This is a genomic window from Paracoccus alkanivorans (assembly GCF_003697785.1).
Classification (GTDB): domain Bacteria; phylum Pseudomonadota; class Alphaproteobacteria; order Rhodobacterales; family Rhodobacteraceae; genus Paracoccus; species Paracoccus alkanivorans.
The window spans coordinates 562493-618135 of record NZ_QOKZ01000001.1 but is presented as its reverse complement, the minus strand read 5'-3'; the positions used below and the strand labels follow the sequence as shown (position 1 = coordinate 618135).

Annotated in this window: 59 protein-coding genes and 1 pseudogene (2 of these 60 running past the window's edge); 34 read left to right on the top strand and 26 right to left on the bottom strand. The window is 64.1% G+C overall.

The window, feature by feature from the left end:
• The 7 genes from cls to C9E81_RS03090 form a co-directional block, all read left to right on the top strand.
• Positions 1-77, top strand: the final stretch of a protein-coding gene (cls, locus tag C9E81_RS03120) for a cardiolipin synthase (RefSeq protein WP_122110829.1). The gene continues 1351 nt to the left of window position 1, outside the view; 77 of the gene's 1428 nt are visible here — the last part of the coding sequence; the start codon falls outside the window, past its left edge; its stop codon occupies positions 75-77.
• A 73-nt stretch (positions 78-150) separates the two neighbouring features.
• The gene (locus tag C9E81_RS03115) at positions 151-1095 is read left to right on the top strand and encodes a hypothetical protein (RefSeq protein WP_122110828.1); all 945 of its coding nucleotides are present in this window, start codon (positions 151-153) and stop codon (positions 1093-1095) included.
• 79 nt (positions 1096-1174) lie between these two features.
• Positions 1175-1513, top strand: coding sequence for a 4a-hydroxytetrahydrobiopterin dehydratase (locus tag C9E81_RS03110; RefSeq protein ID WP_122110827.1), 339 nt, complete (start codon positions 1175-1177; stop codon positions 1511-1513).
• Positions 1514-1577: 64 nt separating this feature from the next.
• Positions 1578-2363 carry a DUF6478 family protein gene (locus tag C9E81_RS03105; RefSeq protein ID WP_122110826.1) on the top strand — a complete coding sequence of 262 codons (786 nt, stop codon included), beginning with the start codon at positions 1578-1580 and terminating at the stop codon, positions 2361-2363.
• 8 nt (positions 2364-2371) lie between these two features.
• Positions 2372-2755, top strand: a complete 384-nt coding sequence (locus C9E81_RS03100) for a hypothetical protein (RefSeq protein WP_122110825.1) — start codon at positions 2372-2374, stop codon at positions 2753-2755.
• A gap of 99 nt (positions 2756-2854) precedes the next feature.
• The gene (locus tag C9E81_RS03095) at positions 2855-3955 is read left to right on the top strand and encodes a carboxynorspermidine decarboxylase (protein ID WP_122111145.1); all 1101 of its coding nucleotides are present in this window, start codon (positions 2855-2857) and stop codon (positions 3953-3955) included.
• 39 nt (positions 3956-3994) lie between these two features.
• Positions 3995-5221, top strand: coding sequence for a saccharopine dehydrogenase family protein (locus tag C9E81_RS03090; protein WP_122111144.1), 1227 nt, complete (start codon positions 3995-3997; stop codon positions 5219-5221).
• 107 nt (positions 5222-5328) lie between these two features.
• Here the strand turns inward: C9E81_RS03090 and oiaX are convergent, their stop codons facing one another.
• Positions 5329-6576, bottom strand: a complete 1248-nt coding sequence (oiaX, locus tag C9E81_RS03085) for a 3-oxo-isoapionate-4-phosphate decarboxylase OiaX (protein ID WP_122111143.1) — start codon at positions 6574-6576, stop codon at positions 5329-5331.
• A gap of 135 nt (positions 6577-6711) precedes the next feature.
• Between oiaX and C9E81_RS03080 the strand changes: the two genes are divergently transcribed.
• From C9E81_RS03080 to nanR, 7 genes are read left to right on the top strand one after another with little or no spacing between them, the layout of a single operon-like run.
• Complete coding sequence (locus C9E81_RS03080) at positions 6712-7659, top strand: D-ribose ABC transporter substrate-binding protein (protein ID WP_122110824.1); 948 nt, start codon at positions 6712-6714, stop codon at positions 7657-7659.
• A 44-nt stretch (positions 7660-7703) separates the two neighbouring features.
• Positions 7704-8348: a DUF2291 family protein gene (locus C9E81_RS03075; RefSeq protein WP_122110823.1), complete on the top strand. Its 645-nt coding sequence runs from the start codon at positions 7704-7706 to the stop codon at positions 8346-8348.
• Position 8349: 1 nt separating this feature from the next.
• Complete coding sequence (locus C9E81_RS03070; RefSeq protein ID WP_122110822.1) at positions 8350-9918, top strand: sugar ABC transporter ATP-binding protein; 1569 nt, start codon at positions 8350-8352, stop codon at positions 9916-9918.
• Complete coding sequence (locus tag C9E81_RS03065) at positions 9915-10982, top strand: ABC transporter permease (RefSeq protein ID WP_243698471.1); 1068 nt, start codon at positions 9915-9917, stop codon at positions 10980-10982. Before C9E81_RS03070 ends, C9E81_RS03065 begins: the two co-directional genes overlap by 4 nt.
• 15 nt (positions 10983-10997) lie before the next feature.
• Positions 10998-12020, top strand: a complete 1023-nt coding sequence (locus C9E81_RS03060; protein ID WP_243698470.1) for a Gfo/Idh/MocA family protein — start codon at positions 10998-11000, stop codon at positions 12018-12020.
• Positions 12017-13774: a D-apionate lactonase family protein gene (locus tag C9E81_RS03055; protein ID WP_122110820.1), complete on the top strand. Its 1758-nt coding sequence runs from the start codon at positions 12017-12019 to the stop codon at positions 13772-13774. The genes C9E81_RS03060 and C9E81_RS03055 overlap by 4 nt, the downstream gene beginning before the upstream one ends.
• 49 nt (positions 13775-13823) lie before the next feature.
• Positions 13824-14546 (top strand): transcriptional regulator NanR, encoded by a 723-nt coding sequence (gene nanR, locus C9E81_RS03050; protein WP_122110819.1) that lies wholly within the window; start codon positions 13824-13826, stop codon positions 14544-14546.
• A gap of 137 nt (positions 14547-14683) precedes the next feature.
• On the opposite strand, the gene C9E81_RS03045 is transcribed toward nanR, so the two are convergent.
• Complete coding sequence (locus tag C9E81_RS03045; RefSeq protein ID WP_122110818.1) at positions 14684-16060, bottom strand: four-carbon acid sugar kinase family protein; 1377 nt, start codon at positions 16058-16060, stop codon at positions 14684-14686.
• Between the two features lie 82 nt (positions 16061-16142).
• On the opposite strand from C9E81_RS03045, the gene C9E81_RS03040 reads away from it, so the two are divergent.
• The 5 genes from C9E81_RS03040 to C9E81_RS03020 all read left to right on the top strand — a co-directional run bounded on the left by C9E81_RS03040 (position 16143) and on the right by C9E81_RS03020 (position 22134).
• On the top strand, positions 16143-16973 hold the full coding sequence (locus C9E81_RS03040; protein ID WP_122110817.1) for a phosphogluconate dehydrogenase C-terminal domain-containing protein: 831 nt from the start codon (positions 16143-16145) through the stop codon (positions 16971-16973).
• 78 nt (positions 16974-17051) lie between these two features.
• Positions 17052-18107, top strand: a complete 1056-nt coding sequence (locus tag C9E81_RS03035; RefSeq protein WP_122110816.1) for a saccharopine dehydrogenase — start codon at positions 17052-17054, stop codon at positions 18105-18107.
• A 1-nt stretch (position 18108) separates the two neighbouring features.
• Positions 18109-19248, top strand: coding sequence for a saccharopine dehydrogenase family protein (locus C9E81_RS03030; protein ID WP_122110815.1), 1140 nt, complete (start codon positions 18109-18111; stop codon positions 19246-19248).
• An 81-nt stretch (positions 19249-19329) separates the two neighbouring features.
• Positions 19330-20535: a PQQ-dependent sugar dehydrogenase gene (locus C9E81_RS03025; RefSeq protein WP_122110814.1), complete on the top strand. Its 1206-nt coding sequence runs from the start codon at positions 19330-19332 to the stop codon at positions 20533-20535.
• A 60-nt stretch (positions 20536-20595) separates the two neighbouring features.
• Positions 20596-22134: an ATP-dependent DNA helicase gene (locus C9E81_RS03020; RefSeq protein WP_122110813.1), complete on the top strand. Its 1539-nt coding sequence runs from the start codon at positions 20596-20598 to the stop codon at positions 22132-22134.
• Between the two features lie 35 nt (positions 22135-22169).
• Here C9E81_RS03020 and C9E81_RS03015 read toward each other — a convergent pair whose 3' ends face one another.
• Positions 22170-22961: an EcsC family protein gene (locus C9E81_RS03015; RefSeq protein WP_122110812.1), complete on the bottom strand. Its 792-nt coding sequence runs from the start codon at positions 22959-22961 to the stop codon at positions 22170-22172.
• A gap of 103 nt (positions 22962-23064) precedes the next feature.
• A pseudogene (locus tag C9E81_RS03010) lies at positions 23065-23541 on the bottom strand (GNAT family N-acetyltransferase); the annotation flags it as partial.
• Positions 23542-23987: 446 nt separating this feature from the next.
• Between C9E81_RS03010 and C9E81_RS03005 the strand changes: the two are divergent.
• Together C9E81_RS03005 and C9E81_RS03000 are read left to right on the top strand one after the other, a co-directional pair.
• The gene (locus tag C9E81_RS03005) at positions 23988-24590 is read left to right on the top strand and encodes a flavin reductase family protein (protein WP_122110810.1); all 603 of its coding nucleotides are present in this window, start codon (positions 23988-23990) and stop codon (positions 24588-24590) included.
• On the top strand, positions 24587-25120 hold the full coding sequence (locus C9E81_RS03000) for an adenine phosphoribosyltransferase (RefSeq protein ID WP_122110809.1): 534 nt from the start codon (positions 24587-24589) through the stop codon (positions 25118-25120). The genes C9E81_RS03005 and C9E81_RS03000 overlap by 4 nt, the downstream gene beginning before the upstream one ends.
• Positions 25121-25138: 18 nt before the next feature.
• Here the strand turns inward: C9E81_RS03000 and C9E81_RS02995 are convergent, their stop codons facing one another.
• From C9E81_RS02995 to C9E81_RS02925, 16 genes are all read right to left on the bottom strand, one after another.
• Complete coding sequence (locus tag C9E81_RS02995) at positions 25139-25672, bottom strand: hypothetical protein (protein ID WP_122110808.1); 534 nt, start codon at positions 25670-25672, stop codon at positions 25139-25141.
• Positions 25669-26097 (bottom strand): DUF2267 domain-containing protein, encoded by a 429-nt coding sequence (locus C9E81_RS02990; RefSeq protein ID WP_122110807.1) that lies wholly within the window; start codon positions 26095-26097, stop codon positions 25669-25671. Before C9E81_RS02990 ends, C9E81_RS02995 begins: the two co-directional genes overlap by 4 nt.
• 181 nt (positions 26098-26278) lie before the next feature.
• A complete protein-coding gene (gene rpmE / locus C9E81_RS02985; protein WP_122110806.1) occupies positions 26279-26500 on the bottom strand; it encodes a 50S ribosomal protein L31 in 222 nt (73 codons plus the stop codon).
• A 13-nt stretch (positions 26501-26513) separates the two neighbouring features.
• Positions 26514-26903: a 50S ribosomal protein L19 gene (gene rplS, locus C9E81_RS02980; RefSeq protein ID WP_106692314.1), complete on the bottom strand. Its 390-nt coding sequence runs from the start codon at positions 26901-26903 to the stop codon at positions 26514-26516.
• A 4-nt stretch (positions 26904-26907) separates the two neighbouring features.
• Positions 26908-27792 (bottom strand): tRNA (guanosine(37)-N1)-methyltransferase TrmD, encoded by an 885-nt coding sequence (trmD, locus tag C9E81_RS02975; RefSeq protein ID WP_122110805.1) that lies wholly within the window; start codon positions 27790-27792, stop codon positions 26908-26910.
• Positions 27789-28583, bottom strand: coding sequence for a hypothetical protein (locus C9E81_RS02970; RefSeq protein ID WP_122110804.1), 795 nt, complete (start codon positions 28581-28583; stop codon positions 27789-27791). Before C9E81_RS02970 ends, trmD begins: the two co-directional genes overlap by 4 nt.
• On the bottom strand, positions 28580-29074 hold the full coding sequence (rimM, locus tag C9E81_RS02965) for a ribosome maturation factor RimM (protein WP_122110803.1): 495 nt from the start codon (positions 29072-29074) through the stop codon (positions 28580-28582). Before rimM ends, C9E81_RS02970 begins: the two co-directional genes overlap by 4 nt.
• Before the next feature lie 3 nt (positions 29075-29077).
• Entirely contained in the window at positions 29078-29218 is a 141-nt protein-coding gene (locus C9E81_RS22825) for a hypothetical protein (protein WP_166461796.1), read from the bottom strand.
• Between the two features lie 51 nt (positions 29219-29269).
• Positions 29270-29641, bottom strand: coding sequence for a 30S ribosomal protein S16 (gene rpsP, locus C9E81_RS02960; RefSeq protein WP_122110802.1), 372 nt, complete (start codon positions 29639-29641; stop codon positions 29270-29272).
• 37 nt (positions 29642-29678) lie between these two features.
• A complete protein-coding gene (locus C9E81_RS02955) occupies positions 29679-29984 on the bottom strand; it encodes a chorismate mutase (RefSeq protein WP_106692318.1) in 306 nt (101 codons plus the stop codon).
• Between the two features lie 85 nt (positions 29985-30069).
• Positions 30070-30621, bottom strand: a complete 552-nt coding sequence (locus C9E81_RS02950; protein WP_122110801.1) for a GNAT family N-acetyltransferase — start codon at positions 30619-30621, stop codon at positions 30070-30072.
• Positions 30618-31127: a GNAT family N-acetyltransferase gene (locus tag C9E81_RS02945; protein ID WP_122110800.1), complete on the bottom strand. Its 510-nt coding sequence runs from the start codon at positions 31125-31127 to the stop codon at positions 30618-30620. The genes C9E81_RS02950 and C9E81_RS02945 overlap by 4 nt, the downstream gene beginning before the upstream one ends.
• The gene (locus tag C9E81_RS02940) at positions 31124-31645 is read right to left on the bottom strand and encodes a GNAT family N-acetyltransferase (RefSeq protein WP_122110799.1); all 522 of its coding nucleotides are present in this window, start codon (positions 31643-31645) and stop codon (positions 31124-31126) included. Before C9E81_RS02940 ends, C9E81_RS02945 begins: the two co-directional genes overlap by 4 nt.
• Positions 31642-33138 carry a signal recognition particle protein gene (gene ffh / locus C9E81_RS02935; protein ID WP_122110798.1) on the bottom strand — a complete coding sequence of 499 codons (1497 nt, stop codon included), beginning with the start codon at positions 33136-33138 and terminating at the stop codon, positions 31642-31644. Before ffh ends, C9E81_RS02940 begins: the two co-directional genes overlap by 4 nt.
• 205 nt (positions 33139-33343) lie before the next feature.
• Positions 33344-33760: a TonB family protein gene (locus C9E81_RS02930; RefSeq protein ID WP_122110797.1), complete on the bottom strand. Its 417-nt coding sequence runs from the start codon at positions 33758-33760 to the stop codon at positions 33344-33346.
• A gap of 138 nt (positions 33761-33898) precedes the next feature.
• Positions 33899-34486: an FMN-dependent NADH-azoreductase gene (locus C9E81_RS02925; protein WP_122110796.1), complete on the bottom strand. Its 588-nt coding sequence runs from the start codon at positions 34484-34486 to the stop codon at positions 33899-33901.
• A 98-nt stretch (positions 34487-34584) separates the two neighbouring features.
• On the opposite strand from C9E81_RS02925, the gene C9E81_RS02920 reads away from it, so the two are divergent.
• The 7 genes from C9E81_RS02920 to C9E81_RS02890 all read left to right on the top strand — a co-directional run bounded on the left by C9E81_RS02920 (position 34585) and on the right by C9E81_RS02890 (position 43231).
• Positions 34585-35475 carry a LysR family transcriptional regulator gene (locus C9E81_RS02920; RefSeq protein WP_122111141.1) on the top strand — a complete coding sequence of 297 codons (891 nt, stop codon included), beginning with the start codon at positions 34585-34587 and terminating at the stop codon, positions 35473-35475.
• A gap of 165 nt (positions 35476-35640) precedes the next feature.
• Positions 35641-36219 carry a peroxidase-related enzyme gene (locus C9E81_RS02915; RefSeq protein WP_122110795.1) on the top strand — a complete coding sequence of 193 codons (579 nt, stop codon included), beginning with the start codon at positions 35641-35643 and terminating at the stop codon, positions 36217-36219.
• Positions 36216-37160 (top strand): DMT family transporter, encoded by a 945-nt coding sequence (locus C9E81_RS02910; RefSeq protein ID WP_243698469.1) that lies wholly within the window; start codon positions 36216-36218, stop codon positions 37158-37160. Before C9E81_RS02915 ends, C9E81_RS02910 begins: the two co-directional genes overlap by 4 nt.
• Entirely contained in the window at positions 37157-38059 is a 903-nt protein-coding gene (locus C9E81_RS02905; RefSeq protein ID WP_243698468.1) for a DMT family transporter, read from the top strand. The genes C9E81_RS02910 and C9E81_RS02905 overlap by 4 nt, the downstream gene beginning before the upstream one ends.
• A 75-nt stretch (positions 38060-38134) precedes the next feature.
• Entirely contained in the window at positions 38135-38905 is a 771-nt protein-coding gene (locus C9E81_RS02900) for a division plane positioning ATPase MipZ (RefSeq protein WP_122110794.1), read from the top strand.
• A 124-nt stretch (positions 38906-39029) separates the two neighbouring features.
• Positions 39030-40178, top strand: a complete 1149-nt coding sequence (locus C9E81_RS02895; RefSeq protein ID WP_122110793.1) for an efflux RND transporter periplasmic adaptor subunit — start codon at positions 39030-39032, stop codon at positions 40176-40178.
• The gene (locus C9E81_RS02890; protein WP_122110792.1) at positions 40175-43231 is read left to right on the top strand and encodes an efflux RND transporter permease subunit; all 3057 of its coding nucleotides are present in this window, start codon (positions 40175-40177) and stop codon (positions 43229-43231) included. Before C9E81_RS02895 ends, C9E81_RS02890 begins: the two co-directional genes overlap by 4 nt.
• 107 nt (positions 43232-43338) lie before the next feature.
• Here C9E81_RS02890 and C9E81_RS02885 read toward each other — a convergent pair whose 3' ends face one another.
• From C9E81_RS02885 to C9E81_RS02860, 6 genes are all read right to left on the bottom strand, one after another.
• Positions 43339-44634, bottom strand: coding sequence for a pyruvate dehydrogenase complex dihydrolipoamide acetyltransferase (locus tag C9E81_RS02885; RefSeq protein ID WP_122110791.1), 1296 nt, complete (start codon positions 44632-44634; stop codon positions 43339-43341).
• A 12-nt stretch (positions 44635-44646) separates the two neighbouring features.
• Positions 44647-46032 carry a pyruvate dehydrogenase complex E1 component subunit beta gene (locus C9E81_RS02880; protein ID WP_122110790.1) on the bottom strand — a complete coding sequence of 462 codons (1386 nt, stop codon included), beginning with the start codon at positions 46030-46032 and terminating at the stop codon, positions 44647-44649.
• Between the two features lie 16 nt (positions 46033-46048).
• Positions 46049-47083 (bottom strand): pyruvate dehydrogenase (acetyl-transferring) E1 component subunit alpha, encoded by a 1035-nt coding sequence (pdhA, locus tag C9E81_RS02875; RefSeq protein WP_122110789.1) that lies wholly within the window; start codon positions 47081-47083, stop codon positions 46049-46051.
• Between the two features lie 108 nt (positions 47084-47191).
• Positions 47192-47485: an FtsB family cell division protein gene (locus C9E81_RS02870; protein ID WP_122110788.1), complete on the bottom strand. Its 294-nt coding sequence runs from the start codon at positions 47483-47485 to the stop codon at positions 47192-47194.
• Between the two features lie 69 nt (positions 47486-47554).
• Positions 47555-48334: a 23S rRNA (adenine(2030)-N(6))-methyltransferase RlmJ gene (gene rlmJ / locus C9E81_RS02865; RefSeq protein WP_122111138.1), complete on the bottom strand. Its 780-nt coding sequence runs from the start codon at positions 48332-48334 to the stop codon at positions 47555-47557.
• A 526-nt stretch (positions 48335-48860) separates the two neighbouring features.
• On the bottom strand, positions 48861-49088 hold the full coding sequence (locus C9E81_RS02860; protein ID WP_243698467.1) for a DUF1127 domain-containing protein: 228 nt from the start codon (positions 49086-49088) through the stop codon (positions 48861-48863).
• Positions 49089-49411: 323 nt separating this feature from the next.
• On the opposite strand from C9E81_RS02860, the gene C9E81_RS02855 reads away from it, so the two are divergent.
• From C9E81_RS02855 to C9E81_RS02830, 6 genes are all read left to right on the top strand, one after another.
• Positions 49412-50494 carry an Mrp/NBP35 family ATP-binding protein gene (locus C9E81_RS02855; protein WP_122110787.1) on the top strand — a complete coding sequence of 361 codons (1083 nt, stop codon included), beginning with the start codon at positions 49412-49414 and terminating at the stop codon, positions 50492-50494.
• A gap of 660 nt (positions 50495-51154) precedes the next feature.
• On the top strand, positions 51155-51673 hold the full coding sequence (locus tag C9E81_RS02850) for a division/cell wall cluster transcriptional repressor MraZ (protein WP_122110786.1): 519 nt from the start codon (positions 51155-51157) through the stop codon (positions 51671-51673).
• 3 nt (positions 51674-51676) lie between these two features.
• Complete coding sequence (gene rsmH, locus C9E81_RS02845; RefSeq protein ID WP_122110785.1) at positions 51677-52648, top strand: 16S rRNA (cytosine(1402)-N(4))-methyltransferase RsmH; 972 nt, start codon at positions 51677-51679, stop codon at positions 52646-52648.
• Positions 52645-53010: a cell division protein FtsL gene (ftsL, locus tag C9E81_RS02840; RefSeq protein WP_122110784.1), complete on the top strand. Its 366-nt coding sequence runs from the start codon at positions 52645-52647 to the stop codon at positions 53008-53010. Before rsmH ends, ftsL begins: the two co-directional genes overlap by 4 nt.
• Entirely contained in the window at positions 53007-54836 is a 1830-nt protein-coding gene (locus C9E81_RS02835; protein WP_122110783.1) for a peptidoglycan D,D-transpeptidase FtsI family protein, read from the top strand. The genes ftsL and C9E81_RS02835 overlap by 4 nt, the downstream gene beginning before the upstream one ends.
• A protein-coding gene (locus tag C9E81_RS02830; protein ID WP_122110782.1) for a UDP-N-acetylmuramoyl-L-alanyl-D-glutamate--2,6-diaminopimelate ligase crosses the window boundary here: on the top strand, positions 54833-55643 show its 5' portion. Its footprint extends 689 nt past the window's final position; 811 of the gene's 1500 nt are visible here — the first part of the coding sequence; its start codon is at positions 54833-54835; the stop codon falls past the right edge of the window. The genes C9E81_RS02835 and C9E81_RS02830 overlap by 4 nt, the downstream gene beginning before the upstream one ends.

The window sequence follows — 55643 nt, the reverse complement described above, 5'->3', positions numbered from 1 at the left end:
TGCAGGAGGTCCGGGGCTGGAGTTGGCTGAGACGGTTGCGCAACAATCTGCTGGCACTGGCCGCGCCGCTGCTCTGAACACCGGTGCTCCGGGCGTGATGGACCAGTGGCGGTGCGTAAACGGGGCCGTCACGCAACAAGGAGGAGCGCCGTGCCGCGCATCTGGCTACATATCGGGATGCTGAAGACCGGAACGACCGCGATGCAGCAATGGTGCGCCGCGCATGAGGACGAACTGCGCAGACAAGGGTTGCTTTACGTCCGGGTGCGCAAGCACCTGCCGGCCTGCGGACCCTTGGCGGATGCGCTGGCCCGCGGGGCTCCCGAGGGCAGAAAGCTCCTTGCCAAGGTGCTGCGCCAGATTGAAAGGGCTGGCGATGAGATCGATGACGTGCTGATCTCCGCCGAGGCCTTTTCCCATCACGGCCCGCATTCGCTGGAGCCGCTGGTGCAATCCCTGCGGGGGCATCGGCTTTCCGTCCTGATCTGGCTGCGCCGTCAGGACCGTTTTGCAGAGGCGCTCTACAAACAGGTGGTGAAGTGGAACGGGCATATCGGAAGCATCGGGTGCTTCCTTAGGTCGGGGCAGTTGCGGTTGCTCGATTACACCGCCCTTCTGAAGTCGTGGAGGGAGTCATTTCCCGATGTAGATCTGATGCCGCAGATCTATGCCGAGGCCAGCTGTGGCGAAAAGCCCGACAGTATTGCCGCATTGCTGACGGCCATCGGGCGGTCCGATCTGATCCCGCAGGGCAGCGTGGAATGGCGAAGAAACCTGTCGCCCAGAAGCGAGTTGATCGCGCATTACAACAGGATTCCCCGCGGCAACGGGCAATCGCTGCGCAGGGCCGGCCGGCAGGTAATGGATGAATTTGGCGAGGCCGCCGCGGGGCGGGGCGACATGTTGCCGCCCGAAGCGGCGCGGGCCCTGCTGGAACGCTTTGCCGAATCAAATCGCTATCTGCATAGGGAATGGTTTCCCGATCGGCCGGTGCTGTTTCCGTCCGATACCGCTTCCTATATCCCCGGACCGGCGGTGGATAATGCGGTGCTGGAGCGTTTTGACGGGCTTTTTTCCGCCATGTCCAAGGACTGATGCTCAATTTGCAGTCACCGCGTGTTAAACTGATCTGAAGAGCGGGCCGGCTGCCTGATCGCGGCCCGAGGAGGAGCGCATGACAGAGCACGATCTTGCCAGCAGGAATTGTGAACCCTGCAAAGGCGGGGTTCCGCCGATGCCCGAGGACGAGGCGCGGAACATGGTAGCGCAACTGGATGGTTGGAACCTGTCGGATGACGGCAGCACAATCCGCAGGCGCTTTGAGTTCAAGGGCTTTGCCAAGGCTGTCGAGATGGCCAATCTCGGGGCATGGCTGGGTAACAAGCAGGGCCACCATCCCGATATCAGATTTGGATGGGGCTATTGCGAGATCGCCTTCACCACCCACGAGGCCGGGGGATTGACCGAGAATGACTTCATCTGCGCGGCCCGGCTGAACGCTTTGGTCGCCTGACGCTTGTTCCTCGCGGCGTGCCGGTTTATTCCGGCAGCAGATTTCGATCGAGGAAGCATTTCCGATGGCATTTGGACTGAAGGGGTGGCGAAAGCCTCCGACGCACGAAAAGACCGCACAGAAATGGGCCGCGATCTGCGAATCGCTGCGCAACGGTGGGCGCCTGCCTGCAGGGGGCCTGCGTGAGGAAGCCGTGGGCCTTTATCGGGAGCTTGGAATCTTCCTGCAACTTTCCGATCCGCGCGCGATTCGCGCCCGCGGCGGATTGGGTAAACTGATCGTCCAGCCGGGAACGGACTGGCGGTGGCGACCGTCGATATTATGCGGACCGGTCACTCCCGCCGGGCTGGTCGGCCCCGAGGCCGGGGAAAAGCTGGGCGAGGAGGTCGCGGTCTGGCATGATTGCGGGCACCGTTCGCTGATCCTGCGGCAGATGCTGAACCGGCATCCCGAGGAAAAGGCGCCGTTCGAGCTGCGGCTTGAGGTAATGGCCTTTTCCGGCAGCTACCTGTCGCTGTCGCTCGATCTGCCCGGGGATATCCTGCAGGGTCTTGGTTCCGACCATGTCCTGCGTTTCGAGATCGGCCTGCGGGCAGAGGCGCCGATCACCGTCTATGGCAGGTTGAACCTCGTGCAGGGGCCGAATACCGAACAGGTTCTGCATCAACTGGGCGACCCGGTGTCGAAGGAAATGGGCCGGCATGTCGTCGAATACGACCTTGCCTATGCGGATCTGTCCGACCGGCCGGTCGAGAAGGTCTGGCTGGACCTGATCTTTGCCGAACCATATATGAACGCCGTCACGGTGAGCGACATGGTCCTGTCGCGATATCCGCGCGCCGAGCTTTAGGAGAGGTTATGTCGCAATTCGAGAATCACGGCTTGAAGGCCGGGACCTGGTCGGGTGTCCTGACCGCCGGGGAGGCACCCGCCCGGGTTGCCCTGATCCATCTGGGCGAAGTCGTGTCGGTGGCGAGGCTGGCGGAGGCCGGCACCGGCAGATGGCAGGTTTCGGTGGATCTGCCACCTGCATTGCTTGCCGATGGCGTGCAAAGCCTTGTCCTGGTCGCCGATGGCGGAGAGGGGAGCGAAGCGCCTTTGCCGGATGCGGTTCAACTGGACCGGCTGCATCTGGCGGCGGGAACTCCGCTCGACCACACGTTGACGGCGGAAGTGCAACTCTTGCGCGCCGAACTGGAGTTGCTCAAGCGCGAAATCCGCCGCCTTGCCACGGTGGATTGAGCGGTTCCTGCCACCGTCACCGAACTGTCAGCATTCCTTGCGAAAAGCCGGGGCGGAAGCTATACGGTGGCTTTCGCTTTTCAGCCCGAAGGTTGCGCCATGGCCGAGTTGCAGACGCCCTATTACCTGATCGACAAGGCCCGTCTGCGCGGCAATATGGAAAAGGTCGCACGCCTGCGTGAACGTTCAGGGGCAAAGGCCCTGTTGGCGCTGAAATGTTTCGCGACATGGTCGGTTTTCGACTTCATGCGCGACTTCATGGACGGCACGACCTCGTCATCGCTGTTCGAATTGCGCCTTGGGCATGAGGAGTTCGGCAAGGAGACCCATGCTTATTCCGTGGCATGGGCCGATCACGAGATCGACGAGGCGATCGGCTATGCCGACAAGATCATCTTCAACAGCCTGGGTCAGCTTGATCGTTTCGGCGGCCGGGCGAAGGGCATTACCACGGGGTTGCGGCTTAATCCGCGCTTTTCGACCAGCGGCTTCGATCTGGCCGACCCGGCGCGGCCTTTCTCGCGCCTTGGCGAATGGGATACCGCCCGGCTGGAGGCCGCGATGGGCCGGATCAGCGGCGTGATGATCCATTACAATTGCGAGAATGACGATTTCGAGCTGTTCGACCACCAGCTTTCGCGGATCGAGACGGAATTCGGTGACATCCTGCACAAGCTGGACTGGGTCAGCCTTGGCGGCGGGATCCATTTCACCGGTGAAGGTTATCCGCTGGATCGCCTGGCCGACCGGCTGGCGGCGTTCAGCCGGAAATTCGGAGTGCAGGTCTATCTGGAGCCGGGCGAGGCCAGTATCACCGGCTCAACGACCTTGGAGGTCTCGGTCCTCGACCTGATCAATAACGGCAAGGATGTGGCCATCGTGGACAGCAGTATCGAGGCGCATATGCTGGACCTGCTGATCTATCGAGAGACGGCCAAGCTGCCGCGGCATGGCGAACACGAATACCAGATCGCGGGCAAGACCTGCCTCGCGGGCGATATCTTTGGCGATGCGCGTTTCGAGCAACCGTTGAAGATCGGGGACCGGATCAGCATTGCCGACGCGGCGGGCTATACGATGGTCAAGAAGAACTGGTTCAACGGCGTGGCCATGCCCGCTATCGCCATCCGTGAAGAGGATGGCAGCATCCGCAGCGTCCGCAGTTTCGGTTACGACGATTACAAAGGCAGCCTCTCCTGAGGCGACCCAACCTCTGCCACCGGGAAAATGGAGACAGAATTGGCCAAGCAGAATATCCTCATCATCGGCGCCGGAGGCGTCGCTCAGGTATCGGCGCACAAGGCCGCGCAATGGGCGGCTGAATTCGGTGAATTGCATATCGCCAACCGCACCAAGGCCAAGGCCGATGCGATCGTCGCCAGCCTGCGCGAGAAGGGCCACGAGATGCCCTTTACCAGCCATGCGCTGGACGCGATGAACCCCGACAATGTCGAGGCGCTGCTGAAAAAGATCGACGCCGGGATCGTCATCAATGTCGGCACTGCCTTCATCAACATGACCGTTCTGGAAGGCTGTATCCGCGCGGGTGCCGCCTATATCGACACTGCCATCCACGAGGATCCGGCGAAGGTCTGCGAAACGCCGCCGTGGTACGCCAATTACGAATGGAAGCGGCGCGGCGATGTCGAGAAGGCCGGGATCACTGCCATCCTTGGCGCCGGTTTCGATCCGGGCGTGGTGAATGCTTACGCCCGTTTTGCCGAGGATGAGTATTTTGACAAGATCGATTCCATCGATATCGTGGATATCAATGCCGGCAGCCATGGCCGTTGGTTCGCCACCAATTTCGATCCCGAGATCAATTTCCGCGAGTTCACCGGTACCGTCTATTCATGGCAGGGCGGCGAGTGGAAAGAGAACAGGATGTTCGAGGTGGGGCGCGAATGGGACCTGCCCGTGGTCGGCAAGCGCACCGCCTATCTGTCGGGACATGACGAGGTGCACAGCCTGTCTGCCCGCTACAAGGACTCGGATGTCCGTTTCTGGATGGGTTTCGGCGATCACTATATCAACGTCTTCACCGTCTTGCAGAATCTCGGCCTGCTGTCCGAGCAGCCGGTCAAGACCGCCGAGGGGCAGGAGGTCGTGCCGCTCAAGGTGGTCAAGGCGGTGCTGCCTGATCCCGCCAGCCTTGCGCCCGATTACGAGGGTAACACCTGCATCGGCGATCTGGTCAAGGGCAGCCTGAACGGCAAGGAGGGCGAGGTTTTCGTCTACAATGTCGCCGATCACAAGCAGGCTTATGAAGAGGTTGGCAGCCAGGGCATCAGCTATACCGCCGGTGTGCCCCCGGTCGCCGCCGCGATCCTGATCGCCCGGGGCGAATGGGACGTGAAGAAGATGGTCAATGTCGAGGAATTGCCCGCGCGCCCCTTCCTCGAACTGCTGGGTGAGATGGGGCTGCCCACGCGGGTCATCGACGCCAGGGGCGATCACCCGATCTGATCACTTGGTCACGGGGCGCATGGATTGCGCCCCGTGACGGCTGGTCAACCATATGCAGCCCGACGGTGTGTCATGGGTGAATGGGGCGGCGCTGTATCGCGCGCTACTCAGCCGAATTTCGTAAGCGACGCCGCCAGTTCCGGGTGAGACTTCGCGTAATCCGCCAGTTCCGCGCCCTTCTCGGCGGCCTCCCATGCCTGCCGGATCGCGCGTATCCCGGCGGCGGGTCCCATCGGGTGGCCATGGATGCCGCCTCCGCCCAGATACATCAGGTCGAGCGTCTGGCCGGTGCGCCGATAGGTCTCGACCGCCTGACCGCCCCATTGGCCCGAGCAGACCACCGGTAGCGGGCGGTCCGCTTCCGAGAAGATCGGCGTCATGCAGTCGTGGAAGGATCGCACGAAGCTGTCGTCGGGCTCCCAGTATTTCGCGCCGATCCCGTTGATCTGGAACTGGTCCACGCCCAGCAGCCGCCAGATCTTCTGATAGGCGCGGAACTCCATCCCCAGCCCCGGATGCCGGGTCAGGATATCCCAGCCATTGCGATGCGCATGCAGGCACAGGGCCGAGCGTTTGCGTAGAAAGCTCATCCCGCCATGGCCGATCGAGTTGATATTGATGACCGCCGCACGGCCCCCGGCATCCGCCACCATGTCATGGTTCCGCATCATCATGTCAGGATCGGCCGAGGATATCCCGAACGCATAGATCACCCGCTTGCCCGTCCGCTGCTCGTGATCGCGGATCACCGGCATGATGGCGGCGACCCGGTCCTGCAAGGGCGAATAGGCCGGGCTCATCAGCTTTTCGTCGTCCTTGATGAAATCTGCGCCCGCTTCGCAGAGCGTGGCGACCATTTCGGCTGTCTCTTCCGGCGTCAGGCCGAGCGAGGGCTTGATGATCGAGGCGATGATCGGGCCGCGCTCCACCCCGATCAGGCGGCGGGATCCCTCGATGCCGAATTGCGGACCCGGATGGCAGGCGAAGGCCGGGGGAAGGTCGAAATCCATGACCCGGACGCCGGATATCCCACGAATGGCAAAGACGCCCCCGACGGTGATCGTCATCAGCGCGGCGATATCGGTGCCGACCGCATCCAGCGGGTAGGCGATGACCACATCGGCGCGGTTGAACGGGCCGGGGCCGGTATCCTGCGGGAAGGAGGGCGCATCCACCGGGGGCAGGTGGCGGATATCCTCGACCCGTGCCGCAAAGCGGCGGCGAATGTCCTCGGTTTCGCCCGGAAGCTCGGTGAAGGTCCCGGTCGATTGGTCCGAGGCGATCTTGGCCGCCATCGCCTCGACATCGCCCACGCATTCGATCCGGTAAGTGACGCGAATGAATTCATTTGTCATGCGATCCTCCATGACGTGATCTGTAATACTCATCATACCTGTTGACAATCATTTAACCATACCACAATCTGCAACCGTCCAGGGAGGGACTGGTTCCCAAGAGAACCGCGCTGAAAAACAGGAGGAGCAATCCACATGGCCATTACCCGCCGCATTTTCTTGTCCACGCTTGCCGCCACGACGGCCTTGACCTTCGGTATCGCTGCGCATGCGCAGGACAAGGGGCTGATCGCGATTATCACTCCCAGTCATGACAATCCCTTCTTCAAGGCCGAGGCCGTGGGTGCGGAAAAACGCGCCAAGGAACTTGGATACGAGACGCTGGTGCTGGTCCATGACGACGACCCCAACAAGCAATCCGAGATGTTCGACACCGCCATCGCGCGCGGAGCGAAGGCGATCATCCTCGACAATGCCGGGGCGGATGCGACCGTCGCACCGGTCCAGCGGGCCAAGGATGCCGGCATCCCGTCCTTCCTGATCGACCGCGAGATCAAGGAAAGCGGCATCGCCGTCAGCCAGATCGTGTCGAACAATTACCAGGGCGCACAACTCGGGGCCGAGAAATTCGTCGAGCTGATGGGCGAAGAAGGCAATTATGTCGAGCTTCTGGGCCGCGAGGCCGATACCAATGCGGGCATCCGTTCGGCCGGTTATCACGACATCATCGACCAGTATCCCGACATGACCATGGTTGCCCAGCAATCGGCGAACTGGTCGCAGACCGAAGCCTACGAGAAGATGGAATCGATCCTGCAGGCCAACCCGGATATCAAGGGCGTCATCTCGGGCAATGACACCATGGCGATGGGGGCTTGGGCCGCGCTGGAGGCGGCGGGGCGGACCGATGTGATCCTCGTCGGTTTCGACGGCTCGAACGATGTGCGCGACTCGATCAAGGCGGGTGGCATCAAGGCGACGGTGCTGCAGCCCGCTTATCGTCAGGCGCAACTGGCCGTCGAACAGGCCGATCAATATCTGGAGACCGGCTCGACCGGGCAGCCGGAGAAGCAGCTCATGGATTGCGTGCTGATCGACGAGGCGAATGCCGACAAGCTGGAAACCTTCGCGCTGAGCGAATGATCAGGCCGCATCCCGAGACCTTCCCCGAAAGGATGTGACGCATCATGCGAGACGTCTTTCGCCTTTCCGCGCTCTGCCTTGCCGCCGCCGTTGCGATGGCGGGATGCAAGATCGTCCCCGATCCGGATCCGGGCGAGGCCGCCTCCGCCGCGAGCGGTCAGACCGACGAAGCGCGGATGGAAGCCTATGCGCAAGAGATCTGGCAGCCCAAGGTCCTTCCGGTCATCCAGGAGAACCTGGTGCCATTGGCCGAGCTAAGATCCGCGCTGGCGGCGGATGCGAATGCGGCGGGGCAACAACACGGCCTGCGCCCCGAAGGCGAGGCGAATCCGTGGAATTTCGCCGTGTCGGGAGAGGGCAGGATCGTCGAGGCCAAGCTGGACAGCCGGGCGGCCAAGCTGGGGGTCGATACGACGGGAGACGGGGCGGCGGATGTCACAGTGCAGCTTGGCCCGGTCATTCGCGGCACCGCCCTGCGGGACGCGATGCCGTTCATCGTGTTCACCGATTTCCGCGACCAGATCGAATTCGCCAAGCTGGCCAATGCGTTGAACGCCGCGGCCCATGCCGCCATCGCCAAACCCGGCGGCGACGTGATCGGCCAGACCGCGCGTTTCGAGGGTGTCTTCACCCTGCGCGATCCGGCGAAGATCGAACTGGTGCCCACGATGCTGAAGGTCGGAGGCTGACATGACCCGGCCAGCAGAGGCGCATCCCGTCGGCCTGTCGATCCGCGATGGCACCAAGGTCTATCCCGGCACGGTCGCCTTGCGGGACGTGAATTTCGATCTGCGCATGGGCGCGGTCAATGTCCTCGTGGGAGAGAACGGGGCGGGCAAATCCACGATGATGAAGGTCATCGCGGGGGTCGAGCGTCTGACCAGCGGCAGGCTGATCCTTGACGGGCAGGAGGTCGAGTTTCGTTCCACCGATGACGCGGCGCGGCACGGGATCGGGATCGTGTTCCAGGAACTGAACCTGTTTCCCAATCTGAGCGTGGCGGAAAATATTTTCATTTCGCGCGAGAAGACCCGCTTCGGGATCGATATCGACAAGGCGAAACAGCGCGAGATGACCCGTGCGCTGATGAAGCGGCTGGAGCATGACATCGATCCCGATGCGCTGGTTGGCGATCTCAAGGTCGGCCAGCAGCAGATCGTCGAGATCGCGAAAAGCCTTGCGCAGGATGCCCGCATCCTGATCCTCGACGAGCCGACCTCGGCCCTGTCGGCGGCAGAGGTGGAGATCCTGTTCCGGGTGATCGACGACCTGCGCGCCTCGGGTGTCGGCATCGTCTATATCTCGCACCGGATGGAAGAGCTGATCCGCGTTGGTGACTATATCACCGTGCTGCGCGACGGGGTCATCACCGGGGCGCAATCGATGGAGGGTGTCGATATTCCTTGGATCGTGCGGCACATGATCGGTCAGGCTTCTAAGGATTTCGCCAAGGAGATCGAACATGATTTCGGCCCCGAGATCTTTCGCGCCGAACATGTCACCGCGCCCAACCGTCACGGCGGTTTCGATGTGCGGGACGTGTCCTTCTCGCTGCGCGCGGGCGAGATCCTGGGCATCTACGGGCTGATGGGGGCGGGACGCTCGGAATTGCTGGAATGCATCATCGGTGAGCGGCGCGACTACCGGGGCGAGTTCTTCGTGGAAGGCGCGCGGCTGACCGCGCAAGGCGTTGCCGGGCGCATCGCCAGGGGCATCGCCCTGATCCCCGAGGACCGCAAGACCGATGGCCTGGTGCAGATCCTGTCGATCCGCGAGAACATGACGCTGTCGAGCCTGTCCGCCTTTACCCGCGGCGTGCACATGTCACTGAAGCGCGAGGCAGAGACGGTGCGCGACTTCATCAGGCGGATGACCGTCAAGGTTGCCTCGCCCGAGCACGAGGTCTCTTCGCTGTCGGGTGGCAACCAGCAGAAGGTGGTCATTTCCAAGGCGCTGATGACCAACCCGAAGATCCTGCTGATGGACGAACCTTCGCGCGGGATCGATATCGGCGCCAAGGCCGAGGTGTTCCGCGTCATGCGCAAGCTGGCGGCCGAGGGGTTGGGGATCGTTTTCGTCACCTCGGATCTCGAAGAGGTGATGTCGCTGTCGGACCGTATCATCGTGATGTCGAATGGCCGGATCACCGGCGAATTCAACCGGGACGAGGCGACCGAGACCGCGCTGGTCGAGGCTTCGGCGAAGGGACACACCCCCGATATTTCCGCAGAACCCGTGACGGAGGATGCCGCCAGATGACCGATTCAACCGTTTCCATGCCCGGGAACCAGCCGGGGTCAGGCAATGCGCTGCTGTTGCTATTGAAGGCGCGGACCTTCATCGCGCTGATCCTCGTGGTGCTGTTCTTTTCAATCGCCGCGCCGAATTTCCTGTCCACGGCCAACCTGGTCATCATGTCGAAACATGTCGCGCTGAACGCGTTTCTGGCCATCGGTATGACCTTCGTCATCGTTTCGGGCGGGATCGACCTGTCGGTCGGCTCGATCGTCGGGCTTTGCGGGATGGTGGCCGGCTGGCTGCTGCTGCACGGGATCAATCCGGGGTTTGGCTGGTCGATCCAGTTCAACACATTCGAGATCTGCCTGATCGTCATCGCCGTGGGCGTGCTGGTCGGGGCGCTGAACGCTTTCCTGATCACCAAGCTGAATGTGGCGCCCTTCATCGCGACGCTCGGCACGCTCTATATCGCGCGGGGATCGGCGATGCTGTCCTCGGACGGGCGGACCTTTCCCAATCTGAACGGCAATCCGGAATATGGCTCCGACACGTTCCGCTGGATCGGGGCCGGGGACATGCTGGGCATCCCGGTCTCGATCTGGATGCTGGTGATCGTGGGGCTGGGCGCGGCCTATATCGCCCGGCGCACGCCGCTTGGCCGCTATATCTACGCCGTCGGCGGCAACGAGAAGGCGGCGGGACTGTCGGGCGTCCGGGTCACGCAGATCAAGTATTTCGTCTACATGTTCTCGGGTTTCTGCGCGGCGCTGGTGGGGATCATCATCGCCTCGCAACTGGTCGCCGCCCATCCGGCCACCGGCGACACGTTCGAGCTGAACGCCATCGCGGCGGCGGTGTTGGGCGGCACCTCGATGTCGGGCGGCAGGGGCCGGATCGGGGGCACCATCGTCGGCGCTTTCGTCATCGGGGTGCTGTCGGACGGGCTGGTGATGATGGGCGTCTCGGCCTTCTGGCAGACGGTCATCAAGGGCATCGTCATCGTCGCCGCCGTGGTGATAGACCAGGCGCAGCAGCGCGTGCAGGCAAGGGTGGCGCTGCAGGCACAGGCGGCATTGGGCAAGTAGAACGGGATGTGCAGAATGCTGAAAATCGCCCTGATCGGTTGCGGGTTTTTTGCACAGAATCAGCTGCATGGATGGGAAGACCTCGAAAGCGTCGAGGTTGTTGCGCTGTGCGACCGCGACCGGAACAGGCTGGATGCGGTAGGGGACGCGTTCCGTATCGCGCGCCGCTATACCGATGCCGCCGAGATGTTCGCCGAGGGCGGGTTCGGCGCGGTGGACATCGCCACGACGGTTTCCTCTCACCGCGCGCTGGTCGAGATGGCGGCGGATGCCGGGCTGCACGTGATCTGCCAGAAGCCTTTCGCGCAGACATTGACCGATGCCCGCCACATGGTCGAGGCCGTGGAGCGGGCGGGAAAGACCCTGATGGTGCACGAGAATTTCCGCTGGCAATCGCCGGTCCGCGCCGTCATCGAGGCGCTGCGGGGCGGGGCTATCGGCACGCCCTTCTTCGGGCGGGTGTCGTTCCGCTCGGCCTATGACGTGTTCTCGGGCCAGCCCTACCTTGCCGAGGGCGAGCGTTTCATCATCGAGGATCTGGGCATCCATATCCTCGACATCTCCCGCGCCCTGTTCGGCGATGTGGACCGGATCACCGCCACCACCCGCCGGGTCAATCCCCGGATCAGGGGCGAGGATGTGGCGACCATGCTGCTGTCTCATGCGAGCGGGGCGACGTCGGTCGTCGATTGCTCTTACGCGACGCGGCGAATGCCCGAGACCTTCCCCGAAACCCTGATCGAGATCGACGGGACCGAGGGGGCGCTGCGGCTGGATGCGGGCTATCGCCTGACGATCCAGAAGCGCGGCGGCACTGAAACCCGCGATGTGAGCCCGCCGCTTTTGCCTTGGGCGGAGAAGCCGTGGCACAATATCCAGGAGAGCGTGGCGATCATCCAGCGGCATTTCACCGAATGCCTGCGCACTGGAATCCAGCCCGAAACCTCGGGACGCGACAATTTGCAGACGCTCGCCTTGGTCGAGGCCGCCTATCGCTCGGCGGCAGAGGCGCGCATTGTCGATCCGGGTGAGCTATGAGCGATCTGCGCGCCCTATACGGCACGGACAAGCCGCCCGAGGCTTTCGAGACCATCACCCATGGCGATGTCGGCCTGACCCTGCAGAGCGGCGCCTTGCGGCATATCCGGGTGAACGGGATCGAGGTGATCCGCTCGGTCGCTTTCCTCGTGCGGGATCGGGACTGGGGCACGATTGCGCCTCGGTTGGGGCCGGTCGAGCGCGAGACGGCCGGGGCGCTGCGCGTGACCATCCCGATGCGTTTCGATACCGCGACCGGACGGCTGGAGGTTGTGCTGAGCGTCGAGATCACCGGGACGGGCCTGCAGGTCTCGGCGCATGGCCGCGCGACGGGCGGGTTCGAGACCAACCGCGCGGGCTTTACCGTCCTGCACCCGATCGACGGCGTAGCCGGGGCGCCTGCCACCGTCACCCATCCGGATGGAACGCGGGAGTCCGGGCATTTCCCGCTGCTGATCGCGCCATGGCAGCCTTTCAAGGATATCGCCGCGCTGGAGCATGTCGCGGACGGCCTGCATATCCGTTGTGCCTTCACCGGCGATGTGTTCGAAATGGAGGATCAGCGGCAATGGGGCGATGCCTCGTTCAAGACCTATAACCGGCCGCTCGCCCTGCCATGGCCTTACCGGCTGGAGGATGGTGAGGCCTTGTCCCAATCGGTCGTGATCACATGGGAGCGGGCAGCGGAGGCCGCGGGCGCTGCTGTATGGGAGGCGCCTCCGGCGAATCCCGCATTCCCGCAAGTGGCACTGGTCCTGACTGCCGAGGATGCCCGACGCGCCGATGAGGTGACCGAGGCTGTCCGTTTCGTCGACCCTCAGCGGCTGCTTTGCCATGTCGATGCGGCGGCGGGGCCGGTCGGGCCGCAAATCGCCGCTTTCGCGGCGCTGCAATCCGTGCTGACCGGGCCAGCCTTTGACCTTGAGCTGATCTGCCGTTTCGACGGCATGCAATCGCCCGAGGAGGAACTGGCCGATCATGCCCGCGCCGTCGCCGATGCCGGGCTGTCCCTGTCGTCGGTCTTCGTGTGTCCTTCGGTTGACCGGCAATCCACGCCTCCGGGATCGGAATGGCCGGATTGCCCGCCTCTGGACCGGGTCCATGCCGCGGCGGCCGATGCCTTTCCCGATCTGCCGCGCGGCGGCGGCATGGCCAGTTTCTTTCCCGAGTTGAACCGCAAGCGTCCGCCTTCGGGGATGCTGGATTTCATCACGCATGGCCTTTGCCCCATCGTCCATGCCGCCGACGATATCTCGGTGATGGAGACGCTGGAGGCGGTACCGCATATTGCCCGCTCGGCTCGCGCCATCGCGGCGGGGCGCGGGTATCGCATCGGCCCGGCCAGTATCGCCATGCGCCAGAACCCCTATGGCTCGCGCACCATCCCCAATCCCGATCATGGCCGGGTCTGCATGACCGATGACGATCCCCGGCATCGCGCCGCCTTCGGAGCCGCCTATGCGGTGGGGCTGGCGACCGCGCTGGCGCCCTTTGCAGCCGATGTCTGGACCCCGGCGGCTGTATTGGGGCCGCGCGGGCTGACCGGCCCGGATGGTTTTCTGCCGATCGCCCATGCCCTGCGCGCTCTGGCCGGACGGGCCGGGCAACCCGTCCACGAGGCGCGGATCGCGGACGGGATGGCCATATTGCATCTGGGCGGCGGGATTATCCGCGCCAACCTGACCCCGCGCGCGCAAAACGGCCTGTCCGCTTTCGGCTGGGACACGGAGGGAAATTGTGGACTGGACGGATAGGGTTTAGTTATCACCACAACAGACCAGTCACAGCGGAGATGGAATCGGGATGATCGGCGCCCCAGACAGCAATGACGACAAGATCGTCAGGAGGAAACTGTCCGACCAGGTCCTGGAGCGCCTGCATGACATGATCCGCAGTCACGAGTTGAAACCCGGCGACTACATGCCCTCGGAGCGCGCGCTGATGGACCGTTTCGGCGTCGGCCGCCCCGCCGTGCGCGAGGCGCTGCAATCGCTGCATAACAGCGGGCTGATCACCATCAGCCATGGCGAGCGTTCGCGTGTGAACGAGATCAACCCGGCCACGGTCCTGCACCAGTCCGACGAGCTGGCGCGGCTGGTCCTGAGTTCTGCGCCGGGGAACCTGGACCACCTGAAACATGCCCGGCAGATGTTCGAGATGGGAATGGTGCGGGTCGCCGTCGAGAAGGCGACAGCCGAAGATATCGCAGAACTCCGCGAACTGGTCGAACGGCAGCGGGCAGAGTTGGGAAACGCCACGGCCTTCATCTCGATCGACATGGCGTTTCACCGCAAGCTGGCCTCGCTGTGCGACAATCCGATTATCCTGTCTGTCTCGGACGCGATGCTGGGCTGGCTGTTCGAATACCACGTCAGCCTGCTGCACCGCTCGGGCAGCGAAGAGATCACCCTGCTGGAGCATGCCAAGATCGTCGATCATATCGAGGCGCGCGACACTGATGCCGCCATCGAGGAGATGCGCCGCCACCTGGAACGCTCGCGCGTGGCCTTTGAGCGGCAGGGGTGATGTCGGGCTGCGTCCCGCGATGGCCGGGACTCCGCCCATCGCTGGCAGGTCTCTGGAACCAGTGGCGCGATCCGTCGGTAACCCCGAGGTATTTGGACAAAGAAGAAGGGTGATGCCGGGTGGGATGATCCTGCGTTCTACCGGGGGCCGCCGCCGTCGCGAATCCAGCCGAAATAGTCCTCGCTTCCCATCTGGCCGCCCTTCAGCGCGATCTCCAGCCCGTCATGCGGGCCGTCCCCATGGGCCGTGCAGAGTGCCGCGCCGGGGATGGTCGGGGCCTTGGCGACCAGCGCGGCCAGCCCGAGCTGCCGCATCCCGTGCCCCGAGGTGTCGCCGCCCGAGATGACCGCGCGCCGGATGCCGGTCGCTCGCAGGACCCGGTCGAGGATGCGGCCGAGCGCCTCGCCGATGCGCTGGTTGGCGGCCGCCGCGTCCATCCCGCTTTGCGCCAGCGCATGGCGGAAGCGCGCGACCTCGGGGCCATCGTGACCGCTGGCCGAATATACCAGTGGGCTTTTGCCTCGCCGGGCGGCCGCAATGGCGGCGAGGGTAAGGCGGTTCTCTTCGGCTTCCAGCAGCCCGGCTGGTCCACAGCCGGCGGCGGCGTCGAAAGCCAGCAATGTGAAGCCGTTCCGCCCCGCCCAATCCAGTTGCCGCGCGGTGACAGGCGATACCGAGCCCGAAACCGCCACGATCCGGTCAACGGCACCTGCCGAGCCGATTTCTGCCGGGGGCGGCAGAAGCCCGTTCCGTTGCCAATTCCGGACCAGCGCATATTCGACGCCTTGACTGCCCGCGACGAAGCCCAGATCCGCGCGGTTGCGCCAGATCAGCTCTCCCGCGGCGGCCTCCGAGGCGGGATCGATACAGTCCAGCGACAGGATGCGGGTGCCATCGCGGAGCAGGTCGCTCAACCGGGCCTGTGGGTCCGATGCCAGCGCCACCAGATCGATCAACCCGCCAGGCAGGCCGGTCTGCGCGGACAGGTGCCGCAGAAGATCGGATTCCGTCATCGGCGTCACCGGATGATGCGCCATGACCGGATGCCGGTCCAGCCGCGATACCCCATCCGGCCCTCCGGCGAAGAGATGCCCGAAAGCCTGGTATCGCCGCATCAGGGGCGCCGCCGTCAGCAGGGGCACGGCGCGGGCGGGGCGGATGCCGAGGCCGATCTCGATCGCCCGGCCGATGGAGCCGGTTTCGGGCGATGAATCGAAGGTCGAGCAGATCTTGTAATGCAGGATCGGCGCACCCAGCCCATGCAGCCAGGCAAGCGGGGCGGGCAGGTTCCTGGCCATCCAGCCCGGCCCGTGGCTGCGCGCGGTCGAGGCGATGCCGATGCCCAGGCAGTTCCCGAAACGGGCGGCAAGGCGATCGCCGGGAATATCGGTGAACAGGACCGATGGCAGCCCCGCGAAAGCCAGAGCCTCCATCACCGCCGCCGAGCCGGTGAAATCGTCTCCGAACCATGTCACCCAGGGCCGTTGCCCGTCCGCCGCCTCTTTTCCGCTCATCTCGTCTCCGCTCTCTTGACTTGTATGTATCATTATTATCTTATCATACCAGTTAAGCAAGCAAATCAGAGGATGAGTAGGAATGACCAAGGTCGCTCTGTTCGGTGCGGGCGGGAAGATGGGGCTGCGCCTGTCCTCCAACCTGGCGAAGACCGATTTCGAGACATGCCATGTCGAGGTCAGCGAAGAGGGGCGCGCCCGATTGCGGGAGGCGTTGGGGCTGGAATGCGTCGATCAGAAAACCGCGCTGGAGGGCGCCGAGGTGGTCGTTCTCGCGGTTCCCGACACGGTGATCGGCAAGGTCGCGGCCAGCGTCGTGCCCGAGGTTGCGACAGGGACCATGGTCGTGGTGCTGGATGCTGCGGCGCCTTTCGCCGGCCATCTGCCTGAGCGCGAGGACATCACCTATTTCGTCACCCATCCCTGCCATCCGCCGATCTTCAACAATGAGACCACCGAAGAGGGGCGCCGCGATCATTTCGGCGGCGTCGCAGCCAGGCAAGGCGTGGTCAATGCGCTGATGCAGGGCCCGCGCGAGCATTACGAACTGGGCGACCGTATCGCCCGCGCAATCTATGCTCCGGTCGCCCGGACCTACGAGGTCACCGTCAGGCAGATGGCAATGCTGGAGCCGGGCCTGTCCGAAACCGTCTGCGCCTCGCTGCTCAGCGTCATGCGCGAGGCGCTGGACGAATGCGTGCGCCGCAGCGGAGTCAGTCATGAATGCGCCCGCGATTTCCTGCTGGGGCATATGAACATCCTTGGTGCGGTGATCTTCGAAGAGCGCGAGGGCGCGTTTTCCGACGCCTGCAACAAGGCCATCGAATTCGGCAAGCCGGTGCTGATGCGCGACGACTGGAAGCGTGTCTTCGAATGGGACGAGATTGCTGCCAGCATTCGCCGGATAACCTGATCCCGCGTGGCGGGCCGGGGAAACTTGTTGCCCATGCTCCGTTGCTCTAGAACGGCCTGATCCTGGGCGGAGACGGATATGACACATCTATGGGTGCGGGCCGAGAGCCGCGAGAACGAGGATCGGGTGGGGATCACGCCGAAAGGTGTGGCCGCCCTGATCGCGGCGGGAATGCGGGTCACGGTCGAGGACAGCCCGCGCCGGGTCATCCCGACACAGGACTATGCCGGGGCAGGGGCAGAGATTGCGCCCGAGGGCAGCTGGCCCGCTGCTCCGGATGACGCGATCGTATTTGGCCTGAAGGAACTGCCCGAGGACGGTTCGCCCTTGCGCCACCGGCACATCATGTTCGGACATGCCTTCAAGGGCCAGTCCGCCGGGCGGGTATTGCTGCGGCGGTTCAAGGCAGGGGGCAGGGCGCTTTACGACCTTGAATATCTGCTGGACGAGAATGGCCGCAGGCTGGCGGCATTCGGTTATTGGGCGGGTTATGCAGGGGCGGCGGTGTCGCTGATGGCGTGGGCGGCGCAGCAGCGGGGCGGGATCTGCGGCCCGGTGCATGCCTATGCCGCGAAAGACGAGATGATCGGGGACCTGCGGGCGCGGCTGGATGCCACCGGGCTGCCGCGCCCCCGCGCGATCGTCATCGGTGCCAAGGGTCGGGTCGGAACCGGTGCCTCGGATCTTCTGACCGGGATGGGCGTTTCCGTCACGAGATGGGATATAGAAGAGACCGCGCATGGCGGCCCGTTCCCCGAGGTGCTCGCGCATGAGATTTTCATCAACGCGATTCTTGCCCGGCCCGGCGCGCCGGTCTTTGTGGCCGAGGGAGCAGTGGGCTCCGGGCGCGCGTTGCGGGTGATAGGCGATATTGCCTGTGATCCGGATAGCGAGTTTTCTCCGATCAAGGTCTATGACCGGGCGACGAGCTGGGACAAGCCGGTGCTGCGCGCGGCCGATACCCCTGAACTGGACGTGATGGCCATAGACAACCTGCCCTCGATGCTGCCGCGTGAATCATCCGAGGATTACGCCGCACAGCTTTTGCCCGTGCTGGAACTGCTCGATCGTCTGGACGCAGGGCCATGGGGCCGCGCCGAGGCGATCTTTCGCGAATATCTGAACGAGGTTTGACATGACCGTCCATTGGATCGGCACCGGCTTGAGCGCCATTCCGGGATTGCGGCGCCTGCTGCAATCAGGGGCCGGGGTCGTGGTCTGGAACCGGACCGAGGCCAGGGCCCGGGCCTCGGTCGGTGACTTGACCGGCGATATCCGCGCCTATGCGCCCGAGGCCCTGGAGGCGGCGCTTGGCCACGGTGATATCGTGGTTTCGATGCTGCCCGCCGATCAGCATGTGGCACTGGCCGGGATGGCGATCTCGAAGGGCGCGCATTTCGTCAGTTCCAGCTATATCGCGCCGGAGATGGCGGCGCTGGAGGACCGGGCCAAGGCTGCGGGCGTTGCGCTGGTGAACGAGGTCGGGCTGGATCCCGGCATCGATCACCTGATGGCCCATGATCTGGTCACGGATTACAGGCTGGCCGAGCAACCGGGCGATGCGGTGCGCTTCACCTCTTATTGTGGCGGGGTGCCGAAATATCCCAACCCGTTCCGCTACAAGTTCAGCTGGTCGCCTCTGGGCGTACTGCGGGCGCTGCGCTCGCCTTCGAGATCGCTGCGCGACGGGGAGTTGCGTGATGTCGCGCGACCATGGCACGCCATCGAACCCTATGATGCGCCCCTGCCCACGCCGGAACGTTTCGAGGTCTATCCCAATCGCGATTCGCTGCCCTTCATCCGGCAATACGGTTTCGACCCCGATTGGAATGTGCGGGATTTCGTGCGCGGCACCTTGCGGCTGAAGGGGTGGCAGCAGGCCTGGACACCGGTTTTCGAAGAGATCGAGACCTTGGAGGGCGATGCCGGAGAGGCGCGCCTGCGCGAGATGGCCGAGGAGTTCTGGCGCGACAATGCCTATGCCGAGACGGAACCGGACCGGGTGGTGCTGTTCGTTGCCCTGAAGGCCGAGCGCGAGGGCAAGACCGTCTGGCACAGGGAATGGGTGCTGGACGCGCATGGCAATGAAAAGGGCAGCGCGATGGCGCAGCTTGTTTCAGTGCCGGTCTCGCTGGCAGTGCAGGCGGTCGCGGATGGCCGCATCGCGCCCGGCGTGCATGCCGCGCCCGAGGATCCAGATCTGGTCGGCGACTGGCTGGTCGAGATCGGCCAGATCGCCCAGCACATGGCCAAGCTTGATCATCTGCGGGGATAGGCTAGGCTCCCCGGGAAGAGCGCGGGCCGCCCGCCCGCGTTCGGATGAGACATGACCCCGTTCAACCGGAAAGGGCCTAGCATGCCGCATGATTGTTCACTTGCCGCCGTCCGATCGACCGCCATTGTCGCAGCCGGGATTCTTGCCGGGCCCGCCTTTGCGCAGGATTTCAATGACGCTCCCCCCAATGCGCAGGGGCAGAGCCCGGCTTTCGAAAACCAGACCCGGGCGCCGGTGCTGCCGGACATGGCGCTGCAGCAGGAGGTCATTGCCGAGGGGCTGGAGAATCCCTGGGGCATGGCGCAGTTGCCCGATGGGTCCTGGCTGGTGACCGAACGGCCCGGCCGGTTGCGCCTGATTGGCGCCGATGGATCGGTTTCTGACCCGATTGCCGGGGTGCCAGAGGTCGACGGCCGCGATCAGGGCGGGCTTCTGGACGTGGCCATTGCCGATGATTTTTCCGCGACGCGGCAGATCTGGCTGAGCTTCTCGCAACCGCGAGAGGGGGGCAGGACCGCCACCGCGGTCGCCACCGGGAGCTTGTCCGCCGACGGAGCCGCAATCGAGGATGCGGAAGTGATCTGGCAGCAGGAACCGGCCTGGGATTCGACCAAGCATTACGGTTCGCGGCTGGTATTTGACGGGCAGGGCGGGCTGTTCGTGACAACCGGTGAACGTTCGGTCGATGACGCGCGCGTGCATGCGCAGAACGTGGCGACGACGCTTGGCAAGGTCGTCCGGATCGATCCGCAAAGCGGCGCTCCGATGGGGCAGCCGGGAGTGGAGGGGGCGTTGCCCGAGATCTGGTCATGGGGGCATCGCAACATCCAGGGGGCGGATATGGGGCCGGACGGGGCGCTGTGGACCGTCGAGCATGGACCAAGGGGCGGGGACGAGCTGAACCGCCCGCAGCCGGGCCGCAATTACGGCTGGCCGCGCGTGACCTATGGCGTCGAATATAGCGGGGAGCCGGTTGGCGATGGCGTCACGCAGATGGAGGGCACGGAACAGCCTGCCTATTACTGGGACCCGGTGATCGCGCCCGGCGGGATGAGTTTTTATGATGGCGCGATGTTTCCTGACTGGCAGGGCGACCTGCTGATCGGCGGACTGCAGGCCGGAGCGCTGGTCCGGCTCGAATTGTCTGATGGCCGCGTCACCGGAGAAGCCCGGCATCTGCAGGGAATCGGCCGGATCCGTGATGTCGAGGTGGCGGAGGATGGCTCGATCATGCTGCTGACCGATCAGGATGAAGGGGCGCTGGTACGGATAACGCCGGGGCAATAGCCTGGAGAACAGTGCCGGACGCCCCTTCGCTTTCCGGCCGCCACAGGCTACAGCTTGCGCATGACCGGCCAGACCCTTTCCACGACACCCGCGCTGTCCTCCGACCAGGCCGATGCCTGGGACCGGCTGGCCGAAACCTTCGCCGCCGCAGGCATTGACCTGACCGCCGAGGAACTCCGCCCGCCGCAACCCGGCAAGGGCCGGGTCATGGCGGTGATCGGCAAGGCCGGTTCGGGCAAGACGCTGATGCTGTCCGAAATCACCCGGGCCCTGCGCGAAGCCGGGGTCGAGATCGTCAGCGCCGATTACGAGGGCCGGCGCCGCAAGGACCGCCGCACCGTCGCGATCCTCGCCCCGACCAACAAGGCGGCTTTCGTGCTACGCACCCGTGGCGTACCGGCGACCACGATCCACCGCATCCTTTATACGCCCGTCTATGATCCGGAATACGAGCGCATCGCGGAATGGCTGACGGGCGAGGGAACCCGCCCCACTGTCGAGGGGCTGACCGATCTTGCCTTGGACCGCGCCAAGGCCTTCTACGACCAGCATGCCTCGATCCCCGGCGCGCTGGCGGCGGCGGGTCTGCGCGGATCGGATTTCATCAAGGGCTGGAAACGGCGCGAGGACGGGCTGGATATCGGCTTGATCGACGAGGCCTCGATGCTGGACGAGCGCCAGTTCGAGGATCTGCGCGAGATATTCCCGGTTCTGGTCCTGTTCGGGGATCCGGCCCAGCTTGCCCCGGTGGGCCAGTCGGGCGAGATGGTGTTCGACAGCCTTGCCGAATCGCAGCGCCTGATGCTGAGCCGGGTCCACCGGCAGGCCGATGACAGCCCGATCCTCGACCTGGCGCATGCGCTGTCCGACGGCAGCCTCGATTTCAGGGGCTTCGAGCAGATGGTCCGCGAGGCCGCCGACAGGGATCCCCGGGTGATCTGGGCCGAGCGGGTGGAATCCGACCTGATGGCCCGCAGCCCGGTGTTGGTCTGGCGCAATGCCACCCGGATCCGCCTGATCCATGCCTTCCGCACCGCTTTCGGCGCCCCCGGAGATGCGCTTCTGCCCGGAGAGCCGCTGATCTGCGACGGGCTCGAATTGCCGCTGAAACACCGCAAGAAGCGCATCGACCTGGAGGCGCGGGGTCTGATCAAGGGCGCGCAGGTCGTTTATCTGGGACCGGGACGCAAGCCCGGCTTTTCGCGTCTGCACGTGATCGGCGCCGAGGAACCGCGCCTGTCCGCCGCCAGCATCGTCAAGATCGAGATGCCCGACGCCGAAGAGCCCTTCATCCCCTTCGCCGCCCGCATGGGCGCGGCCTTCCTGCATGGCGCGGCGGTCACGATCCACAAGGCGCAGGGTTCGCAATGGCCCGATGTGCAGGTCTTTGCCCCCGATATCGGCGCCGCCGCATGGTCGAACCGCAGCGAGGCGGGGATCCCGTTGTGGAAACGTCTGACCTATGTCGCCATCACCCGCGCGCAGGAACGGCTTTACTGGGTCACCCGCCCGCGCCTCGCCCGCCCGTCAGGCGGGCTTTCCACCGCGGATCTGGAGGTGTCGACGGCACCCCTCACGCTCGAAAGTGATCAAGCCTGACCGCCCTTCTTCTTTGCTCAAATACCTGTCGGCGCTCAAGCCCGGCGCACCGCCCGCCCGTTCTCGATCCGCTCGATCGACAGCCGCAGGGCCTCGACCAGCGCTTCCTGCGGGATCCCGGATTCCTGCGCCAGCCGCATGATTCCGAAATGCACCCGCGCCACCTCCTGGTAATAGCGCGCGAAAGTGTAGTTGATCGAGGCGCCGACAAAGGCGCCAAGGACCGGCGCGGCCTGCGCGGCCAGTTTCTGCCCCAGTGAGATCGACAGCTTCGGCGCCACCTTGCTGATCAGCCCCTGCACGGTCTGCCCGGTCACCGAAAGCCGTACCGCGAGCAGCCCGAAATCGGTGCCGTCATCATCTTCCATCGGCCCGGCGGCAGCAAAGACGCGCAAGCATTCCATCCGCACCTCTTCGCTGTCGGGGTCAAGCCCATGTTCATCGGCGATTTCCAGCATCGCCCGCAACAGCAATGTTACCGTCACCGGCAGTTCCACCATGGCCCCGGCAAAGCCACCGGCGCCGCCCGCCGCGCCGCTGAAGGTGGTGGTGAGCCGGTTGAACCAGTCGCCACGGTCGCGCAGGACCCGACGTGATCCCGATGCCGCCGTAAACGCCCGCATCAGGGCCATCCGGGTCAGCCGGTCCAAGCGCTTGCGGACGAATTCCGGCAATCGCCCAATCAGCCCCTCGGCGCTGTTGCCGACAAGGTTGAGAAGCTCCATGCCCAGCCCCCCGGCATCGGTGTAACGCCGCGCCAGCCGGTCGATCTGCTCATGAACGCTCGGGTCGTTGATCGGAGGCAGCACCTGCTGCTGTTTGGTCATCATCTTGCCTGTCTCTCGGCCGCCTTGTTTCGTGACATGTCGCATCGATATGGGGAGGCTCGGCATCTTCTGCCAGTGCGGGCGTGTTTTCGGCTTCCGCTTCGCGCGTGACCTGTCCGGCGATTCCGGCCCAGGCTCCATCCTGGAGCTCCAGCCCCAGGACCCGGTCCGGGTTGGTGGGCGGCGGCATCTCGACGCCCTCGAGGCGGGTGAAGCCGAAGCGCGAATAATAGGGCGCATCGCCGACCAGCAGCACCCGCGCCCAGCCCATGTCGCGGGCGCGGGCAAGGCTGTCGCGCATCAGCAGCCCGCCCAGCCCCTCGCCCTGCGCGGTCGGGTGAACGGCGATCGGACCCAGCAGCAGGGCAGGGTGTCCACCCACGCGCACCGGCCAATAACGGATCGCGGCCTGCAGGAAGCCGCCCTGATCGCGCAGCAGCAGGCATAGATTCGCAACCCGGTCCACACCCTCTCGCAGACGATAGGACGAAAGCGCCGTGCGCCCCGGCGCAAAGCACAGATCGTAAAGTGTCTCGACCTCGTATTCATCTGCAGGCGTTTCGGGGCGGATTTCGAACATGGCGGCTCCGTTTTTCGGGGCTTTAGCATTTTCAGGATAGCGGGACACCGGTTTTCCGTTCGAAAATGCGCAAATGCAGATGTGATGTAGCGGGATCACCCTGAAACGATCATGCCACCGGCAAGGCTTTCCCTCCGCCCGGAATCAAGGACCGCAGGCCCGCCGGGCAGCGCCCGACCGCCCCCATGGGCGGGCGCTTTGGTGCAACTTGTATTGCCATTTCAGCTTTGTCCGGGATTGCGGCATAAACCGTGAAGCACAGCCGTCTGAGCGCCCACCCGCGGTCAGGCGCTGCCCGGCCATGTCGGGAACGAGCCGCATTCCCGTCAGGGCAGATTCGTTGTCCGGTTGTCCGGCCATATCACGAGGGGCCGGCACAGGGGACATTGCACAGACCGAAAAGCGGTGGCAGGTTGAGCGGCAGGTTCAGCCAAAGGCGAAAATCAATGTTCTACCGACCCGAGGCTGGCCATGGCCTCCCGCATAACCCTTTCAACGCACTTGTCGCACCCCGTCCCATCGGCTGGATTTCGTCACGAGGCGGGCAGGGCGATAATCTTGCGCCCTATTCCTTTTTCAACGCGGTGGCCTATGTGCCGCCACAGGTGATGTTCGCCTCGACCGGGGCCAAGCCCGACCGCAAGGGCACTAAGGACAGCGTCGCGCAGATCATCGAAACCGGCGTATTCTGCGTGAATATCGCCACCGGGGATCTGCGCGAGCAGGTGAATGCCAGTTCCGCGCCGCTTACCGCCGGCGTCAACGAATTCGAGGCCGCCGGGATAGAGGCCGCTGAATGCGAAAGCATCGACTGCCCGCGTGTTGCCGGGGCCGCGGCGGCGCTGGAATGCCGCATGACGCGGGTTCTGCCGCTGGCGGGCAAGGCGAATTTCGTCGTGCTCGGCGTGGTGACAGGGGTGCATATCCGTGACGATTGCATCGTCGAGGGCCGGTTCGATCCGCGTGCGGCGGGCGGCTGGATCGCCCGTCTCGGCTACAAGGACTATACCGCCGTGCAGGAGCTTTTCGAAATGGAACGCCCCGGATGAGCAGGACCGTCAAGGATTACATCCGCAGCATCGCCGATTTTCCGCATGAGGGGATCGTTTTCCGCGACGTCACCACGCTTTTCGCCGATGCGCGCGGTTTCCGCATGGCCATCGACCAGCTTCTGCACCCTTATGCGGGCGTGCGAATCGACCGGGTGGCGGGGCTGGAGGCGCGGGGGTTCATCCTTGGCGGCGCGCTTGCGCATCAGCTTTCGACAGGCTTCGTGCCGATCCGCAAGAAGGGCAAGCTGCCCGGCACCGTAATTTCCGAAGCCTATCAGCTTGAATATGGCGAGGCGGTAATGGAGATCCATGACGATGCCCTGCAGCCGGGCGAACGGGTGCTGATCGTCGATGACCTGCTGGCCACCGGCGGCACGGCCGAGGCTGGGATCAAGCTATGCCGCCGCCTTGGCGCCGAGGTGATCGGCTGCGCCTTCGTGATCGACCTGCCGGAACTGGGTGGACGCAAGCGGCTTGAGGAGATGGGAATGCCGGTCCATGCGCTGTGCGAGTTCGAGGGCGCGTGACGCCCGAAGCTGCGGGTATTAGGGGCGGCGCGACCTCTGGCGCGATGCCCGGATCTTTCCGATCACCATGACCCCGCCTGCCAACAACCCGAACAGCCCGCCCATATAGCTGAAATCATGCATCAGTCCTGCCCGTGCGAAGGCGGTGGGGTCGGAAACCTCCCACCCCGCCATCCAGCCGGGCAGGTGACCTTCTTGGATCGCAAGATATCCGGCAGCAAGCGCACCGAGTCCGGTCAGCAAGGCTATCGCGACCACCATCAGGGCGGCGAGCAGAAAGGTCCGGACGAAGGCTCCGGTTCCGCGCATGGCAAGCGAAAGCAGGCAGATTGGCAGGCCGATGACGATCCCCATCCACCACGACGCCTGCCAGCCGACGATCGCCGCGCCAAGGCGGCTCTGCAGTTCAGGCTGGATCCCGAACTGGATGAACTTGAACTCGTGGAAATAACCCGGCGAGACTGAATAGGAAATCTGGTTGTGAACCATGCCGTAGAGACCCGCGAGGATACAGGCGGCGGCGATCAGGAAAGGGGCAAGAAGCAGTTTCAACCGGGTATCCTTGCCCAAAGTGCCTGCGCCTCCGGCTCCATTCTGGACAATACCCTGTCGAAATCGATTTCCCTGACCTCGGTTCGTATTCCCCAGACCAGATCATCCAGAATGCCCTCTGGCGCGAAATTGTGGTCCCGCCTGAGCGTCCTGATTTCCAGTTCCAGCTCATTGCGGGAAACCCAGGGTTTCAGCGGCGCGGTGATATCCCAACGCGAGACCAGAACTGCCCTCATGACCGCTGGCAGTTCGTCCCCGAATTCCAGCACCAGCCGAGGCGGGACACGGCTGCGAAATGCCCGGAAAAGTCCATCCAGCGCCGTGTATATGACGTTGTCGCTGTCGATCAGCGTTCGCTTGCGCATCGTTTCGAGGAAGCGGCGCCATTCATCCGTTGCGTGCCGATAGGTGAAGGGCATGGGCATTGCCGATCTCTTTCGTTCGTGGCCATCGCGGGAATTTGTCGGGATGGGATGGCGGCAAGTCAATCCCGGTTCCGTCCCCGATGATTCACTCGATGCTGTTCTCCGAGCTGTTTTCCGGGGGAGCGCAACGAAAAACGCCGCCCCTTGGGACGGCGTTTCGCATCGCGACAGCGTGGCTGGATCAGAAGCCCAGGCCCGCGTATTTCGACTTGAATTTCGACACGCGGCCGCCGGTGTCCATCAGGCGCGAAGAGCCGCCGGTCCATGCGGGATGCGAGGTCGGATCGATGTCGAGCGTCATCGTGTCGCCTTCCGAACCCCAGCTGGAGCGGGTCTGGTAGGTGGTGCCGTCGGTCATCTTGACCTCGATCATGTGGTAGTCGGGATGGATATCCTTTTTCATCGGGGGCCTCCGTTCACGCGTTTGCTTCAGCGCCCGACTTGGGCTTGTAGTTGGTTTTCTCGACGATACGGGCGGATTTGCCGCGACGATCGCGCAGGTAATACAGTTTGGCGCGGCGGACCTTGCCGCGGCGGACGACCGTGATCGCGTCGATATTGGTCGAATAGAGGGGGAACACACGCTCCACGCCCTCGCCAAAGCTGATCTTGCGGACGGTGAAGCTGGCGCCGATGCCGCTGCCGCCCTTGCGCGAGATGCAGACGCCTTCATAGTTCTGCACGCGGGTCCGGGTGCCCTCGGTCACCTTGTAGCCGACGCGGATTGTGTCGCCGGCCTTGAAGTCCGGGATGGTCTTGCCAAGCTCGGCGATTTGCTCGGCTTCGAGTTCTGCGATCAGATTCATCGCTTTATTCCTTTTCTGGCTCGCGGTGGCCCCGCGATTGGTCTGATGCGCCCGAGAGCTGTCGGTCCTTTGCCGGGTCCATGTCCGCCGCCTGTCCGGGGTGATGCCCCGCGGCGTCGGCCCATGCCCGCCACAGGTCGGGGCGGCGTTCCTTGGTCAGCCTTTCGGCCTCTGCTTCCCTCCAAGCGGCAACAGCCGCGTGATTTCCGGACAGCAGAACCTCCGGTATCTCGCGGCCTTCCCATTGGGCGGGCTTCGTATACTGAGGATGTTCCAGAAGACCCCGGTTGCCGATGGAAAAGGACTCCTCGGCCAGCGAATCCTGATTCCCCAGCACGCGCGGTATAAGCCGAACGGTTGCGTCGATCAAGACCTGTGCCGCGATCTCTCCGCCGGTCAGGACATAATCGCCGATACTGACTTCCTCGACATCATGGGCGTCGAGAACGCGCTGGTCAACGCCCTCGAAACGCCCGCATATCAGCGTGACGCCGGGACCTTCCGCCAGGGTGCGGGCGCGGGCCTGCGTCAGGGGGCGGCCGCGGGGGGACATGTAGATGACCGGACCGGCGGGGCCGCCCTGCTTCGCCTCGCGCAGCGCCGCATCCATGACATCGGCGCGGATCACCATGCCCGCACCGCCGCCCGCCGGGGTGTCATCGACATTGCGGTGCTTGCCCACTCCGAATTCGCGCAGCGGGATGGTCTGCAGGTTCCACAATCCCTGCGCCAGGGCCTTGCCGGTCAGCGACAGGCCGAGAATGCCGGGGAATGCCTTGGGGAAGAGCGTCACGATCCTTGCGGTCCAGACGCCCTCGACCTGCGGTTCGGCCATCAATTCGCGCGGGCGAAGGCTGGGCTTCGCCTTCAGGCGGCCATGGGATTTCATCGTTGCTTGTCCTTGTCCGGCGCGGCCAGCAGTGCCTGCTTGGCTGCCGCCAGGGCGTCCTCGTCCAGGTCGCCGCGATTCAGCTCGATCAGGCGTTCGATCAGGTCGGGCGCGGGGCTGCGGTGCCGATGTGTGAGGGGGTGAAGCATCCGGTTGTCCGGCAGGCTCAGGAAATCGACGAAAACCTGCGCAAGGCCGAAGGGCTGATCGGCCAATGTCTCCATCCCGTTCACCTGCAGATCAAGATCGGGCAGAGCGGCACGAATCGCTGCCAATGTGTGCTCGAAACCGTTCCGGGTCAGGCGGGCGACAAAACTGTCCCGATCCTCGGTCAATCGGACCGCCCTGATTTTTCGGGCCAGATGGGCATGGATGCTGACGGCCCAGTGATGCGTGCGGCGTGTCGTCAGGCAGACGCTCAATTGCAGCGGTTGCGGCAGGGCCTGCATCGCCTCCCGATAGGTGGTGATAAGTGCGGCGGCAAAGGGATAGGGATAGGGATCCTGCGCGCGCGGCATCGGACCCAGCAGGTTCTCGTCGCTGATGATCAGGTCGCGGTCGCCAAGCGGCAGGGCGGTGAGAAGTTGTTGCAAATCCTCGCGGATCACCTGCAGCACATCGCGGTCGCCCAATTGATGAAAGCGCCAGACCCAACGAGAGATCTCGCGCGTTTGGGCAGGCAACAGCACCGCCGCAGCCGGTTCGATCGCGGCGCGGTTGTCTTCAAGGAATTTCTGCACGCTGGTCGTGCCGGTCTTGTGCAGTCCCAGATGCAGCAGAACCCGGGTCATTCGTCCGAGCCGGGCGGGTCCGCGATGATCCGGCCCGCCTTGAGATCGACGGTGGGAACGATGGCGCGGGTAAAGGGCAGCAACAGCAATTCGCGGCCGGTGACTTCCAGGATGTCGCCCGCGCCGTGATCATAGATCGCGCGAACCCGCCCGAGGGGCTGTCCCCCGGTATCGAAGACCTCCAGCCCGATCAGATCTGTATGGTAGTATTCATCGTCCGGCAGCGAGGGCAGGGCTTCGCGCGGGGCCCAGAGGGTCGTGCCGCGCAGGGCCTCGGCCTGTTCACGGGTCGAAACACCCGACAACCGCGCGCCGAACCCGCCGGTCACTGGGCGGGTCAGCTTGACGGTAAAGGATCGGTCCCCGCCCTCGGTCGTCAGGGGGCCATAGCTGGCGATGTCGCGGGGCTCGGTGCAAAAGCTTTTGAGCCGCACCTCGCCCTTGACGCCGAAGGCTCCGGCGATTGCTCCGACACAGGTCTTGTCCGTCATGGGTTATCCCCTGTCGCAGATGCCGGTCTTGTCCCAACTGCCGCCGAGATCCAGGCAGCGGTCCTTTTGCAGCGACCTTTCGGTCAGTATCCCGGCGATGAAGGCCATTACCGCAAACATCATGATTCTGAACAGCCGTAGCATGGGTATCCCCCGGCGGAAGGGCCCGCATCCGATGCGGGCCTGCGCTGGTGATTACTCGGCGGCTTCGTCTGCCGGAGCTTCGGCGGGTGCGGCCTTCGCGGCCTTTTCCTCGGCGCGCTTCTTGGCCTTGTCGCCGGGCTCGGCCTTTTTCATGTTCTTGCGCTCGGCCTTTTCCTTGACGCCGGCCGCTTCGAGAAAGCGGGCGATGCGGTCGGTCGGCTGTGCGCCCTGATCCAGCCAGTGCTGGACGCGCTCCATGTCCATCTTGACGCGGTCTTCGCTGTCTTTCGGCAGAAGCGGGTTATAGGTACCCAGCTTTTCCAGGAAGCGGCCGTCGCGGGGCATGCGCGAGTCGGTTGCGACGATGGCGTAATGGGGGCGCTTCTTGCTGCCGCCACGGGCCAGACGGATTTTCATTGCCATTGGTTTTCTCCTTTGAAATGGCGGGGAGAGGGCGTTTTCATTTGCCCTCTGGTTGCAGTCCTTCGTGATGCCGGATCACTTCGGCGATCACGAAATTCAGGAATTTGCGCGCGAATTCCGGGTCGAGATCGGCCTCGCGCGCGAGGCGTTCCAACCGTTCGATCTGCTGCGCTTCGCGCGTCGGATCGGAGGGAGGAAGATCGTGGGCGGCCTTGAGACGGCCGACGGATTGGGTGTGCTTGAACCGTTCGGCCAGCGTATAGACCAGGATCGCGTCCAGCCGGTCGATGCTGGCGCGATGCTCTTTAAGCAGTTCGGCGGCACGGGTGACGGGATCGGTCATGCGCTGACTCCTGTGGCAAGCTTGGCGGCGGGGGCTGTCTGCCCCCGCGCCCCCGAAGGTATTTGGACAAAGAAGAAGGCGGGATTCATGTCGCGGTTTCCCTGATCCGGTCGGGCGCCGGGTGACGATAGACAAGGCAGGGTTCGTCGAATTCGGGAACCGGGGCGTTGCCGTCCCGGGCCGCGCCGAGGCGTTCGACCAACGCGATGGAGCGGGCGTTGTCCGGATGGATATAGCTGACCGTGCCGTTCCAGCCGAGCGCCTGATAGGCATGGTCGCGGGCGGCCAAGGCGGCCTCGCAAGCATAACCCTTGCCCTCAGCGGCGGGAGACCAGATCGTCCAGCCGATCTCGCGCTCGGGCCAGCCTTCGGGGAACCAGGGGCCGGTCATGCCGAGCGGAGTATCATCCCCTTTCAGGGTAAAGACGAACATGCCCCAGCCACGCATGACCCAATGACCGATGATATGGCCAAAGGCGCGCCAACTGTCCGAGGGTTTGATTTGTGGTCCGCCACCGATGAAACGCGCGCGTTCCGACAGGTGGAATTCGCGCCAATGCGGCCAATCGCCGGCACAGGGCGCGCGCAGGCAGAGCCGCTCGGTGGACAGGGACGGGGCGGGGGACAGCAGGATCATGCCGGGACCTCTGCCGTGGGGATGGCGTAGATGTCCCGGGCGATGCCGTCGGGGAAGGTCTCGCGGCGTGTCTTTGCACCGCCCAGAGCCTCGGTCAGGCGGCGCGCGGCGATGTTCTCGTCGCGGAAATGGGTCTCGACCACCTTCCGGCCAAGCCTGTCCCGCGCCCATGCGAGAACCGCGCGGGAGGCTTCCTGTGCGATGCCGGTGCCGCGCGCTTCGGGCAGAAGCCACCATGTGAGTTCATGGCCTGGCCAGCCCTCGGGGTGGACGATGCCACAGCCGCCGAGCGCCTCGCTATTGCAGGTAATAGTGAATTTGCCGAAACCCTTCAGCACCCAATGGCCGATATCGCGGCAAAGCACGCCATACGCCTGGTCGCGGCGCAGTGGGCCGCCATAGAAATGCGATGCCTCGGCATCCGCGAAAAAGCGGGCATAGGCGTCGAGATCCTCGGCGTTGGGTGCGCGCAAGATCAGGCGACCTGTTGTCAGGACCGGGGTCATGCCGCGTCCTTCACATGGCGATAGATCAGCACCGGGTGCCCCAGCAATTCGCCTTCGCGCTCGATCGTTGCACCGAGGCGTTCGGCGAGCGCGCGCGAGCGGGTGTTCTGAGGGTCGATATGCGAAATCAGCGGCGCGAAGCCCATCGGGCCCTGGGCATGGTCGCGGGCCCTGAGCGCGGCCTCATGGGCGAGGCCACGGCCCTCGAAACCTTCATAGATATGCCAGCCGAGTTCGGGTTCGGACCAGCCCTCGGGTTTGATCACGCCAACACGACCAGCAGTCGCGCCGGTGGCCTTGTCCTCGACGACCCAGAAGCCATGACCGAACAGCATCCAATGGCCGACGGCCGAGGAAAAGCTGCGCCATGCCCCCCATCGGTCGAACGGACCGCCGACGAAGCGGGCACGCTCGGAGGCGGCGAATTTCGCATGCGCCTCGAAATCCGACATGCGCGGTTCGCGCAGGATCAGGCGTTCGGTTTCGAGAACCGGGATATCGACGGAAAGCGTGGTCATTTCTTGCCGAACAGTCCCGAAAGACCGCCGGGCAGCCCGGCCTTGCCGAGATCGCCGCCCAGACCCTTGGGATCCTGCAGCATCTTGGTTGCCTCGGCCATTTTTGCCGGATCGACATTCTCCATGTCGGGCAAGCCGCCGCCCTTGCCGGTCATCGCGCGCATCGCCTGTTTCAGCATGCCGCCCTTGCCCATCTTGCCGAGCTTCTTCATCGTATCAGCCATTTGGCGCTGCATCTTCAGAAGCCGGTTCAACTCGGCCACATCCAGGCCGGCGCCCGAGGCAATGCGTTTCTTGCGGCTGGCCTGCAGGATCGCGGGATTGGCTCGCTCTTTCCTGGTCATCGAGTTGATGAGCGCGATCTGGCGGCGGATGGCACTGTCGTCCATGCCTGCCTGCTCGGCCTGCTTGGCCATTTTCTGCATGCCTGGCATCATGCCCATGATTGATTGCATGCCACCCATCTTCTGCATCTGCTCAAGCTGGCCGCGCAAGTCGTTCATGTTGAACAGGCCCTTCTGGAAGCGCTTCATCATGCGCTCGGCCTGCTCGACCTCCAGCACTTCCTGCGCTTTCTCGACCAGCGCGACGATATCGCCCATGCCGAGGATGCGGCCAGCGACGCGCTGCGCATCGAAGCCTTCCAGCGCGTCCATCTTTTCGCCCAGGCCCACGAAGCGGATCGGCTTGCCGGTGACGGCGCGCATGGACAGGGCCGCGCCGCCGCGACCGTCGCCGTCCATCCGGGTCAGCACCACGCCCGACACGCCGATCTTGCCGTCGAACTCGGTGGCGACATTGACCGCGTCCTGCCCGGTCAGGCCATCGACGACCAGCAGGGTCTCGCGCGGCTGCGCGATGTCGCGGACGGCTTGCACCTCGTCCATCAGCACCTGGTCGATATGCAGCCGGCCAGCGGTGTCCAGCATGAAGACGTCATAGCCGCCCAAGGCCGCCTGCTGCTTGGCGCGTTTGGCGATCTGGGTGGCGGTCTCGCCCGGCACGATGGGCAGGGTATCGACGCCGATCTGCTGGCCGAGGATCGCAAGCTGCTCCATCGCCGCCGGGCGGTTGGTATCGAGACTCGCCATCAGCACGCGCTTCTTCTCGCGCTCCTTCAGGCGCTTGGCGAGCTTCGCGGTGGTGGTCGTCTTGCCCGAGCCCTGCAGGCCGACCATCAGGATCGGGGCGGGCGGATTGTCGATGCGCAGGGCTTCGGGTTCGTCCTCGCCCTGCAGGACCTTGATCAGTTCGTCATGGACGATCTTGACGACCTGCTGGCCGGGAGTGACGGATTTGGTGACCGCCGCGCCGGTGGCCTTCTGCGTCACCGACTTCACGAAGCTACGGGCGACCGGCAGCGAAACATCCGCTTCGAGCAGAGCCACCCGCACCTCGCGCATGGCGGCGGTAACGTCGTCCTCGGACAATGCGCCCTGCTTGGTCAGCCGGTCGAAGACTCCGCCAAGCCGGTCGGAAAGGTTCTCGAACATGGGCCACGCCTCCTGCGGTCCGATGGATGGCCCGACGGGCCGGTGCAAAACACGAATGCCCCCGTGGGCGCAACGCGCTGACGGGGGGCGATCCCCGCAATTCACGGGGACCGGAAGGGTGGTCCTTCCGGGAATTCGAGACGGAGATATGCAAAAACGGCACCCGAGTCAATGAGGGGGCCGAACTTTGGGCAGTTGGTCGAAGTCAGCGCCGAACCGTGTCCAGTTGCAGCGTAAAACTGATCGCCTGTCCCTGCATGTCGGCGGTAAAGGGTGCGACCTGCTTCGTGCGCGAGGCGGCCCGGATGATGGCCTTGTCCAGAGCCGCGTTGCCGGAGGTCTTCACAAGGCGGATGTCCGTGATCTGTCCGTTTCGGGCGACGGTAATCCCAAGGGCCGGCGACACCTTGCTTGCTATGCCATGGACAGCCAGGGAGGAATCGGCTGTGCGGATGTTCCGCATTAGCTCGTTGTTCAGCATATCCGCCCATTCGCGAGAATTGGTCGGCGCAGCATCTGCGCTGCCGCCGAAAGAGGTCTGGGCTTCAGCGGTCGGAATGAGGGAGGGAACAGCGCAGATCGACAGAAACAGGGCGATGGCGGGCAAAGTATTTTGTAGCATGAATGACCTTTTGTCGTATAGTATCGAATGAATTCAAGGTCGTCATTATAAGGTCAGCCCGCCGCCAAGTCGATGCATCCGCGTCAGGTCGAATTTGCCAGGCCGGCGCGACCTCTGCCACGCCGGCCCCGATCGAAATCAGGCCGCCAATGCACTCACCGCCTCTTGCGCGCGGGCCAGGCCCGCATCGCGATCCATGGCCAGGCGGTCGGCAGCGACGAAAGTGACATCGGTGATGCCGAGGAAGCCCAGCATGTGCCGCAGGTAATCCGAGGCGAAGTCGATATCCGAGCCGATCGGCGTGCCGGCCGAGCTATAGGCGATGATGGCGCGCTTGCCCTTCAGCAGCCCTTCGGGGCCAGCCTCGGTATAGCGGAAACTGATCCCGGCGCGGGCGATCTGGTCGATCCAGTTCTTCAGTTGCGCGGTCAGGGTGAAATTGTAGACGGGAGAGCCGATCACCAGCACATCCGCGTCCTGCACCTCTTTCAGATAGGCGTCCGAGATCGCGACCAGCTTCTGCTGTTCAGCCGTCGGGTTCTCGGGGGCGAGGCGGACGGCCTTGTACCAATCGGTATCGATCGCGGGAACGCCCTCGTTCAGGTCGCGATAGGTGACTGTCGCAGCCGGATTGTCGCCTTTCAGCTTCGCCACGATATCGGCGGTCAGCTTGCGCGAGACGGAATCCTCGCCGGTCACGGCACTGTCGAGATGAAGAATATGCATGTCTGTGAATCCTCTGGGTTTGGCGTTGAGCGAGATTTAAACCTTTGCATGGACGAACGGAATAGCGATATATGCGCAATGTCTGTGCGGAGATGCACATGAATATCGAAAGTTGGGATGATATCCGCACCGCTCTCGCTGTGGCGCGCACGGGAACGGTCAGCGCCGCGGCCGAGGCATTGGGGGTGCATCATGCGACCGTGATCCGGCGCGTGGATGCGTTGGAGAGGCAGTTGGGAGTCAGGCTTTTCCAGCGGCATACACGCGGATATGCCCTGACGGAGGCGGGGCAGGTCCTGTTGCGCAGCGCGGGTGAGGCGGATGAACGTTTCGCGCAAATGGCGTCAAGGATCGCCGGGGCAGGTGATCGGATCGAGGGCGATCTGGTCGTGACGTCGCTGCCCGAACTTGCCGATCTGGTCATGCCGCGCCTGCTGGCGTTGCTGCGACGGCATCCGGGTTTGCGGCTGCGTTATGTCACTGATGCGCGGCTCTATCGGCTTTCGACGGGCGAGGCGCATATCGCCATCCGGGCCGGGGCGCGGCCGACCGAGCCGGATTATGTCGTCCGTCGGCTGGCGGTGTTGCCGTCCCGGCTTTATGCCGCCCCGGCCTACCTGGAGGCGCATGGTCCGGTCGAGGACTTGGCGCGGCATCGCTTTGCCATGCCGCTGCCCGGGGCGGCGGGCGAGCGGGCGCCCTATATGCGCTGGCTGGAAGAGCGGGTGCCGGCGAACAACATGGTTTTCCTCAGCAATGATTTCGATGCGGTCGAGGCCGTGGTGCGTGGCGGAGAGGCGCTTGGCGTCCTGAAGAAGGAGCGCGCGGAGGGGCTGGCCGAGATCATGGCCCTGCCGGAATGGGATTCGGAACTTTGGCTGGTCACCCATGTCGACCTGCACCGCACGCCGAAGGTGCAGGCCGCGCTGGAGGCCTTGCGCGGTGGCGGACAAGGCGGGGGACGGGACGGGGCCGGAGAACGGGAATGAATGCGACGCCCGTTTTTCGCGCCCCTGCGTGATCCGTGGCGGTTATACCGGTTCCGTGGACCGTAATGCGAGGAGGAGACGCGGAAATTCATCTGCCCGAATTGTGCACCTCCCTTCCATCCGCGGTCACCATGACGCAGACTGCGCCGGAAGAGGAGCCGAGACATGACCCAGCCAACCCCGCCGATCAGCCGCTTTCCCGTTCCCGATCTGAACGATCTGCCCGACGACATTCGGCAAGCCATTGAGAAGGTGGCCGAAAAATTGGGCTTTATTCCCAATGTCTTCCTGGCATTGGCCCATCGCCCGGCCGAGTTCCGCGCTTTCTTCGCCTATCACGACGCGTTGATGGATAGTGACGAGGGGCTCAGCAAGGCCGAGCGTGAATTGATCGTGGTCGCGACAAGCGGGCTCAACCGCTGCCAGTATTGCGTGGTGGCGCATGGGGCGATCCTGCGCATCCGGGCAAAGGATCCGTTCATCGCCGATCAGGTGGCGGTCAACTGGCGCAAGGCGGATCTGAGCGACCGGCAGCGGGCGATGCTGACCTATGCCGAGAAGGTGGCGCTGAACGCGCAGGAGATCGGTGACGAGGATCACCGGGCGCTGACCGAGGCCGGTTTCAGCGAGGATGAAATCTGGGATATCGGCGCGATCGCCGCATTTTTCGGCATGTCGAATCGGCTGGTGAATGCAGGCGATATCCGGCCCAATGACGAGTTCTACATGCTGGGGCGGGAATGAGGGCGCCGCTTGCGCCCGAGCCGCGGCTGACCCGGCCCGGGATCAACCCGCAGATGGAGGCCGCCGATTGGGCGCAACTCCTGTTGCTGTCCCTGCTGTGGGGCGGCTCGTTCTTCCTGATTGCCATCTCGGTGACCGGGCTGCCGGTGCTGAGCATCGTCGCGATCCGGTTGGGCGTCGCGGCGATGGTGCTGTGGCTGATCGTGCTGGCGACCGGGCGCAGGTTGCCGCGCGCACCGGGGATATGGGCGGCGTTCCTTGTCATGGGTATCCTGAACAACGCCATTCCCTTCGGATTGATTGTCTGGGGACAGACCTCGATTCCCTCGGGACTGGCCTCGATCCTGAACGCGACCACACCTTTGTGGACGGTGATCGTCTCGGGATTGCTGCTGAGCGACGAGGCTTTCAGCGCCCGCAAGCTGGCAGGCGTGGTGCTGGGACTTGGCGGAGTGGCCGTCATGATCGGGCTGGATACGCTGGCGGGGCTGGGGCATGCGATCTGGGCGCAACTGGCCATTCTCGGGGCGGCACTGTCCTATGCCTTCGCCAATGTCTTCGGGCGGCGGTTCCGCTCGATGGAGCTGGACCCGGTGGTCACGGCGGCGGGCATGGTCACCGGATCGAGTGCGCTGCTGATCCCTCTGGCGCTGTCGGTCGATGGCTGGCCCGGTGTGGATGTGCCCGGACAGGTCTGGCTCGCCGCCATCGTTCTGGGCGTGGTCAGCACCGGCCTCGCCTATGTGCTGTATTTCCGCGTGCTGGCGCGAGCGGGGGCAACAAATATCTCGCTGGTGACATTCCTTGTGCCGGTTTCCGCGATCCTTCTGGGATGGCTGTTCCTTGCTGAGACCCTGGGGCAGGCGCATCTGCTGGGCGTCGTCCTGATCGCCCTGGGGCTGGCGCTGATTGACGGGCGGCTGTTCAGAGGGCGCAAATGAGCGTCGCTGTTCCGCGGCAGGAGGCCCTGCGCGGGCATGCGGCGATGCTGCTCTTTTCGGCGCTGGTAGCGGGGTCGTTCTCGCTCGGGGCGCGGGCGGCCAACCTGATCGATCCGGCTGCGATAACCGCGATGCGTTTCGTCATCGCCGCCGGAGTCATCGGAGCGGTGGCGCTAGCCGGTCCCGGCATCCCGCGCAAGGCGCTGCATGCGCCATGGAGATACCTGCTGCTGGGCGGTATCTTTTCCAGCTATTTCGTGCTGATGTTCGAGGGGCTCAAGACCGCCAGCCCGATCTCTGCCAGTGCGGTTTTCACGCTGACGCCGCTAATGGCCGCCGGTTTCGGCTGGCTGGTCATGCGGCAACGGCTCACGGGCCGTATGGCGGCGGCGATGACGCTTGGCGCCGTGGGGGCGCTATGGGTGATTTTCCGCGGTGATCTGATGGCGATGCTGCGGCTGGACCTGGGGCGGGGTGAGCTGATCTACCTGTCGGGATGCGTGGCGCATGCGCTTTATATTCCGCTGGTGCGCAGGCTGAACCGGGGCGAAAGCCCGGTCGTCTTCACCCTGGGCACGCTGGTCGCGGGTGCGGCCCTGCTGCTTGTCTGGGGATGGCAGGCGATCGGAGCGACGATCTGGTCGGAATTGCCGCTGATCGTGTGGATCACGCTGTTCTACGTCTCTCTCTTTGCGAGTGCCACGACATTCGTGCTGGTCCAGTTCGCCTCGCTGCGGCTGCCCGCCGCCAAGGTCATGGCCTATACCTACCTGACGCCCGCATGGGTGATCGCGCTTGAGGCCATGCTGGGGCAGGGCCTGCCGGGAGGCATCGTGCTGCCCGGCGTGGCTGTGACGATGCTGGCCCTGTGGCTGTTGCTGGAAGACGATGATGGCTGATCCGATGAGGCAGCTTTTCATCCCTTCACGCAGCCGCTAGGTTCCGCGCGGATAAGCGAGTCAGAGGGGCAGCCGGTGGCGCATATCATCGTTGTAGGCAACGAAAAGGGAGGTTCCGGGAAATCGACGACCTCGATGCATGTGGCGACTGCCTTGGCGCGGATGGGCCACAAGGTCGGGGGGCTGGACCTGGACGTGAGGCAGCGCAGCTTCGGCCGCTATCTGGAGAACCGGGCGGCTTTCACCAAGCGCGAGGGGCTGGATCTTCCCACTCCCATGCTGGGAGAGCTGGGCGAGGGAAGCGATCCGCTGACCCCGGCGCTTCACGCGCTCGAGGCGGAATGCGACTTCATCCTGCTGGATTGCCCGGGATCGCATACGAAGCTCAGCCAAATGGCGCATACGCTCGCCGATTCGCTGATCACGCCGATGAATGACAGTTTCGTCGATTTCGACCTGCTGGCACGGATGTCGCCCGAGGGCAAGGTGCTGGGCCCTTCGATCTATGCAGAGATGGTCTGGTCCGCCCGGCAGATGCGGGCCGAGGCCGGGGCCGGGCCGATCGACTGGCTGGTGCTGCGCAACCGCCTCGGCACGCAGGCGATGCATAACAAGCGCAAGGTCGGCGGGGCGCTGACGACCCTGTCCAAGCGGATCGGCTTTCGCGTCACCGCCGGTTTCTCGGAACGGGTGATCTTCCGTGAACTGTTCCCGCGCGGACTGACCCTGCTGGATCTGAAAGAGATCGGCACTGAAAACCTGAGCATGTCGAACATCGCCGCGCGGCAGGAACTGCGCGACCTGATCACCACGCTGAACCTGCCGGGTGTGAGCGTCAGTTTCTGACGCGGCTTTCGTGTTTACCGGCCTTTGCTCTTTTAACGGTTTCTTGACCCAAGGGCAGGATTGTTGCGGGATGTATGAACGTTTATGGTCGGCGGATCGAACTCCGAAGTTACAGGCGGTCGCGATGCGCATTCCGTCCATTGCTCTACTCGTGGCCAGCTTGGCCATTCCTGCCGTAGCAGAGGACACCTCTTCCAGCGGAACTACCGAAGAAAACGCGGTTGAACGCGCGGTTCCCTCGGTCACCGTGACAACTGCCGAGATCGCCGAAGTGCAGGCGAGGGTGCCGGTTGTCGGCACGCTTGTCGCCCGGCAGGAAGTGCAGATTTACCCCCAGGTCTCGGGCCACGAGATCACCGAGCTTCTGGTCGAGGCCGGGGATAGCGTCGAAAAGGGGCAGGTGCTGGCGCGGCTGTCCACGGATACGCTGGCCGCGCAGCTCGCGCAGGCCGAGGCCGGGTATCAGCAGGCCGAGGCCGCGCTGAAACAGGCCGATACCGCGTTAAGGCGAGCACAGCGTCTGCGCGATACCAATAATGCCTCGCAGGCAGCGCTGGACGACGCGATCGCGGCACAGGCGAATGCGCAGGCGGGGCTTGCGCAGGCGGAGGCGGCGCGGCGGATCGCGCGGCTCGACCTGAACCGGGCAGCGATCATTGCACCGGTATCCGGTCTCGTGGTCGAGCGTAACGCGATGCTGGGGGCCTTGTCCGGAGGCAGCAGCGGGCCGCTGTTCATCCTGCTGGCCGGTGGCGAGGTCGAGATGTCGGCCGAGGTGATCGAGACCGCCCTGCCGCGTCTTTCCATCGGGGCCCCGGCCGAGATAGAAGTTGCCGGTCTGGGCAAGATCGATGGGCAGGTGCGGCTGGTTCCCGCCTCGGTCGATCCGGTGACCCGTCTTGGAAAGATGCGCATCTCGCTCAAGGCCGCGCCGGGATTGCGGACGGGACTTTTCGCGAGCGGCTCGGTGATCGCTGCGAAACGCGATGCCGTGACGGTTCCCGCGACCGCTGTCCTGTCGGACGATCAGGGCGAGCGCGTGCAGGTCGTCGAGGATGGCGTAGTGCGCTCCCGCGAGGTCAGGGCGGGGCTGCTATGGGAGGGGCGGCGCGAGATCCTCGAAGGTGTCGCGGAAGGTGAGCAGGTGATCGCCCGCTCGGGCGCCTTCTTCCGTGATGGCGACATGGTCAAGGCGGTTAGCGCGGCCCGGTCCGGCGAGGAAACCGAGGACGAAACCGCCAGTGCTGCCGCCGAAGGGACGCGCCGGCCATGAATTTGTCCACCCTGTCGATCCGGCACCCGGTTCCACCGATCGCGGTCTTTCTGGTGCTGCTGATCGTCGGGCTGTTCAGTTTTTCTCGGCTGCCGGTCACGGCGATGCCGAATATCGACCTGCCCATCGTCAGCGTCAGCATCGCTCAGCCGGGCGCCGCGCCCTCCGAGTTGACAACGCAGGTCATCCAGCCGGTCGAGGACAGCATCGCCTCCGTCACGGGGGTCCGGCATATCAGCTCGACCGCGACGGACAGCGCGGCAGAGATCACCGTGGAATTCGAACTGGAAACCAACAGCGACCGGGCGGTGAATGACGTCAAGGACGCGGTTTCCAATGTCCGGGCCGAATTGCCCGAAAGCATCAACGAGCCCATCGTGCAACGGGTGGATGTAACGGGTTATCCGATCCTGACCTATGCGGTCAGCGATCCGGCCCAGACCATCGAGGGGCTGTCGAAATTCGTCGATGACGTGATCGGACGCGAACTTTCCACCGTGGACGGCGTCGGCAAGACCACCCGCATCGGCGGGGCGGAGCGCGAGATCAAGGTGGAACTGGACCCCGACCGGCTGCTTGCCCACGGGCTGACGGCAGAAGATGTCTCGGGCCAGCTTCGTGCCAGGAATATCGACATGGGCGGCGGACGCGGCGATCTGGAGGGCACCGAATACTCGATCCGGGCCCTGGGAGGCGCCGACACAGTCACGCAGCTTGCCGCCACGCCGGTCGCCATCGCCGATGGCCGGACCATCCGGCTGGACCAGTTGGGCGAGGTCATCGACGGCGCCAGCGAAGAGCGCAGCTTTGCCCTGCTGGATGGCCAGCCGGTGGTGGCTTTCGGAGTTTACCGCGCCACCGGCAAGTCCGACCTTTCGGCAGGGGACGGGGTCAAGGCGCGGCTGGATGAGTTGCGCGAGCGCTATCCGAATACGCGGATCACCCTGATCGATGACGCGACGACCTATACCGCCTCCAGCTACCACAGCGCGATGGAGACGCTTTATGAGGGGGCGGCGCTGGCCGTGGTGGTGGTGTTCCTGTTCCTGCGCAACTGGCGGGCGACCCTGATCGCCGCAGTGGCACTGCCGCTGTCGATCATCCCGACCTTCTTCGTGATGCAATGGATGGGTTTCACGCTGAACGGGATCAGCCTTCTGGGGATCACGCTGGTCACCGGCATCCTGGTCGATGACGCCATCGTGGAGATCGAGAATATCGTCCGTCATATCGGCATGGGCTCACCCCCATACGAGGCCAGCGAGGAGGCCGCGAACGAGATCGGCCTGACGGTCATCGCGATCAGCTTTTCCATCGTCGCGGTTTTCGCTCCGGTCAGTTTCATGGGCGGAATTGCGGGGCAGTATTTCAAGCAGTTCGGCCTGACCGTGGCGGTCTCGGTGCTGTTCTCGCTTCTGGTTGCGCGGATCATCACGCCGATGCTGGCGGCCTATTTCATCCGTGGCACGTCGCATGAGGCGGATCGTCCCGACGGTCCGGTCATGCGCGTGCTGATGTCGGTTCTGCGCTGGACGATGCGGCATCGCGGGCTGACCCTGTTGGCGGGGTTGGGCATCTTTGCCTTGTCGATTTTCTCCTCGACCCTGCTGCCGACCGAGTTTGTCCCCGCCTCGGATATCGGCCGCAGCCAGATCGAGATCGAGATGCCGCCCGGCTCGACCATGGACGAGACCGAGGACGCCGCCCGGCGCCTGAACGCCCGCATCGGGGAGACCTCGGAGGTGACATCGGTCTTTGCCTATAGCGATGGTTCGGACGTGACCACGGCGCGGCTGATGATCAATTACGGCAAGAAGGACGAACGCGAACGGACCCAGTTCGAACTGGAGGAAGAGCTGAAGGAAAGGTTGTTCGCGATTCCGGACATGCGCATCAACTTTCAGAACGAGGCCGGGCAGAACGACCTGTCGATAAGCGTGCTGGGCGAAACGGAGGAGGCATCGGCTCTTGCGGCAGAGCGTCTTGCCTCCGCCATGCGGAAATTGCCGACGCTGGAGGGCGTAACCTCATCGGCGAGCCTGCAGCGGCCCGAGATCCAGATCACCCCGAAACCGGATATCGCCGCGCAGCTTGGGGTGACGGCCAGCGCCATGGCGACGACATTGCGCATCGCGACGCTTGGCGATACCGAGGCGAACCTGGCCAAGTTCAATGCCGGTGACGAGCAGGTGCCGATCGTGGTGCGGCTGAACGAGGCATCGCGCAACGACCTGATGCAGGTGCGCAACCTGCGGGTATCCAGTTCGGCGGGGCAGATTCCTTTATCCGCGGTGGCGGATGTAACCCTGTCCGCAGGCGCGACCGAGATCGGGCGTTACGACCGCCAGTTCCGCACGACGGTCAGCGCAAACCTGGCGGATGGCGCATTGCTGGGGCCGGTAAGCGCAGAGGTCACTGAATTGCAGCAGAAGGTCGAACTTCCGCCCGGCACTTCGATTCAACCAGCCGGCGATGCCGAGATCATGGCCGAGGTGTTTTCCGCCTTCGGCACCGCCATGGGCGCCGGGATCATGCTGGTCTATGTCGTGCTGGTGCTGCTGTTCCACAATTTCGTCACCCCGGTCACCATCCTTCTGTCGCTGCCCCTGGCCATTGGCGGGGCGATCCTTGCGCTGTTCGTGACCGGCAATTCGATCAGCATGGCGGTGGTGATCGGTTTCCTGATGCTGATGGGCATCGTCACCAAGAATTCGATCATGCTGGTCGAATTCGCGCTGACTTCGATGGCCGCGGGCACGCCCAAGCGCGAGGCGATCCTGGACGCGGTGCACAAACGTGCGCGTCCCATCGTCATGACGACCATCGCAATGACGGCGGGGATGGTGCCCTCGGCGCTTGCGACCGGCGAGGGCGGCGAGTTCCGCGCGCCGATGGCGATCGCGGTGATCGGGGGGCTGTTGCTGTCCACGCTGCTGTCGCTGCTATTCGTGCCGTCGCTGTTTTCGGTCATCCATGGCGGGCAGGGGCGGATATTCGGCTGGATCGGGCGGCGGATAGGATTGAACAAGGCGCGCGAGCTTCCGGCGGAATAGGCGCGGGCAGGAGGCTTTGCGCCTCGTGCAACCCCGAAGAGAGGTATTTGGACAAAGAAGAAGGGGCCGCGAGGCCCCTTTGATCATTTTCGGGTTGTTCGGTTCGATCAGGCCAGCATGCCCATCGGGTTTTCCAGATGCTTGACTATGGCTTCCAGAAGCTGGGCACCAAGCGCGCCGTCGATGACACGATGATCGACCGAAAGGGTCATTGACATGACGTTGCGGACCACCACCTCGCCATTCTCGACCACCGGGGTCTGGATACCTGCGCCCACGGCGAGGATCGCGCCATGGGGCGGGTTGATGACGGCGTCGAAATTCTCGATGCCGAACATGCCTAGGTTGGAGATCGCGAAACTGCCGCCCTGGTATTCATGCGGGGCGAGCTTCTTGTTCTTGGCGCGGTTGGCGAGATCCTTCATCTCGGATGACAGGGCCGACAGCGTCTTTTGCTGTGCGTCCTTCAGGACCGGGGTAAAAAGCCCGCCTTCGACGGCCACGGCGACCGCGACATCCGAGGGTTTCAGCTTGATGATCCGGTCGCCCGCCCAGACCGCATTGGCGTCCGGCACCTCTTGCAGGGCCAGCGCACAGGCCTTGATGATGAAATCGTTGACGGACAGCTTCACGCCACGCGCTTCGAGCTGCTTGTTCAGATCGCCACGGAATTTCATCAGCGCGTCCAGCTTGGCCGAGCGGCGCAGGTAGAAATGCGGGATGGTCTGCTTCGCTTCGCCAAGACGTTGGGCGATGGTGCGGCGCATGCCGTCCAGCGCGACCTCTTCGGTTTCACGGTCGGCATAGATCCTGGCGATCGCATCCGCCGAGGGGCCTTGCGGGGCGGCTGCAGCGGCGGGTGCCGAGGCCGCTTCGGCCTTGGCCGGGGCGGCTCCGGGTTTCGCGCTTTCGACATCGGCCTTGACGATCCGGCCGCGTGGGCCGGATCCCTTGATCGAGGTCAGGTCAATGCCTTTTTCGGCGGCGATCCGCCGTGCCAGCGGCGAGGCGAATATACGGTCGCCCGAGGCGGATTGCGGGGCCGCAGGCGCCGGGGCGGGGGCAGGTTTGGCCTCTGCCTTCGGGGTTTCGGCAGCAGGGGCGGCTTCGGCCTTGGCCGGTGCCGGGGCGCTGGCGGCGCCGATATCGTCGGCGCTCTCGCCCTCTTCCAGCAGCACGGCGATGGGGGTGTTCACCCTGACGCCGGCTGCGCCCTCTTCGACGAGGATTCTGCCTACGGTCCCCTCATCGACGGCCTCGAATTCCATCGTCGCCTTGTCGGTCTCGATCTCGGCGATGATATCGCCGGACTTGACCTCGTCGCCCTCCTTGACCAGCCATTTGGCCAGCGTGCCTTCTTCCATGGTCGGAGAAAGCGCGGGCATCAGGATTTCTGTCGGCATCTCGCTTGCTCCTTACTTGTAGGTGACTTTCTTCACCGCCTCGACAACCTCTGCCGGGGTGATGAGAGCGTGCTTTTCAAGATTGGCGGCATAGGGCATGGGCACGTCCTTGCCGGTGCAGTTGATCACCGGGGCGTCCAGCCAGTCGAAGGCGTTCTCCATGATATGGGCCGAGATGTGGTTGCCGATGGAGCCCACCGGGAAGCCTTCCTCGACGGTCACGCAGCGGTTGGTCTTCTGGACCGACTCGATGACCGTGGCATAGTCGATCGGGCGCAGGGTGCGCAGGTCGATCACCTCGGCCTCGATTCCTTCTTCGGCCAACTTTTCGGCGGCCTCCAGCGCATGGCTCATGCCGATGCCAAAGCTGACGATGGTCACATCGCTGCCTTCGCGGGCGATGCGGGCCTTGCCGAAGGGAATGGTGAAATCATCCAGGTCCGGCACCTCGAAGCTGCGGCCATAGAGGATCTCGTTTTCAAGGAAGATTACCGGGTTCGGATCGCGGATCGCCTGTTTCAGCAAGCCCTTCGCATCGGCGGCGGTATAGGGCATCACCACCTTGAGGCCGGGGATGGCGGCATACCATGCGGCGTAATCCTGGCTGTGCTGGGCGCCGACGCGGGCGGCGGCGCCGTTCGGACCACGGAAGACCATGGGCGCGCCCATCTGGCCGCCCGACATATACAGCGTCTTGGCCGCCGAGTTGATGATATGGTCGATTGCCTGCATCGCGAAGTTGAAGGTCATGAACTCGACGATCGGACGCAGCCCGGCAAGCGCCGCGCCGGTGCCGATGCCGGTAAAGCCGATTTCCGAGATCGGGGTGTCGACCACGCGGCGCGGGCCGAACTTGTCCAGCAATCCCTGGCTGATCTTGTAGGCGCCTTGGTATTCGCCGACCTCTTCACCCATCAGGAAGACGGTCTCGTCGCGGTCCATCTCTTCTTCCATGGCCTCGCGCAATGCCTCGCGCACGGTCATGGTCTTCATCGGAGTGCCTTCCGGCCAGTCGGGGCTGCGGTCGGCCTGTGGAGCGGCAGGCGCGGCCTCGGCACGCTGGATCGTCTGGCCGGTATCGTTGGGGTGACCACCCTTGTCATCCTCTGGTGCAGCAGCGACAGGGGCGGGGGCCTTGATGTCGTCGGCGCTTTCGCCTTCCTCGATCAGCACGGCGATCGGAGTGTTGACCTTCACGCCCTCGGAGCCCTCGTCGATCAGGATCTTGCCCAGAATTCCCTCATCTACGGCCTCGAACTCCATCGTGGCCTTATCGGTCTCGATCTCGGCGATGATGTCGCCGGCCTTGACCTCGTCGCCTTCCTTCTTGAGCCATTTCGCCAGCGTGCCTTCCTCCATGGTCGGCGACAGGGCGGGCATCAGGATCTCGGTTGCCATGTTCTTCGTCCCTCCCTTACGCGCGCTCTTCGGCCGAGCCTTGCGGCAGCTCTTCGGCATAGATGTCGGTCCACAGCTCTTCCGCTGCGGGCTCGGGGCTCTCCTTGGAGAATTCCGCGGCGTCGTTCACGATATCCTTGATCTCCTTGTCGACGGCCTTGAGCTCGTCTTCGGTGGCATGCTTGCCCTGCAACAGCAGTTCGCGGACATTTTCGATGGCGTCGCGTTCGTCGCGCATCTTCTGCACCTCCTCGCGGGTCCGGTATTTCGCCGGGTCCGACATGGAGTGACCGCGATAGCGATAGGTCATGATTTCAAGGATATAGGGACCCTTGCCTGCGCGGCAGTGAGCGACGGCCTTTTCACCGGCGGCTTTCACGGCCAGAACATCCATGCCGTCGACCTGTTCGCCGGGGATGCCGAATGCCTCGCCACGACCGAACAGCGTCGTCGATTTGGTCGAGCGCTTGACCGAGGTGCCCATGGCATATTGGTTGTTCTCGATGACGAAGATCACCGGCAGATCCCACAGCTCGGCCATGTTGTAGGATTCATAGACCTGGCCCTGGTTGGCTGCGCCGTCACCGAAATAGGTGAAGGTGACATTGTCATTGCCCAGGTATTTGTCGGCGAATGCCAGCCCCGCGCCTAGGGGCACTTGGGCCGCGACGATGCCGTGGCCGCCGTAGAAATGCTTTTCGCGGCTGAACATGTGCATCGAGCCGCCCTTGCCCTTGGAGTAGCCGCCCTCGCGCCCGGTCAGTTCGGCCATCACGCCGCGTGGATCCATGCCGCAGGCCAGCATATGGCCGTGGTCGCGGTAGGAGGTGATGCGCTTGTCGCCCTCTTTCGCGCAGGCCTCGAGGCCGACGACGACGGCCTCCTGCCCGATATAGAGGTGACAGAAGCCACCGATCAGGCCCATGCCGTAAAGCTGTCCTGCCTTTTCCTCGAATCGGCGGATCAGCAACATGTCACGATAGAATTTCAGCAATTCGTCCTTGGAAGTATTGGACGGCGCCGGCTTGCTGGCAGCGGGTTTCCTGGCCATGCGGGGCTTTCCTCCTGGGTGCTGGTTCGGAATAGTTCAGCGTTAAACTATCCGTAGCGCATCATGTGGAGGGGTGCAATGCGGGAAAGCGCGCAGGCGCCGGAGGGGTTACTGGATGATGATTTCGTCGGCGCGGATCAGGCCCAGAACCTCGCGGGCGCGCTCGTCCAGCAGGTCGAGGTCGAGATATTCATCCGACAGGCGATGGGTAAGATTCTGCATCCGGCTGACCTCTTCGCGCAGCCGGTCGCGTTCCGCCACCAGCTCCTGGGTTTCCGCCTCGACCTGCACCCGGCGCAGGATTCCCGACGGCCCCTGCACGGCGGCAAAGGCGAAATAAAGGCCCAATGCAAAAATCAGTACGAAAAAAATACTGGCACTGATCGATAGACGCTGCGACATGAAGACTGCCCGTTATGTTTTCGCCGATCATGCCATATGCGGGCGGGCAGGGGAATCCCCCGCGGGGTTTCAGCGGATGGTCCGGAAAATTCTCTCAAGCCGCGAAGCTTCCTCGGCCAGCCCCCAGGGAGGGTTGAGCACAAATATTCCCGAACCGATCATCGAATGTCCCGGACGCGCGGGCGGAAAGCCTACCTCCGAGATCAGCGCATCAGGATATGCGTTCCGCAATGCCCCGGTCATATCCCGGTGCCGAGAGTCGGTCAGCAGCGGATACCAGAGGGCGATCACCCCGACATTCCATTTCCTGGCGATCTGGCCGATGAAGCGGGGCAGGGCAGTATAGTCGGCCTTGACCTCATAGCTTGGATCGATCAGCAGTATGCCGCGCCGTGGCGTCGGTGGACAGATTGCCTGCGCCATCCTGAAGCCGTCCTGGTGATGGATTGTCGCAAAATCGGCGACAGATGTCAGGGCGGTGTGTTCCGCCGGGTGCAGTTCCGCAAGATGCGCGCGGTCGCTCCGGCGCAGGAAATGCGCGGCGATGAGCGGGGAGCCGGGATAGGCGGTTTCGCCATGTTTGGCGCGTATGCCGTGCAGGGCTTGCAAAAGCGGATGATCCGCAGGCAGCCATCCCTCGGCTTCGGCGCGGGAAATGCCTGCTTGCGCCTCGCCTGTCCTGACCGCTTCGGGGCTGTCCAGATGGTATAGGCCGCGCCCCGCATGCGTTTCCAGATAGGTCAGCGGCTTGTCCTTGCGCGTCAGATAGGCCAGCGCCGCCGCAAGTATTGCGTGCTTGTGCAGGTCGGCCAGGTTTCCGGCGTGATAGGCGTGCTGATAGCTGAGCATGGAATCGCAATAGCCCTGTCGGGCGCGGTCGGAAAGGGGCTGTTGCGCAAAAAGAAACGCGGCGGCGCCCAGGGAGGAGGAGAGGGCGCCGCCGCTCAACGCTGGCCCAGGGAGGAGGAGGGGCCGCGTATGGGTTGCGGTGGAGGCCCGGGAGGAGGAGAGGCCGACACCGCAGGCGACAGGCTGGGAGGGGAGGAGAATGCCCGTCGCGTCGCTTTGCCGCAAATGAGGCGGCTATGGGGTGCGGTGGCTGCCCGGGAGGAGGAGAGGGCGTCACCGCGAACGACAGGCCGGGAGGGAGGAGGAGATGGCCCGTCGTATGGTCGTGCCGCAAGTGAGGCGGCTATCTTGTGCGGCGGCTCCCTGGGAGGAGGAGAGAGGAGCCGCCGCTGGCATCCGTAGGCCCCGGGAGGAGGGGAGGGGCTGCGGAGCTAACTTTGGGCGATGCCCTCCGGGGAGGAGGAGAGGAGGGCATCGCCATATCCCGAACCCAAGGGAGGAGGAGATGGGTCGGGAAAGCGAATTCTTACTTGCCTTCGCCGTAGGCCGCTTCATGGGCCAGGCGGGTGATCATCGAACGGTTGATGCCCAGATCGTCCAGATCGCGGGCGGTCAGCGCGTTGAGTTCACGCAGGGTCTGACGGTAGACCGCACGGCGGGCGCGGTTTTCCTGCATCCGCTGAATCGCGTTCAGCAGGCGGCCACGCAGGCCAGTCTCGACGGCGGCGTTCTGTGCTTGAGCGATAACAGCCATGGTATTTCCTTTCATCGTCTCGTCCGGCGCCCGGCCCGGATGGCCCGGCGCTTCGTTGGGATTAAGATGGACTTTATGCTGCAGTTGCACAATCCTCCGTTTCGCCAATGCTGCCATGCAGCGGATGCATGACTGAAGCAAATTCACGCCAGTTCAACCTCATGGAAACGTGATTAAAAAACTCATTTGAATGGTTCGTTAGCGTTAATGCCGCGCTTGCAAAGCGAAGTTTCCGCAGGCGTAGCGCGTCAGCGGGCCGGGTGGTTGCTGTGATGCCTCTTATACCCCATGTTGTCCAACGTCTCAGATACAAGGCAGATAACATGACCGTTGACCGCGAAGTTGTCCTTAGGGAAATCTCAAAGATCGCCCTGCCGGGGGGTGAAACATTGGGTCAGGCCGACCTGGTCCGCGCGCTTGCGGTCGAGGATGACACCATCCGATTCGTGCTGGAAGTCGGCAGCGCCGAGGCTGCCCGCGAACTGGCCCCGGTAGAGGCAGAGGCCAGGCGCCGCCTGCTGGCGCTGCCTGGAATTGCCCATGTCCATATCGTGACCACCGCTCCGGCGGCCAGGCCCGCTGCCCCGGCGGGCAAGGCGGCGCCCTCGCTGAAGATCGGTGGGCATCCGACCGCGCAGGCCGGTCCGCAGCCCATTCCCGGCGTGCGCCATATCATCGCCATCGGTTCGGGCAAGGGAGGCGTGGGCAAATCCACCGTCACCTCGAATCTTGCTGTCGCGATGGCGAAGGCCGGTCGCAAGGTCGGGCTGCTGGATGCCGATATCTATGGTCCGTCGCAGCCCCGGATGATGGGCGTGTCGGGCCGCCCCGCCAGCCCCGACGGTCAGCGGATCGAGCCGCTGCATGCTCATGGCGTCACTGTCATGTCCATCGGGCTGATGCTGAAAGAGGGTGAGGCCGTGGTCTGGCGCGGCCCGATGCTCATGGGCGCCATCCAGCAGATGCTGCAACAGGTGAACTGGGGCAAGCTGGACGTGCTGCTGATCGACCTGCCGCCCGGCACCGGCGATGTGCAGCTCAGCCTGTGCCAGAAAGCGGCAGTGACCGGTGCGATCATCGTGTCCACTCCGCAGGACGTGGCGCTGCTGGATGCGCGGCGTGCGATCGACATGTTCCGCAAGCTGAAGGCCCCGGTCCTGGGGTTGATCGAGAACATGTCGAGCTATGTCTGTCCCCGCTGCGGCCACGAGGCGCATCTTTTCGGCCATGGGGGCGTCGCGACCGAGGCCGAGGCGCTCGGCCTGCCGTTCCTGGGCGAGTTGCCGTTGGAACTGGATGTCAGGCTGGCCGGGGATTCGGGGCGGCCGGTGGCGCTTGGCGAGGGCGTGACGGCGCAAGCCTATGCGCGATTGGCCGACCGGTTGGTGAAAGGCGGCATAGGCTGAGGCGGACGCCCGCCCAACAGGGGGAGGCGATCCCGGCCGTCACGTGACTGCATGGGATTTCCCGTCACTTCCGGGATTGCATGGGAATGCTGGGAATTTATGGAATCTCCTTTCAGGCTGCGCTCCCACTCTCGTGATTCGGCGTGAAATTCACGGGAATCACCGTGATTGAGGTGATCTTCGCCCCCTTGACCTTTGGGAAGGCGCAAAAAATTGGGATTTTCTGCCACACCTGTAAATATCTATATCTTGTGGCTAGATTTTTCTTTTTATCCATTTGTAGATACAATCGGCGCGAAAACGCCAGATTGTTACGAATTTGAACCGAAAAGTTCAAAGAAAATTCGTTAATGAACGGCAAAATTCCGTTGCCTCCCATGAATTCCCATGTCACAACGTAATCACGAAGACGGGCAGTGAAGGGGCGTCAAGACCCCGCGAAGGCGAAGCAGGCTTCATACAGGCACCCGTTTTCCAAATCGATCTGCCCACGCGTGCGAGCAGCACCAACCCCCAAGGTGGCGCGTGACAAGGGCAGGCATCCCCGCAAAGGGGCCCAGGTAATGGGAACGAGGGCGGCGGATCGGGCAGTGGCAGCGGCCCGATCCGCCTTTCTCTTTCGGGCGGGCGAAAGGGACGGGCAGTGAGGACGGCAAGCAGGTGGCGCGCAAGTTCAGAGGCACCGAAAGCGTCAAGCTGGATGGCAAGGGTCGCATGTCGATTCCGGCCAAGATGCGGCGTGTATTCGATGCCGGCGACCCCTCCTTTGCGACCTCGAACACCGGACGCACCCAGATCGTCGCCGTCTATGGCCCCGATTGGTGGAACTGGATCGAGCTTTACACAATCGAAGCGGCCGACGAGATCGACGAGCAGATCGACAGGCTGACCCGCGGCAGCAAGGAGCGCCGCTGGCTCGAGCAACTGATGAATGGTCAATCCACCGATCTCGAGATCGACCGGGAAGGCCGGCTGGTCCTGCCGCTGCGCCTGCGGGAAAGGCTGGGATTGACCGAGGGGGTCGAGACGGTCTTTGCCTCGCATGGCGACTATATCAAGGTCTATCACCCGGATTCGCCGCCGAAGGATATCGAGGAACTCGAGGAGTTCACGGCTTCGAAGGGGCCGGGGTTCGATCCGCGCGAATTTCTCAGCGAAGTCGATTCGGACGAGGAATAGTCGATGGCGGCTCCGCATGTCCCGGTCCTGCTGAAACCGCTTCTCAAGGCGGTTTCTCCTGTTTCAGGCATCTGGCTGGACGGCACGTTCGGCGCGGGCGGGTATGCGCGCGGGTTGCTGGAGGCCGGGGCGGCGAAGGTGATCGGCATCGATCGGGATCCGGCGGTTTTCGCCATGGCACAGGAATGGGCCGGGCAATATGGCGACCGGCTGCACCTCGTCGAAGGGGAATTTTCCGATCTCGACAGGCTGGCCGGAGAGCCGCTTGACGGCGTGGTCCTGGATCTGGGCGTGAGTTCGATGCAGCTCGACCAGGCCGAGCGCGGCTTTTCCTTTCTGCGCGACGGGCCGCTGGATATGCGGATGGGGAAGGACGGCCCTTCCGCCGCCGATCTGTTGAACGAGGCGGACGAGGCGGTGATCGCGGATGTCCTTTACCATTACGGCGAAGAACGCGCCTCCCGCCGTATCGCCCGTGCGATCGTTGCCGCCCGCCCGTTGACCCGGACCGCGCAGCTTGCCGAGGTCGTGGCCTCCTGCCTGCCGCGCGCCAAACCGGGGCAGAGCCATCCCGCGACCCGCAGTTTCCAGGCGATCCGGATCTGGGTGAATGACGAGTTCCGGCAATTGGTCGATGGGCTTGCCGCTGCCGAACGCGCATTGCAGCCCGGCGGCAAGCTGGCCGTAGTCAGTTTCCATTCGCTGGAGGACCGGATCGTCAAGCGCTTCATGCAGGCGCGTTCGGGCAGTAGTGGCGGAGGCAGCCGTTATGCTCCGGCCGCCGAGGCTGCCCCGGCCGCGTTCACCCTGCCGTTCCGCCGGGCGGTCGGACCGGATGCCGAAGAGATGCAGGCCAACCCGCGCGCCCGTTCCGCCCTGCTGCGTGTGGCCATCCGGACCGATGCCCCCGCCGCCGCACCGGACGAGGCGGGGCTGGCCATGCCACGCCTGCCGGGAAAAGGGGGTGCCCGATGAAATCAGTTATCTACCTGGCCTGTGTTCTGGCGGTGATGGGCCTCGCCTTCTGGGCTTATCGCGAGAATTACCGCACGCAGGCCGCGATGAGCGAGATGAGCAATATCCAGCGCGAGATCGCGGGCCTGCGCGAAGAGCTGGGCGTCCTGCGTGCCGAATGGGCCTATCTGAACCGTCCCGCCCGTCTGCGCGATCTGGTCGACCTGAATTTCGACCGCTTGCAGCTTGTGCCGCTGGAACCGGACCATTTCGTCGATCTGGGCCATGTCGATTATCCGAAACCGCCCCCTGTCCGCCCCCCGTCCCGTCCGGGTGAAAGCAACACCGCTCCCGACGCCGTATCCAACGAGGAACAGCCATGACCCGCACCCCTTTGCGCCCTCTGGCCCGCATTCTTCGCGCCCGCGAACGCGGCGAGGATCCCGACGAAATCGAGGCTGAGAACCGGCGACTGCGTCACGAGCGGATCCAGGACCGGGCGCGCCGCCGCGCCGAGGGGCGGCTGATCCTGATGGCAAGCTGTTTCATACTGGCATTCGTCACCGTCGGCATACGGATGGGGGCGCTGGCATCGAGCGAGCCGAGCGAGCCGCGCGCCCAGGTCATGAGCGCGCAGATCATGTCTCAGCGCGCCGACATCACCGACCGTAGGGGACGGGTTCTTGCAATGAACCTGCTGACCCATTCGCTTTATGCCCATCCGCATCAGATGGTCGATCCGGTCCGGGCGGCGCAGGGGCTGGCGAATATTTTTCCCGATCTTGATGCTGCGGAACTGGCCGAGGATTTTACCTCTGACCGCAAATTCATGTGGATCAAGCGCAAGATCAGCCCCGAGCAGATGCAGGCCGTCCACGATCTGGGCGAGCCGGGACTGCTGTTCGGCCCGCGCGAGATGCGGGTCTATCCCAATGGTCGCATTGCCAGCCATATCCTCGGCGGTTCGGGTTTCGGCAACGAGGGCGTCAGCAGCGCCGAGGTGCTGGGTGTTGCGGGGGTCGAAAAGGCATTCGACGGCTGGCTGCGCGACCCGGCGAACGAGGGCGCGCCGCTGGCGCTGTCCATCGATCTTAGTGCCCAGTCCGCGATGGAGCGCGTGCTGGCATCGGGCATGAAGCTGATGAGCGCCAAGGGGGCGGCAGGTGTTCTGATGGAGGTCGAAACCGGCGAGATCGTGGCGATGGCGAGCCTGCCCGACTTCGACCCCAACGACCGGCCCCGTCCGCTGCTGAAGGGCGATCCTTCGGACAGCCCGCTGTTCAACCGGGCTGTGCAGGGTCAGTATGAGCTTGGTTCGACTTTCAAGATCTTTCCCGTCGCTCAGGCGCTCGATCTCAAGCTGATCAATCCCAATAGCGGCATCAATTCGCAAAGCCCGATGAAGATCGGCAAATACCTGATCCATGATTTTCATAATTACGGCCCTCAGCTGAGCGCTACCGATGTGATCGTGAAGTCGTCGAATGTGGGCACGGTGAGAATTGCCCAGATGATCGGTGCCGAGCGTCAGAAAGAATTTCTGGAGGATCTGGGGCTGTTCGAACCGAGCCCGGTCGAGATGGTCGAGGCACCCACGGGTCAGCCGCTGGTGCCAGGCCGCTGGCCCGCGATCACCTCGGCAACCGTTTCATTTGGTCACGGCCTGGCGGCCAGTCCGCTGCATCTGGCTACCGCCTATGCCACCGTCGCCAATGGCGGCAGGAAGGTGACTCCGACACTGGTGCATGGCCGCAAGCGGCCCGAGGGTGAGCAGGTCCTGTCCCCGCGCGCCGCGGAAATGGCCGTCAGCATGTTGCGGCAGGTGGTAACGCGTGGAACGGCGCGGCGCGCCGAGGTCGAGGGCTATGAAATAGCCGGCAAGACCGGCACGGCCGACAAGCCGCGCCCAAGCGGCGGATATTACGAGAACAAGGTGGTGGCGACATTCGCCTCGGTCTTTCCGGCCAGCGACCCCAAATATGCGCTGGTGGTCTCGCTCGACGAACCGTCGGTTTCTACCGGAGGCGGCGAAAGCCGCACTGCCGGGATGACTGCGGTGCCGGTTGCGGCCGAATTGGTCCGCCGTCTTGCACCGCTTCTCGGGCTGAAAGCCAGAACCGATGTGGAACTGCCCGAGATCTCCCCCCGGGTCGTTGCGGATGTTGAACCTGCCTCGACGGATGCGGTAAAGCTCGTTTCGAACAAATGACGGGTGAAGCGGTGAGTCAGGCGTCGAAGAAACTGTCGCAGCTCGGGCTGCGGGGCAGAGACGGGCGCGATCCCGTGATTTCCGGAATCTCGGTCGATAGCCGGACGGTGAAGCCGGGGCATCTTTTTGCCGCCTTGCCGGGTTCGAGCATGCATGGCGCCGAGTTCATCCCCTATGCGCTGCGGATGGATGCCGCTGCCGTGCTGACCGACCGCGCCGGTGCCGAGATGGCAGCCGGTGCCTTCCGGGGTTGGGACGGTGCGGTAATCGTGGCCGAGGACCCGCGTGCGGCGTTGGCCGGGGCGGCTGCGCTGTGGTTCGAGACCCAGCCCGAACATGTGGTCGCCGTCACCGGCACTTCGGGCAAGACCAGCGTGGCGACATTCACCCGCCAGATCTGGCAGGCACTGGGCCATCGGGCAATCAGCCTTGGAACCATGGGGGTCGAGGGCGACTACCACGCCAAGCTGACCCATACGACGCCCGAGCCTGTCACACTGCACCGCGTTCTGTCCGAGGCGGCAAGGACCGGCGTGACCCATGCCGCTATGGAGGCCTCCAGCCACGGGCTGGACCAACGGCGGCTGGACGGTGTCCGGGTCGAGGCGGGCGCCTTCACCAATTTCAGCCAGGATCACCTGGATTACCATGCCGGGTTCGATGAATATTTCGCGGCCAAGGCGCTGCTGTTCAACCACATTCTTGAAGAGGGCGAGGCGGCGGTCATCAATATCGACAGCGAACATGGCCGCCGGATGGCCGATATCGCGAAGGATCGCGGGCTGGCGCTGACCACCGTAGGCACGG

Bases quoted from the DNA above. Each gene is read 5' to 3' on its own strand.
- C9E81_RS03035 (WP_122110816.1), top strand. From the start codon at position 17,052: ATGACACATCTATGGGTGCGGGCCGAGAGCCGCGAGAACGAGGATCGG.
- C9E81_RS02910 (WP_243698469.1), top strand. From the start codon at position 36,216: ATGAGGGCGCCGCTTGCGCCCGAGCCGCGGCTGACCCGGCCCGGGATC.
- C9E81_RS02925 (WP_122110796.1), bottom strand. From the start codon at position 34,486: ATGCATATTCTTCATCTCGACAGTGCCGTGACCGGCGAGGATTCCGTC.
- rpsP (WP_122110802.1), bottom strand. From the start codon at position 29,641: ATGGCAATGAAAATCCGTCTGGCCCGTGGCGGCAGCAAGAAGCGCCCC.
- C9E81_RS03030 (WP_122110815.1), top strand. From the start codon at position 18,109: ATGACCGTCCATTGGATCGGCACCGGCTTGAGCGCCATTCCGGGATTG.
- C9E81_RS02920 (WP_122111141.1), top strand. From the start codon at position 34,585: ATGAATATCGAAAGTTGGGATGATATCCGCACCGCTCTCGCTGTGGCG.
- C9E81_RS03055 (WP_122110820.1), top strand. From the start codon at position 12,017: ATGAGCGATCTGCGCGCCCTATACGGCACGGACAAGCCGCCCGAGGCT.
- C9E81_RS03095 (WP_122111145.1), top strand. From the start codon at position 2,855: ATGGCCGAGTTGCAGACGCCCTATTACCTGATCGACAAGGCCCGTCTG.
- C9E81_RS03000 (WP_122110809.1), top strand. From the start codon at position 24,587: ATGAGCAGGACCGTCAAGGATTACATCCGCAGCATCGCCGATTTTCCG.
- rpmE (WP_122110806.1), bottom strand. From the start codon at position 26,500: ATGAAAAAGGATATCCATCCCGACTACCACATGATCGAGGTCAAGATG.
- rlmJ (WP_122111138.1), bottom strand. From the start codon at position 48,334: ATGCTCAGCTATCAGCACGCCTATCACGCCGGAAACCTGGCCGACCTG.
- C9E81_RS03005 (WP_122110810.1), top strand. From the start codon at position 23,988: ATGTTCTACCGACCCGAGGCTGGCCATGGCCTCCCGCATAACCCTTTC.
- C9E81_RS03110 (WP_122110827.1), top strand. From the start codon at position 1,175: ATGACAGAGCACGATCTTGCCAGCAGGAATTGTGAACCCTGCAAAGGC.
- C9E81_RS02870 (WP_122110788.1), bottom strand. From the start codon at position 47,485: ATGTCGCAGCGTCTATCGATCAGTGCCAGTATTTTTTTCGTACTGATT.
- C9E81_RS02880 (WP_122110790.1), bottom strand. From the start codon at position 46,032: ATGGCAACCGAGATCCTGATGCCCGCCCTGTCGCCGACCATGGAGGAA.
- C9E81_RS02950 (WP_122110801.1), bottom strand. From the start codon at position 30,621: ATGATCCTGCTGTCCCCCGCCCCGTCCCTGTCCACCGAGCGGCTCTGC.
- C9E81_RS02860 (WP_243698467.1), bottom strand. From the start codon at position 49,088: ATGGCTGTTATCGCTCAAGCACAGAACGCCGCCGTCGAGACTGGCCTG.
- C9E81_RS02970 (WP_122110804.1), bottom strand. From the start codon at position 28,583: ATGACCCGGGTTCTGCTGCATCTGGGACTGCACAAGACCGGCACGACC.
- C9E81_RS02890 (WP_122110792.1), top strand. From the start codon at position 40,175: ATGAATTTGTCCACCCTGTCGATCCGGCACCCGGTTCCACCGATCGCG.
- rimM (WP_122110803.1), bottom strand. From the start codon at position 29,074: ATGACGGACAAGACCTGTGTCGGAGCAATCGCCGGAGCCTTCGGCGTC.
- C9E81_RS03060 (WP_243698470.1), top strand. From the start codon at position 10,998: ATGCTGAAAATCGCCCTGATCGGTTGCGGGTTTTTTGCACAGAATCAG.
- C9E81_RS02990 (WP_122110807.1), bottom strand. From the start codon at position 26,097: ATGCCCATGCCCTTCACCTATCGGCACGCAACGGATGAATGGCGCCGC.
- C9E81_RS02855 (WP_122110787.1), top strand. From the start codon at position 49,412: ATGACCGTTGACCGCGAAGTTGTCCTTAGGGAAATCTCAAAGATCGCC.
- nanR (WP_122110819.1), top strand. From the start codon at position 13,824: ATGATCGGCGCCCCAGACAGCAATGACGACAAGATCGTCAGGAGGAAA.
- ftsL (WP_122110784.1), top strand. From the start codon at position 52,645: ATGAAATCAGTTATCTACCTGGCCTGTGTTCTGGCGGTGATGGGCCTC.
- C9E81_RS02930 (WP_122110797.1), bottom strand. From the start codon at position 33,760: ATGCTACAAAATACTTTGCCCGCCATCGCCCTGTTTCTGTCGATCTGC.
- C9E81_RS02835 (WP_122110783.1), top strand. From the start codon at position 53,007: ATGACCCGCACCCCTTTGCGCCCTCTGGCCCGCATTCTTCGCGCCCGC.
- rsmH (WP_122110785.1), top strand. From the start codon at position 51,677: ATGGCGGCTCCGCATGTCCCGGTCCTGCTGAAACCGCTTCTCAAGGCG.
- C9E81_RS03075 (WP_122110823.1), top strand. From the start codon at position 7,704: ATGCGAGACGTCTTTCGCCTTTCCGCGCTCTGCCTTGCCGCCGCCGTT.
- C9E81_RS03045 (WP_122110818.1), bottom strand. From the start codon at position 16,060: ATGAGCGGAAAAGAGGCGGCGGACGGGCAACGGCCCTGGGTGACATGG.
- ffh (WP_122110798.1), bottom strand. From the start codon at position 33,138: ATGTTCGAGAACCTTTCCGACCGGCTTGGCGGAGTCTTCGACCGGCTG.
- pdhA (WP_122110789.1), bottom strand. From the start codon at position 47,083: ATGGCCAGGAAACCCGCTGCCAGCAAGCCGGCGCCGTCCAATACTTCC.
- C9E81_RS02955 (WP_106692318.1), bottom strand. From the start codon at position 29,984: ATGACCGATCCCGTCACCCGTGCCGCCGAACTGCTTAAAGAGCATCGC.
- C9E81_RS03100 (WP_122110825.1), top strand. From the start codon at position 2,372: ATGTCGCAATTCGAGAATCACGGCTTGAAGGCCGGGACCTGGTCGGGT.
- C9E81_RS02885 (WP_122110791.1), bottom strand. From the start codon at position 44,634: ATGCCGACAGAAATCCTGATGCCCGCGCTTTCTCCGACCATGGAAGAA.
- C9E81_RS02905 (WP_243698468.1), top strand. From the start codon at position 37,157: ATGAGCGTCGCTGTTCCGCGGCAGGAGGCCCTGCGCGGGCATGCGGCG.
- C9E81_RS03070 (WP_122110822.1), top strand. From the start codon at position 8,350: ATGACCCGGCCAGCAGAGGCGCATCCCGTCGGCCTGTCGATCCGCGAT.
- C9E81_RS03105 (WP_122110826.1), top strand. From the start codon at position 1,578: ATGGCATTTGGACTGAAGGGGTGGCGAAAGCCTCCGACGCACGAAAAG.
- trmD (WP_122110805.1), bottom strand. From the start codon at position 27,792: ATGAAATCCCATGGCCGCCTGAAGGCGAAGCCCAGCCTTCGCCCGCGC.
- oiaX (WP_122111143.1), bottom strand. From the start codon at position 6,576: ATGACAAATGAATTCATTCGCGTCACTTACCGGATCGAATGCGTGGGC.
- C9E81_RS02940 (WP_122110799.1), bottom strand. From the start codon at position 31,645: ATGACCACGCTTTCCGTCGATATCCCGGTTCTCGAAACCGAACGCCTG.
- C9E81_RS03020 (WP_122110813.1), top strand. From the start codon at position 20,596: ATGACCGGCCAGACCCTTTCCACGACACCCGCGCTGTCCTCCGACCAG.
- C9E81_RS02895 (WP_122110793.1), top strand. From the start codon at position 39,030: ATGCGCATTCCGTCCATTGCTCTACTCGTGGCCAGCTTGGCCATTCCT.
- C9E81_RS02945 (WP_122110800.1), bottom strand. From the start codon at position 31,127: ATGACCCCGGTCCTGACAACAGGTCGCCTGATCTTGCGCGCACCCAAC.
- C9E81_RS03080 (WP_122110824.1), top strand. From the start codon at position 6,712: ATGGCCATTACCCGCCGCATTTTCTTGTCCACGCTTGCCGCCACGACG.
- rplS (WP_106692314.1), bottom strand. From the start codon at position 26,903: ATGAATCTGATCGCAGAACTCGAAGCCGAGCAAATCGCCGAGCTTGGC.
- C9E81_RS03015 (WP_122110812.1), bottom strand. From the start codon at position 22,961: ATGACCAAACAGCAGCAGGTGCTGCCTCCGATCAACGACCCGAGCGTT.
- C9E81_RS22825 (WP_166461796.1), bottom strand. From the start codon at position 29,218: ATGCTACGGCTGTTCAGAATCATGATGTTTGCGGTAATGGCCTTCATC.
- C9E81_RS03025 (WP_122110814.1), top strand. From the start codon at position 19,330: ATGCCGCATGATTGTTCACTTGCCGCCGTCCGATCGACCGCCATTGTC.
- C9E81_RS02915 (WP_122110795.1), top strand. From the start codon at position 35,641: ATGACCCAGCCAACCCCGCCGATCAGCCGCTTTCCCGTTCCCGATCTG.
- C9E81_RS03040 (WP_122110817.1), top strand. From the start codon at position 16,143: ATGACCAAGGTCGCTCTGTTCGGTGCGGGCGGGAAGATGGGGCTGCGC.
- C9E81_RS03065 (WP_243698471.1), top strand. From the start codon at position 9,915: ATGACCGATTCAACCGTTTCCATGCCCGGGAACCAGCCGGGGTCAGGC.